Raw genomic sequence first — 54,932 nt, 5'->3', positions numbered from 1 at the left:
GGTGGAAGCCGTCTGCTGGAACAGCCATTCGGACTTCAACTCGGCGTATCCCGGCTTGATGACGTCATTGATCATCGCCAGTCGTTCATCGAAAGGAATGAATGCTGACTTCATAGCATTGACGGAGAACCACTGAAGATCGTCGAGCGTGTAACCGAATGCGTCGACCAGGTGGTCGAATTCCCGGCTCATGCTCGTCCCCGACATCAGGCGGTTGTCCGTGTTCACCGTGGCACGGAAGTGCAGTCGCCGCAGCAACCCGATGGGGTGGTCGGCGTACGAGTCGGCGGCGCCGGTCTGGAGGTTGGAGCTCGGGCACAGCTCCAGCGGGATGCGCTTGTCGCGCACGTAGGAGGCGAGGCGCCCGAGCTTGACCGTGCCGTCCTGGAGGACCTGGATGTCGTCGATGATGCGCACGCCGTGCCCGAGCCGGTCGGCGCCGCACCACTGCAGGGCCTGCCAGATGGACGGCAGCCCGAAGGCCTCCCCGGCGTGGATGGTGAAGTGGTTGTTCTCCCGCTTGAGGTACTCGAAGGCGTCGAGGTGCCGGGTGGGCGGGTAACCGGCCTCGGCGCCGGCGATGTCGAAGCCGACGACACCCAGGTCCCGGTACCGGTTGGCGAGTTCGGCGATCTCGAGGGCGCGGGCGGCGTGCCGCATGGCGGTGAGCAGGGCGCCGACCCGGATGCGGTGGCCGCCCGCCTTCGCCCGCCGCTCGCCCAGCCGGAAGCCCTCGTTGACCGCCTCGACGACCTCCTCCAGGGTGAGCCCGCCCTCCAGGTGCTGCTCGGGCGCGTACCGCACCTCGGCGTAGACGACCCCGTCCTCGGCGAGGTCCTCGGCGCACTCGGCGGCCACGCGCACCAGCGCCTCGCGGGTCTGCATCACGCCGACGGTGTGGGAGAAGGTCTCCAGGTACCGCTCCAGGGAGCCGGAGTCGGCGGCCTCGCGGAACCAGACGCCCAGCTTGTCCGGGTCGGTCTCGGGGAGGTGGGAGTACCCGGTGTCGCGGGCGAGTTCGACGATGGTGCCGGGGCGCAGTCCCCCGTCGAGGTGGTCGTGGAGCAGGACCTTGGGGGCCCGGCGGATCTGGTCCCAGCTCGGGGTGTTCTGGTGCTGGCTCGTCATTGCCGCACCATACGCCCTACGCGCGTAGAGCTCGGGATGCGACGAGGGGTCGATACCCAAAGGTGACCCACAGGCCAGGTTTGGTACACCGTCGCTTCTGACAATGTTCTGTCATGGCACATCAAGCGACGCCGGTTCGCAGGGCCCGGCTGGGAAGGGCGCTCGGCCCGGAACCGACAGCGGTGAGCGGCGCGGTGCTGCTGCTCCCGGGCGGTGACGAGAGGTCCCCCCGAAGACCGTCCGCCCTGATGGCCACCGCCTCGGTCCGCGCGCTCGGCCGCCGGCTGACCCGGGCCGGGCACGGCGAAGGCCTGGTCACGCATGTGGTGCACTACCGCTACCGGGGCTGGAACGGCAGCGAGGCACATCTGGCTCAGGACGCCGACTGGGCCGCCGAGGAGATCGTCCGCCGCTACGGGGACGTGCCGGTCTGTCTGGTCGGCATGGGTATGGGCGGCAGGGCCGCGCTGCACGCCGCCGGGCACACGGCCGTCAACTCCGTCATGGCACTGTCACCTTGGCTGCCCGAGGAGGACGTGGCGGCGCCACCCGAACCGGTGAAACAGCTCACCGGACGCCGGGTGCTCATCGTGCACGGCACGAACGACGCACGCACGGACCCGGAGCTGTCGTTCCGCCTGGCGGCGCGGGCGAAGAAGGCGAACCGCGACATCTGCCGCTTCGAAGTCCACTCCGACGGCCACGGGTTGCACCAGTACCGCTCGGAAGTCCACGCGCTGGCCGAGGACTTCGTGATGGGCACGCTGTTCGGACGGCCGTTCTCCCGCCCGGTGCAGGACGCCCTGGCGGCTCCGCCGCCGCTGGGGTTGAGGATGCCGTTGGCCGCCGGCTTCGGGCGGTCGTTGCGGCGGTAACCCCGGTCGGGGGCGCGTGGAGAACTTCGCCGATCGAAGCTGCGGGTGGGCCGCGGCCGGTCGCAGCCGCATGATGTCCACGGCCCCCGCGTCCCGTCGGGCGCGGTCAACCGGGCAGGAGCCGCCCCCTCCGCGACAACAGGAACTTCTTGAAAGCCGCGACCGGCGGCGTGTCCACATGCCCCGCAAGCCACGCCACGCCGATCTCCCGCACCGCCCGCGGCGCGGTGACCGTGAGCTCCACGACCCCGGGCCGAGGCACGGCGGGCGGTGGCAGCAACGCCACCCCCAGTCCCGCCGCGACCAGGCCGCGCAGGGTCTCGGCCTCCTCACCCTCGAAGGCGATGCGCGGCGTGAACCCCGCCTCACGGCACAGGTCGTCGGTGATGCGCCGCATCCCGTACCCGGGCTCCAGCGTCACGAACGTCTCGTCCGCGGCCTCCGCGAGCCGCACGCGCCGACGGCTCGCCAGCCGGTGGTCGGCGGGCACCACGAGCCGCAGCTTCTGCTCGTCGAGGCGCCGGGCGACCAGATCGGGAGCGTCGGGCACCGGAGAGGTCAGGCACAGGTCCAGCTCCCCCGCCCGCAGCCGCTCCAGCATCGCCTCGCCGTAGTTCTGGACGAGGCTGAAGCGGACGCGCGGATGGTCGGCGCGGAAGGCGTGGATCAGCCCGGGCACGGTCTCCGCGCCCATCGTGTGCAGAAATCCGAAGGCGACCTTGCCGGCGGCCGGGTCGGCGTCCGCGCGTACCTCCTCGGCGGCCCGTTCGATCTCGGCGAGGGCGCGCTCGACGGAGGCGAGGAACGTGCGCCCGGCCGGGGTGAGCGCGACCGTGCGGCCGCGCCGGGCGAACAGCTCCACTCCCAGGTCCTCCTCGAGCCGGACCAGGGCGCGGGACAGGGTGGACTGCGGCACCTGCATCTCCTGCGCCGCGCGCGTGACGTGCTCGGTGCGGGCGACACCCGCGAAGTACGCGAGGCGCGGCGCGAGCAACCTGACGATGTCTTGTGCGTCACTTGTGTCACTGAACGATGACAGGCGAGCCGCTGACCTCTGCTGATGCACCATGGGAACGATTATGGCGTTTCTGTGCATTGGACGGATCAGCGGCCGTGTCCGTACGTTCGAAGCATGCCTGCTGCCGATACCGGGGCGTCCACCACCGTGGACGCCGATGCCGTCACCGTCCCTGCCCCCGACTCGCGGATGACCCCGGGTGGGCCCGGCTACCGCCGGATGAGCCTCGCGCTCTTCCTCGCCGGCGTCGCCACCTTCGCACTCCTCTACTCCACGCAGGCCCTGCTGCCGCTCGTCTCCCGTGACTTCGGGGTGACGGCGAGCGCGGCGAGCTGGACGGTGTCCGGCGCGACCGGCGCGCTGGCGCTGTTCGTCCTCCCCATGAGCGCCCTTTCCGAACGCTTCGGACGGCGCACGCTGATGACGGCGTCGCTGGCCGTGGCGGTGACCGTCGGACTGCTCGTCCCCTTCGCGCCGTCGCTGGGCGCGCTGGTCGTGCTGCGGGCGGTGCAGGGCGCGGCGCTGGCCGGGCTGCCCGCGTCGGCGCAGGCGTATCTGGCCGAGGAGGTCCGGCCGAAGGCCCTGGTCACGGCGATCGGCCTGTTCGTGGCCGGGAACAGCGTCGGCGGGATGAGCGGCCGGATCATCACCGGCTGGGTCGCGCAGGAGTGGGGCTGGCGGGTGGCCGTCGGCACGGTCGGCGTGATCGCGGTCGCCTGCGCGGTGGCGTTCCGTCTGCTGCTGCCCGCGCCCCAGCACTTCACGGCGGGCTCGCTGCGGCCGCGGGTGCTGGCCCGCACGGTCCGCGACCACCTCGCCAACCCGCTGCTGCGCCGCCTGTACGCGATCGGGGCGCTGTTCATGATGGTGTTCGGCGGTGTGTACACGGTGATCGGCTACCGCCTGACGCAGGCGCCGTTCGGGCTGCCGCAGGGCATCATCGGCTCGATCTTCCTGGTGTACCTGGTGGGCACCGTGTCGGCGTCGACGGCGGGCCGGCTGGTGGGCCGCCTGGGCCGCCGCGGGGCGCTGTACCTGGCGGGCGGCACGACCACGGCGGGCCTGCTGCTCTCCCTGGCGCCCTCGCTGCCCCTGGTCCTGCTGGGCCTGGTCCTGATCACGGCGGGGTTCTTCGCGGGCCACGCGGTGGCGTCGTCGGCGGTCAGCCACACGGCGAAGGAGGGCCGCGCGCAGGCGTCCGCGCTCTACCAGTCGGCGTACTACCTCGGCTCCAGCACGGGCAGCACGCTCGGTGCGGTGGCCTTCCACTCGGCGGGCTGGGGCGGAACCGTGGGGATGGGCGCGCTGGCGGTGCTGGGCGTCGTGGTGATCACCCTGTTCGGGTCGCGGGCGGCCCGGGTCGCTGCGCGCCGGGAGCCGGTTCCCGCGCACTGACCCCTCCTCCCGGGCCCGTCCTGGAAGCCGCTGCGACCTGGGTGTTCATCTGCTTCGGGGGCCGTTGTCAGTGGGCTGCGGTAGCTTCCGAAGTGCTGGGGCGCGACGGCGCGCCACAGGAACGGCCGCAGGGGTGGGTGGACCATGAGCGACGGCACGGCGACGGTGGAGGACCTCGACGTCCGGCTGGAGAAGCACAGGGTCGAGCTGACGGGGTACTGCTACCGCATGCTCGGCTCGTCCTTCGAGGCCGAGGACGCGGTGCAGGACACGTTGGTCCGCGCCTGGCGGAGCTACGAGAAGTTCGAGGGCCGCTCCTCGTTGCGCTCGTGGCTGTACCGGATCGCGACGAACGTCTGCCTGGACATGCTGAACGCGGGCAACAAGCGGGCCCGCCCGATGGACCTGACCGAGTCCTCGCCGCTGGAGCGGGCCGCCCTCTCCCCGCGCCCGGACCACACCTGGCTGGAGCCGATGCCGGACGCGCGGGTGCTGCCCACGACCGGGGACCCCGCGGAGGCGGCCGTCGCCAAGGAGTCCGTCCGGCTGGCCTTCATGGCGGCCCTTCAGCAGCTACCGCCCAAGCAGCGGGCGGTGCTCATCCTGCGGGAGGTGCTGGCCTGGAGGGCGAGCGAGGTCGCGGAGCTGCTCGACACCTCGGTCGCCTCGGTCAACAGCGCGTTGCAGCGGGCGCGGGCGACACTCTCGGAGAAGAGTGGCGAGGGGTCCGACGCGGCCGTCTCCGATCCCCTCGACGAGGAGCAGAAGAAGCTCCTCGAGCGCTATGTGGCGGCCTTCGAGGGGTACGACATGGCGGCGCTGACGGCCCTGCTGCACGAGGACGCGGTGATGACGATGCCGCCGTTCGACCTGTGGCTGCGCGGCACCTCGGACATCACCGGTTTCATGACCACGCTCGGCGCCGCCTGCGCGGGCTCCCGGCTGGTACCGGTCGCGGTGAACGGCCTGCCGGGCTTCGCCCAGTACAAGCCGGACCCCGAGAAGGGCGGCTTCACCGCCTGGGCGGTGCAGGTCCTGGAGATCTCAGCCGGCCGGATCACCGGGTTCCACTGCTTCCTCGACACCCGGCGCTGGTTCCCGCTGTTCGGGCTGCCCCTCGAGCTCGATCGGGAGGCCGACGAGGTCGAGTAGCGCGCGCAGGGCGGGCGCCGGGTCGCGCAGCCGGATACGGCCTCCGGCCCGGCGGGCGGCGAGCTGGAGGCGGGCCAGTACGTCGAGGGTGGCGAGCCGTACGGGCCTGAGGGCGCCGACGTCGCATACGACGATCCCGGCCCCGGTGGCCTCAAGGAGCGCCCGCACGTCGTCGCCCAGCCGCGCAACCTCGTCGGGGGCGACGGGACCGGTCAGTTTGAGTACGGGGGGTGTCATGGCGTCCACGGAGGGTGGACCGAGTTGGACCGCGCAACTCATCGGCGCGGGGGCGACCTCTACTGCGTGGGGAAGTCGCTGGTGTCCAAGGTAAGGCCGAACGGCTCCGGCAGGTCGATCCCATCGCCGAACTTGCCTGCGCGCAGCACTCGATAGACATCGCCGTGGGGCTCGCCGTAGAGCATGATCGTGGGCCCTCCAGGAGCCCAGCCGTCGATGAGCAAGTAAAGCGGGACACCGGCGCACGCATAGCCCGCGACCTTCTTGATCCGGTCGTTCGACGCATTGGACTTGGAGGTGATCTCGACGACAAGCTCCGCAGCTGCAGCGGGGATGTAGTACCCACCCTCAGAGCGCAGCACTTCCCTGGGCGCCACAGCGATGTCGGGGATGTACAGCCCGTCACGAGACGGTACGGCCGTGCCCAACGTCTGGTAGATGCCCCACTGTTCCGGGATGATCCGGTACAGGCTGCGCTGCACGAGATCCGCGATTACGTTGTGGGCGTTGGACGGCGGTGGTGCCACGGTGACGATCCCCTCGATGATCTCCACCTTGCAGCCCTCAGGTGCGTCCGTCTCCTGCCAGATCCGGACCAGGTCGTCCCACTCGTTGCCGCTGGCCGCCGAGTGGTCGACGGTGAGTGCGCTCATTGGCGGTCTCCTATCGGTACGTCACCGATCCCAGCATGCCGAACGGGACCGGCGGCGGTCCACCGATCCCGTTCACCCGAAAGAAGAAACCCCAGGTCAGGCGATACGTTCCAGCACGACCGGCGTAGCCGTGAACTCCGTGCCCGGCGCCGCGATGTCGTAAGAACCCTCCACCGCCTCAAGCGCGTACGCGAACCGCTCGGGGGTGTCCGTGTGCAGGGTCAGCAGCGGCTGGCCCTCCGTCACCGTGTCGCCCGGCTTGGCGTGCATCTCCACGCCCGCCGCCGCCTGCACCGGGTCCTCCTTGCGGGCGCGGCCCGCGCCGAGGCGCCAGGCGGCGACGCCGATGTCGTAGGCGTCGAGGCGGGTCAGGACACCCGACGACGGGGCCTTGATCACGTGCTGCTCCTTGGACGTCGGCAGCGGCGCGTCCGGGTCGCCGCCCTGGGCCGCGATCATGCGGCGCCAGACGTCCATCGCGGAGCCGTCGGCCAGGGCCTTCGCCGGGTCCGCGTCCTTCACCCCGGCCGCGTCCAGCATCTCGCGGGCCAGGGCGATGGTCAGCTCCACCACGTCGGCCGGGCCGCCGCCCGCCAGGACCTCCATCGACTCGCGGACCTCCAGCGCGTTGCCCGCGGTCAGGCCCAGCGGGGTCGACATGTCGGTCAGCAGCGCGATGGTCTTCACGCCGTGGTCCGTGCCGAGGCCGACCATCGTCCGCGCCAGTTCACGGGCGTCGTCGAGGGTCTTCATGAAGGCGCCCGAGCCGACCTTCACGTCCAGGACCAGCGAGCCCGTGCCCTCCGCGATCTTCTTCGACATGATGGAGGAGGCGATCAGGGGGATGGCCTCCACCGTGCCCGTCACGTCCCGCAGCGCGTACAGCTTCTTGTCCGCGGGGGCCAGGCCGTCGCCCGCCGCGCAGATCACGGCGCCGACACCGTCCAGTACGGACAGCATCTCCTCGTTCGACAGCAGCGCGCGCCAGCCGGGGATCGACTCCAGCTTGTCCAGTGTGCCGCCCGTGTGGCCGAGGCCCCGGCCCGAGAGCTGCGGGACCGCCGCGCCGCACGCGGCGACCAGCGGGGCCAGCGGAAGCGTGATCTTGTCGCCGACGCCGCCCGTGGAGTGCTTGTCGGCCGTCGGGCGGGACAGCGACGAGAAGTCCATGCGCTCGCCCGACGCGATCATCGCCGCCGTCCAGCGGGCGATCTCGCGGCGGTTCATGCCGTTGAGCAGGATGGCCATCGCGAGCGCGGACATCTGCTCGTCGGCGACCTCGCCCCGGGTGTAGGCGTCGATGACCCAGTCGATCTGCTCGTCGCTCAGCTCACCGCGGTCCCGCTTGGTGCGGATGACGGAGATGGCGTCCATGGCCATGGGTTCCTTCCGGAGGTTCGAAGGACCTTCAGGTCCGAAGGGGCACGGCCCCGCCGAGCCGTACAGATCGACTCGGCGGGGCCGCACGGGAGTTACTTGGTGAGATGGTCCGGGCCGAAGGCCTGCGGCAGCATCTGAGCGAGCGGCAGGATCCCCGCCGGCGAGTCCACCAGCAGGTCGGGGCCGCCGAACTCGTACAGCAGCTGGCGGCAGCGACCGCACGGGACGAGCAGCTTCCCCTCGCCGTCCACGCAGGTGAAGTGCGTCAGCCGGCCGCCCCCGGTGTTCTGGAGCTGCGACACCAGCCCGCACTCGGCGCACAGGCTGAGGCCGTAGGAGGCGTTCTCGACGTTGCAGCCGGTGACGGTGCGCCCGTCGTCGACGCAGGCCGCCACGCCGACCCGGTAGCCGGAGTAGGGGGCGTAGGCGCGGGACATCGCCGCGCGCGCCTCCTCCCTGAGGCCCGCCCAGTCGAACGTCGCGGATGCGGTCACTTGCCCTGTCCCTTCCGGTACGGCATACCGTCGGCCTTCGGCATCCGCAGGCTCTGCGCGGACAGCGAGAGCACCAGCAGGGTGACGAGGTACGGGGTGGCGGTCACGAGCTGCGCCGGGACCTCGCTCGTCGTGGCGTACCAGACGAACATCAGGGCCGCGGCCACGGCCGTGATCAGCGCGGGGACGTACTTCTTCTTCCACACGAGGTACGCGGCGCCGAACACCACCAGGATGGCGAGCAGCAGGATGAGCGCGTGCACATTGGTCGTGCCGCCGCGCAGGTTCAGGCTGTCGGTGTAGCCGAACAGGCCCGCGCCGAGGGCGAGTCCGCCCGGCATCCAGTTGCCGAAGATCATGGCGGCGAGACCGATGTAGCCGCGGCCCGCGGTCTGGCCGTCCAGGTAGACGTTGGAGGCCACGATCGACAGGAACGCGCCGCCGAGGCCCGCGAAGCCACCGGAGATGATCACGGCGATGTACTTGTACTTGTAGACGTTGACGCCGAGCGACTCGGCCGCGACCGGGTTCTCGCCGCAGGAGCGCAGGCGCAGGCCGAAGGCCGTGCGCCACAGCACCCACCAGGTGACCGGGACGAGGGCCACCGCGATCACGGTGAGCGGCGACAGGTCGGTGACGAGTCCGCCGATCAGGCCGGCGACGTCGGAGACCAGGAACCAGTGCTTGGAGTTGAGCGTGTCCAGCCAGCTCGACAGGCCCGGGATGTCGAAGGTGCCGAGCGAGTCGATCGGCGGGGACTGCTTGGAGGAGCCCTGCGGGGCGTTCTCGAAGGTGAACTTCGACAGGTAGCGGGTGGTGCCCAGGGCCAGGATGTTGATCGCCACACCGGAGACGATGTGGTTCACGTTGAAGGTGATGGTGGCGATGGCGTGCAGGACCGCGCCCAGGGCGCCCCCGATGATCCCGAAGACGACACCGGTCCACGGGCCCCACTGGTAGCCGGCCCAGGCGCCGAACCAGGTGCCGAGGATCATCATGCCCTCGAGACCGATGTTGACGACGCCGGAGCGCTCCGCCCACAGGCCGCCGAGGCCGGCGAGGCCGATCGGCACGGCCAGGCGCAGCGCGGTGGACATCTGCCCGGTGGAGGTGATGCCGTCCGCACCGGTGATCAGACGGACGGCCGAGGTCAGGACCAGGACGCCCGCGATGATCAGCAGGAGTGCGGGGAGCGAGATACGGCGGCTGCCCTTGCCGGGCTGCTGCGCCTTGGGCTTGGCGACGGTCGCGGTGCTCATCGGGCAGCCACCTCCTTCTGGTGCGAGTTGTTGTTGCCGTTGGCCTCCGCGGCCAGCTCCGCGCCGACCCGCTTCTGCTGGCGGCGCAGGCCCCACTGGCGCACGGCCTCGTAGGAGATGACGACCGCGAAGACGATCAGGCCCTGCATGATCGTGGCGATCTCCTTCTCGTACGCGACCGGGGTCGCGTAGTCGAGGGCCGGGGACGCCTTGTCGAGGAAGGCGATCAGCAGCGCGGCGAAGGCGATGCCGACCGGGTTGTTGCGGCCGAGCAGGGCGATGGTGATGCCGGTGAAGCCGAGGCCGGTCGGGAAGCTCAGGCTGTAGGTGTGGGCGTCGCCGAGAAGCAGCGGCAGGCCCGACAGGCCCGCGACCGCGCCGGAGATCAGCATCGCGGTGAGGACCATCCGCTTGGCGTCGACACCGGAGGCCGCGGCGGCGGTCTCCGAGGCGCCGGTGGCACGCAGGTCGAAGCCGAAGCGGGTGCGGTTGAGGACCAGCCAGTACAGGACGCCCGCGAGGACGGCGAGGAAGACCAGGCCGTAGATCTCACCGACGTCGGCGCCCAGGTTGATGCCGGGGAACCAGCCGGACTTCTTCATGATGCCGGTCGTCATGTTGTTGCCGACCTGCACGCCCCACACGTTGGAGAGGGTGAGGTAGCCGATGAGGCTGGTGGCGATCGCGTTGAGCATGATCGTCGCGACGACCTCGCTCACGCCCCGGGTGGTCTTCAGCACGCCCGCGATGCCGGCCCAGAAGGCGCCGGTGAGCATGGCGACCAGCATCAGCGCCGGGATCTGCAGGAAGGACGGCAGCGCGAGGTGCGCGCCGACCACCGCGGTCATCATGGCGGCGAGGCGGTACTGGCCGTCGACGCCGATGTTGAACAGGTTCATCCGGAAGCCGACGGCCACCGCGAGCGCCGCCAGGTAGTACATCGACGCCTGGTTGATGATCAGCACCTGGACGTCGGAGTACCCGATTTGCTGGAGCATCAGCACATACGGCTCGAACGGGTTCTTGCCGGAGGCGACCAGCACGATCGAGGTGAGCAGGATCGCCGAGACGAGCGCGATGACCGGACCGGCCACCGCGAGGAGCACCCGCTCCTTGTCGAACTTCTTCATCGGGCCTCGTCCTCCGGACCGGCGTCTGCCTCGTCTGTGTCGGTCTCTACGTGTTCCAGGTGGCCGGACGCGGCACCCGTCATGGCCGAGCCCAGTTCCTCCGGCGTGACGGTGGCCGGGTCGGCGTCGGCGACCAGCCGGCCGTTGTAGATCACCCGCAGGGTGTCCGAAAGGCCGATCAGCTCGTCCAGGTCGGCGGAGATCAGCAGCACGGCCAGGCCCTCGCGGCGGGCCTCGCGGATCTGGTCCCAGATCTGCGCCTGCGCGCCGACGTCCACACCACGGGTGGGGTGGGCGGCGATCAGGAACTTCGGCTTGTGGCTCATCTCCCGGCCGACGATCAGCTTCTGCTGGTTGCCGCCGGACAGGGAGGCCGCGGTGACGTCGATGCCGGGCGTGCGGACGTCGTACTCCTCGACGATCCGCCGCGTGTCCTCCTGGGCGCCCTTGGGGTCGAGCCAGAAGCCCTTGGCGTTGGGGCGCTCGGTGACGTGGCCGAGGATGCGGTTCTCCCACAGCGGGGCCTCCAGGAGGAGGCCGTGGCGGTGGCGGTCCTCGGGGATGTAGCCGACGCCCCGCTCGCGGCGCTTGCGGGTGGCCCAGCCGGTGATGTCCTCGCCGAGGAAGGCGATGGTGCCGGAGTCGGCGTGCTTGAGGCCGATCAGCGCGTCGATGAGCTCGGTCTGGCCGTTGCCCTCGACTCCGGCGATGCCCATGACCTCGCCCGCGTGGATGGTGAAGGTGACGTCGTCGAGGACGCGCTTGACGTCCCCGCCGGCGGCGAACTCGGTGAGCCCGGTGGCCGCGGGCTCGGCCTCCGCGCCGAGGGAGGCGCCGCCGGACGCGTACACCGTGAGGCCCTTGACCTCGATGACGGGCTTGTCCGTCACCGTGGACTCGGCGGTCTCCGGGGTCGGCAGCTCGCTGCCCACCATCATCTCGGCGAGCTGGCGCGGGGTGGTCTCGGAGGGTACGGCGGTGCCGACCGTCGTACCCCGCCTTATGACGGTGATGTCGTCGGCGACCGAGAGGACCTCGCCCAGCTTGTGGGAGATGAAGATGACGGACAGGCCCTCGGACTTCAGCTCGCGCAGGTTGTCGAAGAGCGCGTCGACCTCCTGCGGGACCAGCACGGCGGTCGGCTCGTCCAGGATCAGGGTGCGGGCGCCGCGGTAGAGGACCTTGAGGATCTCCACACGCTGCCGGTCGGCGACGCCGAGGTCCTCGACCAGGGCGTCGGGGCGGACGTTGAGCCCGTACCGGTCGGAGATCTCCTTGATCTTCTTACGGGCGCCGCCGCCGATGCCGTAGAGCTTCTCGCTGCCCAGGACCACGTTCTCCAGGACCGTGAGGTTGTCGGCGAGCATGAAGTGCTGGTGGACCATGCCGATGCCGCGTGCGATGGCGTCGGCGGGGCTGGAGAAGCTCACCTGCTCGCCGTCGACGGTGATGGTGCCCTCGTCCGGCTTCTGCATGCCGTAGAGGATCTTCATCAGCGTCGACTTGCCGGCGCCGTTCTCGCCGACGAGGGCGTGCACGGTGCCCTTGCGGACCGTGAGGTGGATGTCGTGGTTGGCGACGACACCCGGGAATCGCTTGGTGATCCCCGCCAGCTCGACCGCGGTCGTCGACTGTGCGGTGAGCGGAGGGCTGCTGGACGCGTCGATGGCGCACTCTCCTTGAAAAAGGGGCCGCTCTACGCGCATAGCGCCCCTGCCTTGAATTTGCTCGGACCTGATCGCGGTCGATCCGTTCCGAGCATTCTGCCGCGCGAACGGGGCGGCCCTGGTGCCGATCTCCCACCGTCCGCCGGAAAGGCGGGCCGGGCGGCGTCCGGTGCGTGCGATCGCAAGGCGCCGGAGCGCCCTCGGTGGGGGTCCTCCCGCTCGAGCGACGTCGGGGGGAGGAGCCACGCGGGCGTTTCGGCAACGCTGCGAGCGTGCGTGCCAGGCGTCGCCCGGCAGGCGGGAGATCGGCGCCAGGGGCGCAGGTCGGACATCCTCCCCGCGCCCCGTTCCGTGACCGTGACGCTGCTGTTACAGCGCCCTTCCGGTCATGTCTTCGACCGGCTTACGACCACCTGGTCAGGAGGTCTTGACCTTGATCGTGCCGTCCTTGATGCCCTGCTCGGCCTTCTTCAGCGCGGCCTGCAGGTCGGCGTTGTTCTTGAACACCGGGTTGGAGTCGGCGAGGCCGACACCGCCGTTGGCCAGGGAGCCGCGGACCTCGCCGGACAGCGGCTTCTTGTCCTTGATGACCGACTTGGCGAGGTCGTACACCGCACCGGAGACGTTCTTCAGCGCCGAGGTGAGGATGTACTGCTTGTACGAGGCCAGCGCGCTCTGGTTGTACTGGTCGGAGTCGACACCGATGGCCCACACCTTGTGCGTGGCGGCGGCCTTGATGACGCCCTGACCGGACAGACCGGCGGCGTGGTAGATCACGTCGGCACCGGCGTCGATCTGGCCGTTCGCGGCGTTCTCGCCCTTGTCGGGGCTGGAGAAGCCGCCCTCCTGGGCGGTCTGGGTCAGGTACTGCGTCTCGACCTTGATGTTCGGCTTGACCGACTTGGCGCCCTGGATGTAGCCCGCCTCGAACTTGTGGATGAGCGGGACGTCCACGCCGCCGATGAAGCCGATGTGGTTCTTCTTGGTGGTCTTGGCGGCGGCGACACCGGCGAGGTAGGAGGACTCCTCCTCGTGGAAGACCAGGTCGGCGACGTTCTTCGCCTGGATCGTGTTGTCGTCGATGATGCCGAAAGTGATCTTCGGGTACTTGGCGGCGGCCTCCTTGACGGCCGGCGCGTAGGCGAAGCCGACACCGATCACCGGGTTGTAACCGGCCTGGGCGAGCGTCTCCAGACGCTGCACCTTGTCGGCGTCGGACTCGTTGTCCTGCGGCTCGACGTCGCGGCCGCCGACACCGAAGTCCTTCTCGGCCTTCTGGAAACCGGCGTAGGCGGCGTCGTTGAAGGACTGGTCGCCCTTGCCGCCGACGTCGTAGGCGAGACCGATGCCCTTGCTCTTGCCGCTGCCGGCGGACTCGGTGGACGAACTGCCACAAGCGGACACGGTGAGAGCGAGGGCCGCGGTAGCGGCACCCGCGACGGCGATTCGGGACACCCGGCGCATGGAACGAGACTCCTTCGTGCAAGCGCCCATACCAGGCGCTGGTTCCGCGGCAGCGTAACGCGCGTAGACCGGACGGAAAACCCCTTCTGTCCGGTCCGTTATCGAGATGTGGCCACCGTCTCTCCGACGGATTACGGAGAGCGTCGGGGCACTTGCGGGAGGCGAGGGAGAGCGGTGCCTGAGGGCTTTGAGGGGGCTGTGGGCCATCCGTGGGCAAAGGTGTGAATGGTGACCGGTTTGCATGAGGGGTGTCTGAGGTGTGCGGGGCACCCGACGCCTCCACTCGGAGCCGGTGCGGAGGCCGCGCGGACGGCCGCCGCCCGCCGGCACTGCGCCCTGCCCGCGGCCCTTGGTCATCGCCCCCGGGTTGCCCGGGGCACGTCTTCCATGCCCGCGCCTCACCGTCCGCCGTGCCCGGTTCCGTCGCACCCCTCGGCCGGATGCGGATCTCGGCGCCCGGTCGCCCCGGCATCCCCGCGGTGGCCGTACGGCGTGCCGTCGGCGGCGTACAACGCGCGAAACCCATCCCGCGCACGGGATGGGTTTCGTCTCGGAGCGCCGGGCAGGCCTTGCACCTGCATCTCCCCGCAGGAAGCGGGGCGTCTTTCCTTGGACCACCAACGCACGCCCGGGCGCCGGGAGTTCCGGCGACCAGCTCAAGATCAAGTGTAGCAGGGCCTCGACCCCGGGCCCACCGCACATCTCATACGACGGGGCGCCCCCGGCCCGTACTCCCGGCCGGGGGCGCCCCGTCGTCCGCCGTCCGGCGGTGCTACTGCGTCTTGACGGTGACCTTGCCGTCGATGATGTCCTGCTTGGCCTTGTTCACGGCCGCCACGACGTCCTTCATCGCCTGGTACTTCGGGTTGGAGTCCGCGAAGCCGACGCCGCCCGACTTCAGGTCGCCGCGGACCTCGCCGGTCAGGGGGCTGCCGCCGACCACCGACTTGGTCAGGTCGTAGACCGCGCCGCCGACGTTCTTCAGGGCCGAGCCGAGGATCCAGTCCTTGTACTTGGCCAGCGCGCTCTGCTGGTACTGGTCGGAGTCCACGCCGATCGCCCACACCTTGTGCTCGGCGGCGGCCTGGATCACGCCCTGACCGGACAGTCCCGCCGCGTGGTAGATCACGTCGGCGCCCGCCTCGATCTGGCCGTTCGCCGCGTCCTTGCCCTTGTCGGGGCTGGAGAAGCCGCCCTCCTGGGCCGTCTGGGTCAGGTACTGCGACTCGATCTTGATGTTCGGCTTGACCGACTTGGCGCCCTGGTCGAAGCCCGCCTCGAACTTGTGGATGAGCGGGATGTCCACGCCGCCGATGAAGCCGATGTGGTTCTTCTTGGTGGCCTTCGCCGCCGCGACGCCCGCGAGGTACGAGGACTGCTCCTCGTGGAAGACCAGGTCGGCGACGTTGCTCGCCTTGACCGTGTCGTCGTCGATGATGCCGAAGGTGATCTTCGGGTACTTGGCCGCGACCTCCTTGACGGCGGGCGCGTAGACGAAGCCGACGCCGATGATCGGGTTGTAGCCGGCCTTGGCGAGCTGCTCCAGGCGCTGCACCTTGTCCGCGCTGGACTCGCCGTCCTGCGGCTCGATGTCCCGGCCGCCGAGCTTGAAGTCCTTCTCGGCCTTCTGGAAGCCGGCGTAGGCGGCGTCGTTGAAGGACTGGTCGCCCTTGCCGCCGATGTCGTAGGCCAGGCCGATCCCCTTGCCGGTGTAGCCGGAGGGGGAACTCTTGCCGGAGTCGCTGTTCGCCTCCGTGCTGGACTTGCCGCAGCCGGCGGCCGCGAGGGCGATGACCGCGACGGTCACCGCAGCTTGGGAGAACCTCGTTCTCCGAGAGACCCGAGAGATCAGACGCACAGCAAGCACCCCTTCATCCCCACGGCACCGTCACCGGTCCGCTTGCCCGACGCGCCGCCACCGCAGCGAGTTCGGCGCACAGTAACGCGCGTAGAAGGGGAGGGGAACGGGGTTTCTCGCGGCCGTTATCGATTCGTGCCGCCGCCGGGTTACGGCTGCGCGACGGCCGTTACGGGCGAGTGACGGAAGGGGACGGAGGGGTACGGAACGGGACACCGCTCCGCACCGCCGACGGTGCGTCCGGCGACCGAGGCCGGCCACCGGACTCCCCCGCCGGGCTTGGCCACGTGACCAACCGGGCTACCAGGCCCGCCGGGCCCCGGCCGCGGGACTCGGACACGGGGCCCTGGGACAGCGGCCGCCGGGCCGGACACCGGGCTCCGGCACGTTGGCCGCCCGACCGGACACCGGACCCCGGGACGCCGACCGCCCGACCGGCCACCAGACCCCCGGACATCGGCCGCCGGACCGGACACCGGACCCCAGCACATCGGCCGCCGGGCTCGGCGCCGGGCTCGCCCCGTCCCCGGCAGCAGGGCTCCCGCCGCCGGTCACCGGGCTCCGCCACCGGGCTTCGGCCGCCCGGCGCTCGCTACCGCTCCTGCGCGTCCAGCAGAGCCGCTGCCGTGAACAGTTCGACGCCCACCGTGATGGCGTCCTCGTCCGCGTCGAAGTCACCCTGGTGGAGGTCCCGGACCACGAGGTCCCCCGGGCGGCGGACGCCGAGGCGGGCCATGGCGCCGGGGACCTGCTCCAGGTACCAGGAGAAGTCCTCGCCGCCGAGGCTCTGCTCGGTGTCCTCCACGGAGTGGGCACCGCGCCGCGCGGTCATCGCGTCGCGCAGGAGTTCGGTGGCACCGGCCTCGTTGACGACCGGCGGCACCCCGCGCACGTAGTTGATCTCGGGCTTGGCCTTGTACTGGTTGGCGATCTCGTCGACCGCCGCGTGCACCAGGTCCGGCGCCTGCCGCCAGGCGTCGAGGTCCAGGCAGCGTACGGTCCCGGAGATCTCGGCGTGCTGGGGGATCACGTTGCAGGCGTGCCCGGACTCGATGCGCCCCCAGGTGACCGAGAGACCGCTGCGGGCGTCGACGCGGCGCGCGACCATCCCCGGCACCTCGGCGGCGACACGGGCGGCGGCCAGTACGAGGTCCGTGGTGAGGTGGGGTCGCGCGGTGTGACCGCCCGGGCCGTCGAGCGCGACCTCCAGCCGGTCGCAGGCGGAGGTGATGGGGCCGTGCCGCAGCCCGATGCGCCCGGCGTCGACCTTCGGGTCGCAGTGCACGGCGAGGATCCGCCCGACCCCCTCCAGGACACCGGCCTCGATGGCGTCGGCCGCCCCGCCGGGCAGGACCTCCTCGGCGGCCTGGAAGACCAGCCGCACCGGCCGCGGCAGCCGCCCTTCGCGGTGCAGCTCGGCGAGGACCAGTCCGGCGCCGAGGACGACCGTGGTGTGCACGTCGTGGCCGCAGGCGTGGGCGCGGTCCGGCACGGTCGAGCGGTAGGCGCAGTCGGTCTTGGTGTCGGGGATGGGCAGCGCGTCGATGTCGGCGCGCAGCGCGAGCATGGGACGCCCGTCGTCCGGTGCGCCGATGTCGCACACGAGTCCGGTCCCGGTGTCGAGGACACGCGGCGTGAGACCCGCCTGCTCCAGGCGGGCCTTGATCGCGGCGGTCGTACGGAACTCCTGGTGGCCGAGTTCCGGGTGCATGTGCAGGTCGCGGCGGAAGGCGACGAGTTCGGCGCGCAGCGCCTCGGACAGCACGCCGGGAAGCACTGCTTCCCCGGGATGATCGGCCTCGGACTCTGGGGACATCACGTGGTTCACCCTTTGAAGGGTAGGGCGAGCGGGCGGCCGGTCTCCCCACGATCAACAAAACTTCAGCCCGTCAGGGGAAGAAAAACTGGCCGCACGCCGCATGGTCGGCGGTGAGGATGGGTAAACTCGCCCGGCTTTCCGGGCGACGGGATCACTTCGGGGGCGGGAGCCGGACCGCGGGGGTGACCGCGGAGGCGTCCCGGCGCCGTGAGGGGGCGCCCGGTGATCCCTGAACGGGACCGCTCCCGTGTACGGGCGTCCCGCCACGTGAACGATCGGAGCACCCGAACCATTCCCGTACACCACGGATACCACGTCACGCCGCCTTCCCGTCGCGGAAGCGTCACCTCTCCTACGACTCCCCAACCCGTGCCCGACCTCACATGGCGAAGCGGTGAACGCTTCGGAAGCCGCCCCTGCCGCGTTCGCCCGCGCGGGTAGGGTCGCCCGCGTGAACGCCGAGGAGCCGGACTTCATACGGACCACCCGGACGTCGTACGACGCGCTGGCCCGCGACCGTGCCGACCGTTTCCCCGACGGCCTGGCGGCCCGCCCGCTGGACCGCGCGCTGGTCACCGCCTTCGCGGAGCTGGTCAGGGCGCACGGTCCCGCCCCCGTGGCCGACCTGGGCTGCGGCCCCGGGCACGTCACGGCCCGCCTGCACGCCCTCGACGTCCCGGTCTTCGGCGTGGACGTCTCCCCCGGCATGGTGGCCCTCGCCCGCCGCACCCACCCCGACCTGCGCTTCCACGTCGGTACGATGACGGCGCTCGACCTGCCGCCCCGGACGTTGGGCGGCATCGCGGCGCTGTCCTCGATCGTCCACGTGCCGGAGGAGCACCTGCCGACGGTGTTCACCGAGTTCCACCGCGTCCTGACCCCCGGCGGCCACGCGCTCCTGGCGTTCCCGGCGTGCGACGAGGAGCACCGGCACGTCGTGGAGCGCCTCGGCCCCGAGACGGCCCTCGACCACTACTGGCACAGCCCGGACACGGTCACGGCCCACCTCACCAAGGCCGGTCTGCCCGTCCAGGCGCGCACGCTGCTGGAACCGGACCCGGACGGGTCGCCGCGACGCGCCTACGTCCTGGCCCGCAAGCAGGCCGACGACTGAGACCGCGGGAGGGCCGAGGACGGAGACCGCGGGAAGGCCGAGGACCGAGACCGCGAGCAGGCCGAGGACCGAGGTGCCGCGGCACCGCGAGCCTGATCGGGTCATTGCCGGCCCTGCACCGTCCGCGGTGCGGGGTGCCGGCGGGGGGAGGTCATCGCCCGGGGTGGGGCCGTGTTCGGCGCCTCTGGCCCGCCGCGACGTCCCGTCCCGCCTCGACGTCCTGTTCGTCTGCCGCGCCGGGGCCTTCCGCGACCGACGACAGCCGGTCCACGTCCCGCGCCGTCCCCGTCACCCCCGACAGGAAGCCCTGCGCCCGGGGCGATGCGTGGTCCGTGAGCCAGGCCGGGTCGATGTCGCACACCGCGACGCGGACCTCCGTGCCGGCCAGGGCCAGCGGCAGGGTGTGGACGACCGTGGAGGGGAAGCTGAGGACCGTACGGCCGATGGGGCCGCGGCGGGCGATCAGTTCCAGGGGCAGGTCCGGGCGGACCACCTCCAGGCCCGTCTCGGCCGCCAGTCTGTGGAGTTTCTCGCTGCTCTCGCGGCGGTGGGCGAAGTAGCGGGTCGCCCCGTGCGCCGCGGCGAGCGACCGCACCGCCCGCAGATAGCGCTCGCCGTCCACCACGCCCGTCTCGACGAGGGAGGTGCCCACCAGGTCCGCGCCCCTGGTCAGGCGGGGCGGGCCGAAGCGGGCGCGGGTCCAGGCGAAGTCGTTCGACGTGACCGTGACCCCGGCCGGGGCCTCGTCGATCGGCATGGAGGAGAAGACCTCCACCGTGCGCCGGGTGCCCGGTGTCAGCCTGCGGCGCGCGGAGGACGACACCGGGGCGAACAGCAGGTCCCGGGCGCCCGGGCGGCCTCCCTTGCGGTGCCAGCGCACCAGGCGTTCGCCGCGCGCCAGTTGGGCCACGAACTCCATGGTCGCGGTGCCGTCGTCCACGACGACCAGCTCCCGGGCCCGGGTGATGGTCAGCAGGAGCTGGACGTAACGGGAGAACGGGTCCCCCATCACCACCCGGCGGGCCCGGCGCAGCAGCGGGGTGAGGCCGCCGATCGTCTGGAAGGGGGCCAGGGGGCCGCCCCGCGCCTCCTCCCAGCGGACGTCGTACCCCTCGTCACGGGCCAGTTCCGCCATGCGGCGCAGCTGGCCCCGGGTCATCGGGTCGGTGGGGGACAGCACCACGAGGGTGAGCCCCTCCAGGTCCGTGGCGTCCGCCGTGTCCTGCGGAGCCGTACCGCCGTCGGCGTCCGCCGTGTCCTGCCGAGCCGTACCGCCGTCGGCGTCCGGGCCCTGCGCCCCCGCACCGACCGCCGCGCCCGCGCCCTGCGCCGCCGTACCGTCCGCCGCAGCGGTCGGCCCCCCGTCGTGCGCCGCGCCCGAGCCGTCCGCCGCCACCCCGTGCGCCCCCGCGCCCTGCGCCGCCGTACGCCCCGGCGCGGGAACCCCCCGCGGCCGCCGGCGCGCCTGGGCGGGGATCGCCGCCGCACGCCGAGGCCCCGCGCCCCCCGTGGCGCACAGGGCGTGCGCGTGGGCCCACTCCAGCACGTTCAGGAGCTGCACCGGGCTCTCGACGAAGGCGAGCGTGGAGTGGCCGGCGGATCCGGCGCGGGGGCTCATCGGCGTACGACCGTCCCGTTAGGCGCTCAGACCGTCACCGGCTCGCCGGCGGCCGCGGCGATCTCCGCCTCGGCGACGACGCCGGCGACGCGGCGCAGCTTCTTCATCGGGCCCAGCTCGGAGTCGTAGACCTTCTTCACGCCGTCGCCCAGCGCCGCCTCGATGGTGCGGATGTCGCGCACCAGACGCTGCAGGCCCTGCGGCTCGACGGAGGCGGCCTGGTCCGAGCCCCACATGGCGCGGTCCAGGGTGATGTGGCGCTCGACGAAGGTGGCGCCGAGGGCGACCGCGGCCAGCGTGGTCTGCAGGCCGGTCTCGTGGCCGGAGTAGCCGATCGGGACGTTCGGGTACTCCTTCTCCAGCGTGTTGATCACGCGGAGGTTCAGCTCCTCGGCCTTCGCCGGGTAGGTGGAGGTGGCGTGGCACATCAGGATGTTGTCGCTGCCCAGGACCTCGACCGCGTGGCGGATCTGCTTGGGGGTCGACATGCCGGTGGACAGGATGATCGTGCGGCCCGTGGCCCGCAGGGCGCGCAGCAGTTCGTCGTCGGTCAGCGAGGCGGAGGCCACCTTGTGCGCCGGGACGTCGAACTTCTCCAGGAAGGCGACCGCCTCGGTGTCCCACGGGGACGCGAACCAGTCGATGCCCTTCTCCTTGCAGTACTCGTCGATCCGGTGGTACTCGTCCTCGCCGAACTCCACACGGTGGCGGTAGTCGATGTAGGTCATCCGGCCCCAGGGGGTGTCGCGCTCGATGTCCCACTGGTCGCGCGGGGTGCAGATCTCCGGGGTGCGCTTCTGGAACTTGACGGCGTCGCAGCCGGCCTCGGCGGCCACGTCGATCAGCTTGAAGGCGTTCTCCAGGTCACCGTTGTGGTTGATGCCGATCTCGCCGCAGATGTAGACGGGCCTGCCCGGGCCGACCTCGCGGGAACCGAACGTGCGCAGACGGGAGTTGGTGCTCATGGCAGGGGATTCCTTAGCTGTTGAGGGAGTCGAGAGAGGGGCCGAGGATCCAGCTGGCGATCTCTCGGATCGCGCCGTCGCCGCCGGGGACGGTGGTGACCGCGCGTGCGGCGCCGCGCACGACGTCGTGGGCGCTCGCGACCGCCACGGGCCAGCCGACGAGGGCGAAGCACGGGAGGTCGTTGACGTCGTTGCCGACGTAGAGCACGCGCTCCGGCGCGATGCCCTGCTCCTCGCACCACTGCTTCAGTGCGAGGTCCTTCCGGTCGATGCCGTGCAGGACCGGGAGCTTGAGCTTCCGGGCCCGTGCGGCGACGACCGGGTTCTGCTCCGTGGACAGGATGAGCATCGTCAGGCCGCTGCGGCGCAGGGCGGCGATGCCGAGTCCGTCCCCGCGGTGCACGGAGACGAACTCGCGTCCGTCGGAGTCGATCAGCACCCTGTCGTCGGTCTGGGTGCCGTCGAAGTCGAGTACGACCGCGTCGATGTCCTCGCGGGTCGGAAGGGCGCCCGGCCGGCCCGCGTCGAACAGCGGCGCGAGGGCGCGGGCGCGGGCCAGGTCGTGCGGGTCGTCGATCTCCAGCACGCGCGCGGGGTCGGTGCGCACGAGTTCGGTGCGGCCGAAGAAGCGGTGCCGGTGTTCGCGGAAGCCGGCCGCGTCCATGGCGTAGGCGGCACCGGTCTCCAGCAGGTCCTGGGGCCGGTCCTGGCGGCGCGGGCGGAAGGACTTGTCGTGGTTGACGCCGTAGCCGCCGCCGGCGGCCGCGTCGGCCCCGGCGGCGGTGCCCGCGGCGACCTCGTCCGCCGTGTCCTGGGCGTCCCGCCAGATGAACCCGTGGAACGGTGCCACGGTCACCGCCGTGTCGGCCCCGTTCTCGACGACCGCGCCGGCCACCCCGTCGATGTCCTCGCGGACGATGAAGGGGCTGGTGCACTGCACGAGCAGCACCACGTCGACGGGTGCGCCGTGCAGGGCCTCGTGGGCCTCCATGGCGTGCAGGACGGCGGCCTCCGAGGTCGCCGTGTCGCCGGCGATGGCGGCCGGCCGCAGCACGACCTCGGCGCCGGCCTCGCGCGCGGTGGCGGCGATGGCCTGGTCGTCGGTGGACACCACGACGTCGGTCACCAGGCGGGTCGCGAGGCACTCGCGCACCGCGCGCGCCACCAGCGGCACACCGCCGACGGGGGCGAGGTTCTTCGCGGGGACGCCCTTGGAGCCGCCGCGCGCGGGGATGACCGCGAGCACCCGGCGCACCGACGCGCCTCGGCCCGCTTCCGGGTGGGACATGGGCACTACTCCTTGGAGAGAGGTCACAGCTCACCCATCCGCCGGATGACGGGCGCGACCCGCTGCACCCCGTGCCGGTACGCGCCGCGCGCCGCGCGGCGGACGATCTGCCGTACGGGGCCGGGCGCCTTGTCGGCGGCGGGCGCGCCCGGCAGCGGGCTGCCGTCGGGGGCGAGGTGGTGGCGGGCGAGGACGCCGGGCAGGTAGCCGGGCGCGGTGACGGGGGTGTAGTAGGGCTTGAGCGGCGGGAGTTCGCCGGTGGCGAGCAGCTCGCCGATGCGCTTGCGGGCCTCGTCGAAGGCGGTGGCGTAGGCCCCTCCCTCGGCCGCGACGCCCTGCCGGGCCACCCACTCGGTGTCGGGCGCCGGCTCGTGCCCGGCGTCGAGCTGGTCCCAGGAGGCGAGGCAGCCGGAGCCCACGAAGTGGTGGTTGCCGAGCGCTTCCCGGATCCCGAGGTCGGTGAGGACGACGGTGGGGATACGGCGGTGCAGGGACTCGAGGGCGGCCGTCGAGCTGACGGTGACCAGCAGGTCGGTGTGGTCGAGGACCTCGCCCATGTTCCCGTAGACCAGACGGAAGTTGGCCGGCAGATCCTGCCGCTGGGCCAGCTTCTGGTAGGGCAGCTCCTCGATGTGCGTGGTGTGCTCGCCCGGCTTGGAGCGCAGCTTGAGCAGCACCTCCCGCTCGGGGTGCCTGCGCGCGTGCTGGACGAGGCGGTCCAGCAGGTACGTGCGGTCCTTGCGGGTCTCGGGGACGGAGGGCTGCGCGGCGAAGACGACCGTGTAGGGGTCCTTCTTCTCGTACGGGGCGCCGCCGAGGAAGGGCAGCGCGACCTCGGTCACCGACGAGGCGTCGGCGCCGACCCCCTCGTACACGGCACGGAAACGCTCGGCGTCCTGACGGGAGTTGGCGAGGACCAGGTCCGCGCCGTGCCGCAGCAGCAGGCCGTCGGCGAGCTTCTCGTAGACGACACCGACGTAGCCGGTGACCACCACGGGCCGCTTCGCGCGCCCCTGCCAGGCGTGGGCGAGCCCGTGCAGCATCGCCTGGACGCCGCCGCCGACGAGGGCGAGGACGAGGACGTCGTACGCCTCCTTCGTCATCTCGCGCAGGAACTCCACGGCGGTGACCTCGCGGAGGGAGTCCGCGCGGACGCCGACCTCCGTGAGCTGGCGGGCGGTGGGGGTGGCACGGCCCCGCAGGAGGAAGCCGTCCAGCCGGATGCCCGAATCGACTGTTTTATCGGATGTTTCCGTCGATTCGGTGGCCTCCGTGAATTCCGTCGGCGAAATGCGGGCAGCGGTGAGCGCACCCCATTTCCACCGGGTGTCGGAATCTGCTAGGACGGCGACCCGCAGGCGCTTCGCGGTACTGGCTGGCACATCGAAGACGGTAGGAACCGATTTCGAGGCGCAGCCGAAGCGGAATACAACAAAGGGTTAACAGCGCATCGCCGAACGGGGAATCGGGCCCAGAAACAGCCCGGAAACCGTCGGGTTCACTGTTCCGCCACGCGTCGTTCACTCGTCATCAAGCCGCCGGTCAAGACTAATGCCGGGCCGCCGCCTAACGTCACAGGCGTGGTCAAGCTCTCCGTCATCGTGCCGTTCTACAACGTGCAGCAATACGCGCCCGACACCCTGAAGAGCCTGCGTGCGAACGCGCGCGAGGACTTCGAATTCATTCTCGTCGACGACTGCTCGCGCGACGAGACCCCGGACATTCTCGCGCGCGCGGAGCGCGAGCTGCCAGGCGCGGTGTATGTCCGGCACGAGAAGAACGGAGGGCTGGCGACCGCGCGCAACACCGGGATCGACACCGCGCGCGGCGAGTACCTCACGTTCCTCGACGGGGACGACTGGCTCGCCCCCGGTTATTACCCGCAACTGGTCGCCGCCATCGAGGAGTTGGGCTGCGACTTCGTGCGCACCGACCACGTCCAGTGCACCGCGCGGGCGCGGGCCATCCACCGGGTGCCGCACGGCCGGCGCGGTGTGGTGATGAACCCGCGCGACGCGATCCTGCCCGCCGACCGCTCCACCTCCGTCGACTACGCCTACGCCTGGGCGGGCGTCTACCACCGCCGCCTCGTCGACCGCGGTCTGCTGCACTTCACCGACGGCCTGCGCACCGCCGAGGACCGGCCCTGGATCTGGAAACTGCACCGTGAGGCGGAGTCCTTCGCCGCGGTGAGCCTCATGGGCGTCTACTACCGGCGGGGTGTCGCCTCCTCCCTCACCCAGATCGGGGATGTGCGGCAACTGGACTTCATTCGCGCGTTCGACCAGGTCGTGGCGGAGACCGCCAGGGACCGGGACGCGGACAAACTGCTCCCCAAGGCCGTGCGCACCTATTGCGCCATCATTTCCCACCATCTGGGATCCATCGAAAGGTTCGAGCCGGCGGTGGCACGGAAACTGAAGTCGATGAGTGCTGTCGCGCTGCGGCGCATGCCGCAGGACGTGCTCGACGACGCCCTGGACTCCATGGACATCGAGCGGGCCTCGCGTCTGCGCCGACTGCGCCGCCGTCCCGCCCCCGCGGGGGTGGCCGCGTGACGACGCAGATCTTCCTGGCGTCGACGCTGTACGGCACGGCGACCCTGGCCGCGGCACTGGACAGCGAGTGCTTCGCGCCCGCCGACCGGCGGATCCTGCTCGTGTCCAACAACGCGGCGACGCCCGAGACCACACCCGCCCTGGACGAGATGCCCGGCTTCGAGCGCCTGCGCGGCCGCTTCGACGAGGTCATCTCCTGGAACGAGACGATCCACCCCTTCCACCCGGGCGGCTGGGCCCCGCGCCTGGACGACGTCCCGCTGTGGGAGCGGCACCTGCGGCTGCTGTGGAACCTCGGCGACGACGACATCGAACTGGCCGTCGAGTCCATCCAGGTGAACCCGGCGCTCGGCGTCTGCCAGATCTTCACCGGCGCGCCCGTCACCGTCTACGCCGACGGCCTGATGAGCTACGGCCCCACCCGCAACAAGATCGACCCGCTGGTCGGCACCCGCGTGGACCGGCTCCTGCACCTGGACCTGGTGCCGGGCCTGAAGCCGCTGCTGCTGACCGAGTTCGGCGTCGGGCCGGAGATCGTGCCGACGGACGCGTTCTCCAAGGTGCTGGCGGAGCTGGAGGACACCGGCGACGCGCTGCCCGCCGTCGAGGCCCCCGCGCTGCTGCTCGGCCAGTACCTCTCGGCGCTCGACATACTCACCGCCGTGGAGGAGGAGAACCTCCACGTGCGGATGCTGAAGGGCGCCGTCGAACTCGGGCACACCCGGGTGGTGTTCAAGCCGCACCCCTCGGCGCCGGCCCGCTGGTCGCGCGCGCTGGAGAAGGAGGCCGAGAAGCTGGGCGCCGACCTGACGGTGCTCGACACCCCGGTCCTCGCGGAGGTGCTGTACCAGCGCATGCGTCCGGCGCTGGTCGTCGGCTGCTTCTCCACCGCGCTGCTCACCGCGTCCGCGCTCTACGGCCTGCCGGTGGCCCGTCTCGGCACGGAGACCCTGCTGGAGCGGCTGACCCCGTACGAGAACAGCAACCGCGTCCCGGTCACGATCGTCGACGCGCTGCTGCCCGAACTGACGGCCCGCAAGGCGGTCGAGGACCAGCGCCGGGGCATGGAGGTCGAGGACCTCGACGCGCTCGTACGGGCCGTGGGCTTCGCGATGCAGCCGAAGATCTACCCGGACCTGCGGGCGGACGCCGAGCGCTACCTCATGAAGCACCTGAGCCCGCACACCTGGCGGTACTTCAAGCGCCGGCGCCTGACCTCGCTGGCGCTGCCGGGCGGGATCCCCGTCCAGTTGGCGTTCATCCCGCGCAACGCCACCGTCCGCCGGGTGGCCCGCCGCGCCCGCGCCCTCAGACGCGGCACCCGGGGCTGAGCCCCCGCGGCACGACACCCACCGTCCCCGCCCGGCCCTCCGGGCGGGGACGGGGCGCTTCCGGGCGGGGACAGGAGGCTTCCGGGCGGGGACAGGCCGCTTTTCCGGGCGTCATCGGGCCACTCCAGGGCGCCACCGGGCCGGCCGCTCGGGCGTGCCATCGGGCCGCTCGGGCGTGCCACCGGGCCGCTCGGCGGCACCGCTCGGCCGCTCGACGGCACCCCTGGGCCGCCAGGACGCGGCACCGGGCGAGTTGGAAGGCGGCACCGGGCCGCTCGGCGGCACCGCTCGGCCGCTCGACGGCACCCCTGGGCCGCCAGGACGCGACACCGGGCGGGCTGGAAGGCGCCACCGGGCCGCTCGGGCGTGCCGCCGGGTTCGGGGCGGCGCCATCGCCTCCGGCCTCGGGGGCCGGCAACGGCGGTCCGGCAGGAATTGGCCTGCTGTTCACTTCTCGGCCCGTTTGGGCGACCGGTTCCGGGCAGATGCTGGGCAGTTCCGCGCACCGTTTCCGTCCGCACAAGGGAGTGCCCCGTCCTCATGGTCGCCACAGCAGAAACGGCCCCGCCGCCCCGCCGGCTCGACGACGTCCCCGGCTGGTTCCCCGTTCTCGACCAGATGCTCTTCCGCTGGTTCCTCGACCGGCAGGAATCCGCCGGGATGCGCGGAGACCTGCTCGAGGTCGGGGTGTACATGGGCAAGAGTGCGATCTTCCTCGGCCACCACCTCCGGAACGGCGAGGAGTTCACCGTGTGCGACCTCTTCGGGGGTGACGCACCGGACGACGCCAACAGGGCGGAGTCGACGAAGTCGTACAGCGCCCTGACCCGGCAGGCCTTCGAGAAGAACTACCTGTCCTTCCACGATGCGCTGCCCAGGATCCTGCAGGGCCCCAGCTCGGTGGTGCCCGAACACGTCGCGCCGCGCTCCTGCCGGTTCGTCCACATCGACGGCTCGCACCTGTACGAGCACGTCCACGGCGACATAGGCGCGGCCCACGATCTGCTGCTGCCCGGCGGAGTCGTCGTCCTGGACGACTTCCGCTCGGAGCACACACCCGGTGTCTCGGTGGCCGCCTGGGAGGCGGTGCTCAACAGGGGCCTGCGCCCGATCTGCCTGAGCACCCAGAAGCTGTACGGGACCTGGGGCGATCCCGAGCCCGTCCAGGAGGAGCTGCTGGCGATGGCGCAGGGGCGCGAGGACTGCCACCTGAGCGTCCAGCAGGCCGCCGGCCACCGCATCGTCCGCCTCAAGTCCAAGGGCATGCAGGCACCTCCGTTCCCGCCGTCCCGGTACGCGGACGTCCCCGAGCAGCCCGTGGACGCGATCCCCACCCAGCCTTCCCGGCCCGCCGCCCCGCCGAAGCGTCCCGCGGTCCCGCGCAGCCGCAGGCTCGCCGCGGACCTGCTCCCGCCGGTGATCACCCGCGCGATCCGCAAGGCCCGCAGCCGCTCTGCGGCGCGCTGACACCGGGGGGACGACGACCGGGCCGGGGGGACGACGGTCGGGTCAGGGTGTGCCGCGCCCGGTGCGGGCCGCCGGGCCGGCGATCCCGGTCTCCAGGGCGGGGACCAGGCCGCCCAGCACCGGGAGCGCCGCCGCCAGGGTCTCGCGGTCGGCGGGGGGCAGGTCGCCGACCGCTCGGGACAGTGCCGAGGTGCTGGCGCGGTCGTAGCGGGCGAGCAGGTCGAGGGCGCGCGGCGACGGCGTCAGGACGACGGCCCGGGCGTCGTCGGGGTCGGGGGCCCGTTCGACCAGGTTCGCGGCGGCCATCGCCTTGACGAGGTTGCTCACCGTGGAGGGGGCGATCCGCAGCCGGGCCGCCGCCTCGCGGGGCGCGAGCGCGCCTTCGGCGGCCAGGACGCGCAACAGCTCGATCTGCGCCTCGGGGAGGTCGGGAAGCCCCTCGACGCTGCGGGTCGCCCGGAACACCGCGCGCCGCAAGGGGCCGAGCAGCCGCCCGAGTTCGTGGGCGACCTCGTCGGGGTCACGGCCGTTGCTGCTGTCCATGGCCCCATTCTGCCGACTCCGCCGGCAAGATTCTTTTGTCTCAAAATTGTTTTGTGGCAAAATTGAATCGGCGGCCGGACCGACCGCCGTTCCGAGCAAGGCAAGGAGCACCACCATGAGCACGGCCCCCGAGACCACGGTCCGCAGCCTCGCCCCCGCGCAGGACCTCTCCGGCATCGTCGGGCACCGCTTCATCTACACCTACGCCAACGGCTGGCAGTACGAGATGTACGTCAAGAACGCCACGACCATCGACTACCGCATCCACAGCGGTCATGTCGGCGGCCGCTGGGTCAAGGACCAGACGGTGGATCTGGTCCGGCTGACCGAGGGCGTCTACAAGGTGTCCTGGACCGAGCCGACCGGCACCTCGGTCGTCGTCAACGTGATCCCGGCCGAGCGCGTGCTGCACGGCGTGATCTTCTTCCCGGACTGGATCCGCACCCACGGCGAGCGGACCGTTTGCTTCCAGAACGACCATCTGGACGAGATGCGCACGTACCGGGACAAGGGCCCGACGTACCCGATCTACGTCGTGCCGGAGTTCGCGCGCATCACGCTCTTCGAGTACGTCGGCGAGGACGACGAGGACGTGGTGTCGGTGGCGCCGGGCGACCTGCCCGAGGGCTGGGCGGACCGCACGAACTGACGGGTGACGGGCCGCACGACGGGTGACGGGCTACGCGCTCGCCAGCGACAGCTTCACCGCGAACCCCAGGAACAGCAGCCCCACGGCCGAGGTGGCCCCGGCCGACAGCCGCTTGCGCCGCCGGAAGGCCGCCGCGAGGCGCGTGCCGCTGAAGATCAGGGCGCTGAGGTAGAGGAAGCTGGCGAGCTGGGCGAAGGCGCCGAGGACGACGAAGGACAGCGCCGGGTAGGCGTACTCCGGGTCGACGAACTGCACGAAGAAGGCGACGAAGAACAGGATCGCCTTCGGGTTGAAAAGGCTGATCACCAGGGCGCGACGGTAGGGCCGCTCCTCGGCGGTCACCGGGGCGGCCATCGGCGCGTCCTCGGCGGCCCTCTCCCGGCGCGTCCGCCACATCCCCCACGCGGCCCGCAGCATCCCGACCGCCAGCCAGGTCAGATACCCGGCCCCGGCGTACTTCACGATCGCGAACAGCACGGCGTTCGCCTGCAGCAGCGAGGCCACTCCGGCGGCCGACAGCGTCATCAGCACGGTGTCCCCGCACCACACGCCCGCGGCGGCGGTGTACCCGGCCCGCACCCCGCGCCGGGCGGCGACGGACAGCACGTACAGGGAGTTGGGACCGGGGAGCAGGACGATGAGGACGAGCCCCGCCAGGTAGGTGGGCAGATCGATGACGCCGAACATGACGAGGAGTGTCGCACGGCAGTACGACACTCCTCTTCCGGTTTTCGCGGGGCCCTGACCTGTCCGTCCTCTACGGGGACTTCCAGGAGGTCCCGGAGGGTGCCGTGGCCGTGACGCCGCACGAGTCGTCGCCAGGGAGCGTGCGGGTTGCGCCCCCGATCACCCGAACGGACGGATCACCCGGGTCAGAAGGCGTCCGACGGCACGTACGTCCCCCAGACCTCCCGCAGCGCGTTGCACACCTCGCCGACCGTGGCGCGGGCCTTCAGGGCCTCCTTCATCGGGTACAGGACGTTGTCCGTGCCCTCGGCCGCCTTCTTCAGCTCCTTCAACGCCGCGTCCACCGCCGGCTGGTCGCGTTCCGCGCGGAGCTTGGCCAGGCGTTCGGCCTGCTGGGCCTCGATCGCGGGGTCGACGCGCAGCGGCTCGTACGGCTCCTCCTCGTCGAGCTGGAAGCGGTTGACGCCGACCACCACCCGCTCGCCGGAGTCGGTCTCCTGGGCGATGCGGTAGGCGTTGCGCTCGATCTCGCTCTTCTGGAAGCCGCGCTCGATCGCCGCCACGGCGCCGCCCAGGTCCTCGACCTTCGCCATCAGCTCCACGGTCGCGGCCTCGACCTCGTCCGTCATCCTCTCGACGACGTAGGAACCCGCGAAGGGGTCCACCGTCGCCGTCACGTCCGTCTCGTACGCGAGCACCTGCTGCGTGCGCAGCGCCAGGCGGGCGGACTTGTCGGTCGGCAGGGCGATCGCCTCGTCGAAGGAGTTGGTGTGCAGCGACTGGGTTCCGCCGAGCACCGCCGCCAGGCCCTGGACCGCGACCCGGACGAGGTTCACCTCGGGCTGCTGGGCCGTCAGCTGCACGCCCGCCGTCTGGGTGTGGAAGCGCAGCATCATCGACTTGGGGTTCTTCGCGCCGAACTCCTCCTTCATCACGCGGGCCCAGATCCGGCGGGCCGCGCGGAACTTGGCGACCTCCTCCAGGATCGTCGTCCGGGCCACGAAGAAGAACGACAGGCGCGGCGCGAAGTCGTCCACGTCCATGCCGGCCGCGACGGCCGTGCGCACGTACTCGATGCCGTCCGCCAGCGTGAACGCGATCTCCTGCGCGGGCGACGCGCCCGCCTCCGCCATGTGGTAGCCGGAGATCGAGATCGTGTTCCACTTCGGGATCTCGGCCTTGCAGTACTTGAAGATGTCCGCGATCAGCCGCAGGGACGGCTTGGGCGGGAAGATGTACGTCCCGCGCGCGATGTACTCCTTGAGGACGTCGTTCTGGATCGTGCCCGTGAGCTTGTCGGCGCCGACTCCCTGCTCCTCCGCCACGAGCTGGTACAGCAGCAGGAGCAGGGCCGCCGGGGCGTTGATCGTCATCGACGTGGAGACCTTGTCCAGCGGGATGCCGCCGAACAGCACCCGCATGTCGTCGACCGAGTCGATCGCGACGCCCACCTTGCCGACCTCGCCGTGCGCGATCGGCGCGTCGGAGTCGTGGCCCATCTGGGTGGGCAGGTCGAAGGCGACCGACAGACCCATGGTGCCGTTGGCGATCAGTTGCTTGTACCGCGCGTTGGACTCCGTCGCCGTACCGAAGCCGGCGTACTGGCGCATCGTCCAGGGACGGCCGGTGTACATCGTCGGGTACACACCGCGCGTGAAGGGGTACGCCCCCGGCTCTCCCAGCTTCTCGGCCGGATCCCATCCCTGAAGGTCGTCCGGCCCGTACACCGGCTCGATGGGCAGTCCGGACTCCGACTCGCGCGCCATGGTGTGTGCCTCCGCGTTGCTTCGTTGCTTCGTGATTCGGCTTGGTGACCCGGCTTGGTTACCGGTCAGTACAGACGACCCTCGCGACGGACTGTAGCGGCGGCCGTGCGCGCGGTGGAATCGCCGCACGCTGGGACCTTGCTCACAACCATGCCCCGTTGTTCGCCGGCGGTCACGCGCGGGGAACATCTGACGAGACACGACCGGACAGCGGCGTCCGGTGACACGGCGGGGAGTCGGTATGCGTACCAGGGGCAAGTGGAAGTCGCTCGTCACCGTCGCCGGGGCAGCGGTGTGCCTCGCGGCGGCCGGCTGCACGGCACAGCCGGGGGACGTGCACGGCGGGGACGGCAAGCAGCGCTCACCGGTGCACATCGAGATCCCCCGCACCCCCTCCGGCGCCGGGCGCACCGCGTCCGGCGGCGGCGCGCCGAGCGCCTCCGCGCCCGTCCCGAAGGTCTCCCCCGCCGCGCTGTGGCGGCGCGGCGACTCGGGCGCCGGGGTGCGGGAGCTGCAGGCACGACTGCGTCAGGTCGACTGGCTGTTCGACGGCCCGACGGGCACGTACGACGACCTGACCGAGAACGCCGTCAGGGGGTTCCAGGGCAAGCGCGGGTTGCCCCGAACGGGTGAAGTCGACTCCACCACCTGGCAGCGACTGCTGACCATGACGCGCAAGCCCGGCACGTGGGAGCTGTACCTGATGGGCGGGCAGCCGGCCGCGGCCCCGGACGCCCGCTGCATGACGGGCCGGGTGCTGTGCATCAGCAAGACGAGCCGCACGTTGCGCTGGATGGTGGACGGCCGGACGCTCTCGACGATGGCGGTCCGGTTCGGCACGGAGTACACCCCCACCCGCGAGGGTGTGTTCCAGGTCTACTGGAAGTCACGCGACCACGTGTCCACGCTCTATCACTCGCCCATGCCGTACGCGATGTTCTTCAGCGGTGGCCAGGCGGTGCACTACTCGTACGACTTCGCGGCGCGCGGCTACGCGGGGGGTTCGCACGGGTGTGTGAACGTACGGGACGAGACGGCCATCGCGGCGCTGTTCGCGCAGGTCCGGGTCGGGGACAGGGTCGTCGTCTACTGGTAGACGCGCGGGGTGGGGAAATGGGGCGCGGGCGGGACCGGGGGAACGTGTCCCGCCCGCGCCGATGCACGAGCCGCGGGTACGGGGGGAACCCCGGCTCCGTGCGACGGCCGATGACCAGTCGGCTCACTCTGTACTGCGCCCCGGCGGCCGAAAGTGTCACACCTTCCGCGGAGAATTTTTCAGGAGAAGCGTCTCCGCAGGTCAGCGCGTTGATGAGGGTGGCTCACCGGTTCCTGGACGTGGCCAGCGCGCTGTACGCCGGGGACGGGGACGCCGACCGCGTGGGCAGGGTGCCCACCAGGCCGTGGGGCGCGCCCGGCGACGTGGCGACCGGCGCTATGTGGCCTTCGCCGTCGCCGCCGTCGCCGCCCTCGCCGCCGCTGTTCCCGTGCCCGTCACCGTTCCCGCCGCCGTTGGCGTTCCCGTCGTGGCCCCTGCCGCTCCCGGCCTGTCCGGAACCGTCGTCGCCGCCGAGGACGCCTTTGCAGTACGCCTTCACCCGGCTGCTGCCGCCCGCCGCGTCCGCCAGGTCGCGCAGCCGGTCGGTGTCGAGGACCTTGCCGCCGGCCATGTCACGGCAGGAGGAGCGCATCTCGGTCCACCGGTCACCGGTCCGGCCCGCGGCGCGGTCCCCGGCGTCGCCGGGCCCACCGGTCGCGGTGGAGCCGTCGCGCGCCTCGTCGCGCGCGGAGCCGCCCTGCGCGGGCGCACCGGAGGTGCCGCCCGGCCGCGCGGACGAAAGACCTCCGGTCCCTGTCGCGCCGGGTGTCGGAGTGACCGACGGCTGAGGGGACGTCAGGGCAGGCGACACGGAGGCGGCGGGAGCCGGATCCTCCTGGAACGGTGTCCGCAGCACTCCGGTTCCGGCCGCGACCGCGACCCCGCCGATCATCCCGGCGGCCACCGTGGCGGCCAGTCCGAAGCGCACCGTGCGCCACCGGCGGGCACGCCGCCCGCCCTCGCCGGGACCGCCGAGGCGGACGAGTCCCGCGTCGGCGACGGAGGTCCTCCCCGCCCGGGCGAAGTCGAGGGCCTGGGCCGCGCGCTGCGGGCGGAGCGCCGCCCCGCCCTCCTGCCGGGCCGCACGGGCGGCCCGGAACGCGGCCACCGCGGCCTGCTCGCCCGGGAGTTCCTCGCTGGTCGCAGGGGGTGTGGCGGCGAGAGCGGCGAGGGCTTCGGCGAGCCGTTCGGCGCGGGCGCGCGCGTCGGCGTCGACGGCGGCCGGGGGCTCTCCGCGCAGCAGACGCTCCGCCGCGTCCCTGTCCAGCCACCTGTCCTGCTCGTCGGCCATCACATGTCCTTCTGCGTCCGCGAACGCGTATGCGTCACACCGGCGGACGACACCGCACGTCTGTGTGCGCCTCGCTGGGGAGGCATGGCGCCGAGCGCGCCGGACGATTCCGGATCCGTGTCCGGGTTCACACCGAGCAGCTCCGCGAGCCGCTTGAGACCGCGGTGCGCGGCCGTGCGGACGGCCCCCGGGCGCTTGCCGAGAGTCTCCGCGGCGCTCTTGGCGTCGAGACCCACCACCACCCGCAGCACCACGGCCTCCGCCTGGTCCTGCGGGAGCTGGGCGATGAGGGAGAGGGTCCGGTCGGTGGCCAGGGCCTCGATGGCCTCGCCGGCCGTGTCCGACTCGGCGGGCTTACCCGTCAGTTCCGTCTCGTCGCCGCCGATCGCGGGGCGGCGGCCGCGCATCCGTATGTGGTCCAGGGCGCGGTTGCGGGCGATGCGGGCCGCCCAGCCGCGGAACCGGTCGGCGTCGCCGCTGAACCGGTCGATGTCACGGGCTATCTGCAGCCACGCCTCGGAGGTGACGTCCTCCGCGTCCGGGTCGCCGACCAGGGTGCGCACATAGCCGAGCAGCCGCGGATGCACCGCGCGGTACACGGTTCGGAAAGCGGTCTCGTCCCCGCCCTGTGCCGCAAGCACCGCGGCCGTCAGCTCCGCGTCGTCCCCCAGCACCCGAACTGCCCCTCTGCGCGCCTGGTCCGGCGCCGCTCGTGCGGGCCGGGCTCTCGCCGTCGTGATTCCTCGTCCTGCCTGTGGTCTTCAGGCCGCTCGTGGTCTGCGGCGGTGGCATCACCTGTGATTGCTGATCGTCCTGGTCGGCGCGAAAGGCACGTTACGGCCTGAAACCGCTCCTCGTCCACGCCCGTACAACGTGCAACCAACCCGTGACGCGGTGAGGTGTGACAGAAAACGCATCCACGGCGCTGTAGAGAGTGACGGGCCGCCGCGCGGCCCGTAGCGCGCGACGGCCGGGGCCTCTCCTGTGGGGGGTGGCGGCCCCGGCCGTTGCCACGCCGCCGCCTTCCCCGCCACTACGACCGCTTCTTCGCGTCGGGCGCCGGCTTCGCGGGCTCGCCGGCAGCGGCTTTCGCCGGTCCGCGGGCGGCCTTGCCGGCGGACTCGCCACCGGACCGGCCGGCCCCCTTCGACACCTTCTCACCGGCCTTCGGCTTCTCGCCCGTCGCCTTCCCGGCCTTCGCGTCCTTCCCGGCCGCCGGCTGCGCCTTGCCGGTCCGCTTGGCCGCCTTGCCCGACTTGCCCGCGTCCTCGGCCGCCTCGCCCGCGCCTTTGCCGGACTTCTTGGCGGCCGTGCCCGACTTGCCCGCATCCTCGGCCGACTTGCCCGCGCCTTTGCCGGACTTCTTGGCGGCCTTGCCGGACGCCTTGGCGGCCTTGTCCGGCTTGTCCGCACCCTTGCCCGTCGTCTTCGGGGCTTTCCCACCCGCCCCCTCGCCGGGCATCGGCGATGCCGTGCCGGTGCCGCTCGGCCCGGTGGTTCCGCTCGCCCCTCCGGTTCCGCCCGTGTGGTCGCGCGGCCCCGGCGAACTCGGCGCCTCCGTCCGTGCGGGTCGTCGCGGCGCGGTGTCGTGCGGTGACTGGCCGATGGCCGCGACGGCGACTCCGCCCAGGGCCGCGCCGCCCAGCAGCACCGCGAGCAGCGTGCGCAGCGAACGCCCCACCCCGCGCCGGGCGCTCGAACGCCAGTCGTCGCGGCGCCGGGTGCGCGGCGGGCGTGCGCCCCGCCGTTCCTTCCGGGCGTCCCGGAAGGCGGCGAGTGCCCGCGCCTCGGCCTCCGGGTCGAGCCGCCGGGGCCGTACGGCGGCGCGCAGCGCGTCGGCCGTCACCGTCTCGGGGCAGGGGCGCACCGGCGGGCGGCCCGCGTGCCCGGCACCCTCGCGTCGTTCACCCATGCCCGTGTCCGTCCCTGCCCGGCGATCTGGTGGTGCTCATTCCGACTCCCCCAGCGTCCCGGTGCCGTCTTCCGTCACACCCGGGTCGGCGAGTTCGCGCGCGAGGCGCTTCAGGCCGCGGTGGGCGGCGGTGCGGACCGCGCCGGGCCGCTTGCCGAGGACCCGGGCCGCGGCGGGCGCGTCCAGGCCGACGACCACGCGCAGCAGCACCGCCTCCGCCTGGTCGCGGGGCAGCCGGGAGATGAGGCCGAGGGCGCGCTCGGTGGACAGGGACTCCAGGGCCTGGTCGTGGGTGTCGTGACGGCCGGGGAGTTCGAGCGCGTCGCCTTCGAGGGCCGTGGAACGGGGGCGGACCCGCTGACGGCGCAGATGGTCGAGCGCGCGGTGCCGGGCAATGGTGGCGCTCCAGCCCCGGAAGCCGGCGCCGTCGCCCCGGAACCGCGCGAGGTCGCGGGCGATCTCCAGCCAGGCGTCGGAAGCCACGTCCTCCGCGTCGTCGCCGACGAGACCGCGCAGGTAGCCGAGCAGACCCGGTTGGACGATGCGGTACGCCACCGCGAAGGCGGCCTCGTCCCCCTGCTGCGCGCGTGCGACGGCCGTGCTCAGCTCCCCGTCGTACGCCTTGGCGCGACGGGGTTCCCCTCCCTGGCCCAACGCTGTCCTCGTTCGTGGCGAGTGGTCTCGCATCCCCACGCGTACGGCACACGGGTCGTGCCGACGCCCCACGGTCATCAGCGTCGGCGCCCACCGAAATGTCACTGGCCGTCAGTCGCCGTGACCGGATCGTCACTTTGATGGGTATGACATCCGGATGCGGCGGCCGTGTCGCCGTACGGCCTTCACCTCGTGCCGTCCGCCCCGGCGTCACTCGCCGCGTCCCGGCACAGCAGCCGCAGCGAGCCGTCCCCGTGGTAGCAGCGGCGGGCCTCGTCGATGGGGTCCCACAGGCGGCCGTCGGGCGTGCGCACCCAGTGGTCGCCGCCGCTCGTCCACCATTCGCCGCCGGTCAGCCGCACCACGACCTCGCCCGCGTACGCCCCGAACCCGCGCAGCGCGCTCTCCACGGCGGCGTAGGGCGCGCCCTGACGGCGTATCTCCTCGATCGTCCGGTCCACGCGCCACAGGCTCTGCGCCGAGTAGTCGAGCCGCAGCCGGGCGCCCTCGCGCATGGACGCGACGACGTCGGCGGCCCAGCGCACGGGCTTGGCGGCGGCGTGGGGCCTGGTCACCTCAGTTGCGTTCACACCCGGGAAAGCGCGCTTCGCGGCCGTTGCGTCACGCCCTACGGAGGGGGTTCCCGACACCGGTGCAGGACCGCCCCACCGCACCACAGGACGGTCACAGGATCCTTGCAGCGAAACGGGTTTGCCCGGCCGGCGCCCCTGCGATCGGCGTCCCTACGATCGGCCCCGTGCGCGTCGGGACACCACGGCCCGCAGCACCCGGCGCCCCTCGGTCGACACGTCGAGGGCCCGGCGCAGTCCGCCCGCGCCGTGGCCGGTGACCAGCTCCAGGACGGTGATCTGGCGCCGCAGTTCGGCGGCGACGAGCGGCGGCATGCCGTCGGTGCGGCCCTCGCGGCGAGCCGCGACGGGGGAGTCGTCGGCGGCGGAGTCCAGCAGCCGGTGGATCTGGAGTGCGGCCACCGAACAGGCGTCGGCCCACCGGCGCAGGGCGTCGGGGGACGGTTCGGCGGGGACCGCCTCGAGCATGCGCCGGGCGAGTTGCGCGGCCTCCGCCTCGAAGGTGCACTCGGCATCCGTCCCGGGGCCCTGCTCGGCGGCCAGTTCGGCCCGGGCCTTGGCGAGCCGCCGGTCCCAGTCGTGGCCCTCGACGAGGCTCGCCCAGAGCGGCCGCAGGGCCTCGTCGTCGCCTCCGAGGAGCGGGACGCAGCGATCCAAACAAGCCAGTCCACTCGCCGCGAGTGCCCGCTCGTCGGCCTGCGCGATCAGGTCCACCAGGCTCATCAAGCCTCCTCGAAACGCCTCGTGGGGGCGCCTCATCTCCACGGAGCCCGCATCTCCCCTTACTGCGTGCGACGGACCGGGAGTGTCACAGTCACACCACGGTGAGCAGTCGAGGCGTTTCGAAGAGAGCGTTTTCGGCCATACGGTCCCGGAAGTTCCAGCCGGTCCCGGCGTCCGGTCGACCGGCCGGACCCGGCGTCGTCTCGACGCGCCGGGTCCGGGGCGGGCTCATGGCCCTCGTGGGGTCTGCCGACATCAACCCAGCCGGCCCGCCAGCGTCTTGAACTGTGCCCAGGACAGCGACGGGGTCCGCGAGTCCCACAGCTTCTGCGCCGTCGCCCGCAGCGGCATCCGGATCCCGGCCGCCACCTGGTCCTGCGTCTGGGCGTTCGGGCGGTCGCCCCAGACGGCGAAGACGCCGCCGAGGATCTGCCCGTCGTAGCGCGCGGGCACCGCCGTCGTGCCGCGCAGCACACGCGGGGTCCACTGTTCGTAGATCCGCTGCCCGGTCGGGTAGACGAACGTCTGCGGCTGGCCGAGCACGTAGTACAGGAACTCGTCGTTGTAGTTGATGACCTTGCGGCCCGCGCTCAGGTAGTCGGCCGGCGGCCGGGCGCCCAGTTCCTTGCCGGTCCAGTACGCGGCCTGGAGGTCGCCCGCAGGCTGCACGGAACTCGACCGGTAGAAGCCGTCGTTCCAGGCGCGCATGGTCCTGCCGTGCCCGCGCATCACGTTCGCGCGGTCGTTCAGCCAGCCGGTCGTGAGGTCCGCGACGTTGGCCTTGGGTCCGAACCGGGCCCGCGCGGCGGCGGCGAGCTGCGGGTAGGAGGTGGCCGGGTCGCGCGCCATCAGCGCCAGGTACTCGTCGCCGCCGAGGTGCCAGTACGCGCCGGGGAACACGCCCGAGAACTCGTTGAGCAGGTCGTCGACGATCTTGGCCGCCGCGGGCTTGGAGATGTCCACCGAGCCTTGCGCGGCGACGCCGGAGGCGTTGCGCAGCTGGAGGTCCGGGTGCGCGGCGATCACGGCGCCCAGGTGGCCGGGCGAGTCGATCTCCGGCACCACGGTGATGTGCCGGCTCGCCGCGAGGTCGACGATCTTCTTCACGTCGGCCTTGCTGAGGTGCTGCTTGGAGACGATCTCCGGGTGCGAGGAGGACTCGATGCGGAAGCCCTGGTCGTCGGAGAAGTGCAGACCCAGTTCGTTGTACTTCAGGTCGCCCAGTTCGCGGATGCGGTCCTCGATCCAGCCGGGCGTGTAGTACTTGCGTGCGATGTCGAGCATGAACCCGCGCCGCGGCTTGGCGGGCGCGTCGTTCACGACGCCCTCGGGCGCGGTGCCGCCGCCGTGCACCTCCTGCTTGAGGGTGCGGGTGCCGTAGAAGACGCCGGCCTCGCCGGGCCCGGTGATCTTCACCCGCCCGTTCGCGACGGTCAGCGTGTACGACTCCTGGTTGCCGCCGCCGGCCAGGCCCAGCTCCACGTCCCCGGCCCGGGCGCCGGTCTGTCCGCCGTACGCCATCCCCAGCTCCCCGGCGAGCAGCCGCCCCTCGTCGGCGAGCTGCGGGTTGTCGACGACCACCCGGTCCTTGGCGGCGGGCCGCCAGCCCGGGCCCCGCGCGGCGGTGAACCGGCTCACGGCGGGGATCGTGCGGGGCGGCTGGGACAGGGGGTAGGAGCGGGACGGGACGGAGCGGGCGGAGCCCGTGGACGCCGCCGACGTGCCCACCGAGGACCCGGCCCCGTTCGGCGATCCGCCGCCGGAGGGCCACAGCGTCACGGCCGCCGCCACACCGCCCGCGACCACGATCCCGGCGCCCGCGAGGAGCAACCTGCTGCGCCGTGCGGGCGTCTTCCCCTCGGGGACCCGCCTGTGGCCGGTCACCAGGCCACGCTCCGTTCGACACCGGGACACGGCCACACCATGCCCGTACGTACACACCTGCGTATCGGTATTCGCCCGACCTTCGACCGCACGCCACTCACCTCCACACGCTGCCCCCTTACCGTTCCTTTCCGAAACTACGACCCCCGTCCGTCCCAGGTGTCCACGAGAGGCCCCGAAACTCTCCCATCCGGGTGAAATCCGGGCAGCGACTGGACGTCGACCCGACCGCCGTCGGTACCGTGGCGGCGCCTTTCCCACCCGATCCCCTGCCGACCCGCACGTGACGGGCACGAGCCGTCACGCCAGCCGCCGAGGACTCACGCTGCCCGCGCACCGTCTCCCGCACCTGCCCGGCCACACGGCTCTCCCGGCGCACCACCGCACCGAGGCCGCCCCGGGCCTGGAGCGGTTCAACCGCGCACCCGCCGACGACGCCCGGCGCGCCCTGCTCCCCTGCTGCCGCAGCCTGCGCTGGGCCCACCGCGTCGCCGAGCACCGCCCCTACCCGGACCTGGACTCCCTGCTCGCCGCGGCCGACGAGGCGACCTACGACCTCACCCCCGCGGACCTCGCCGAAGCCCTGGCCGGCGAGTCCCTCACCGCGCTCCCGGACGGCATGTACTCAGCGGCCCACACCGCTCTGAGCGCGGCACACGCGGCATACGAGAGCAAATTCGGGCATGTGTTCATCATCTGTCTGGACGACGTGGCCCCGGACGAGCTGCTGGACCAGCTCCTCGCGGGCATCCGATCACGATTGGCCAACGATCCCGAAGAGGAACGGCTCCTGGCGACAGAGGAACTGCGCCGCCTGGCGAGGGGCAGGCTGATCCGTTCGGTACGGGACTTTCCCGGCCAACCCGTGCCGGACCGCGCCCCATAGGAGCGTGGGGCCGTGACGACATACGGCCCCGCTGCGCAGGCGCGAACAACCGCAAACCGTCTGCACCCGGCAGAAACCCACAGCGCCCACCCCGGTAAGCCACCCGGTCGATAAGCCATCCGTGCTCGTTTGAGTGCCTGATTGATCACACCGGCAGGCCCCCCGTAAGCGCCGCAGGCAACCGTCGCTACCATGCTGGGGGCCGGTGGACCGTACCCGGCCGGGCCCGACCGACACAGAAAGCCGGCGCGGCCCTAGTCCCCGCTCCCGGAGGGTTCTTCCGTGCCGGCTGGAACGCTGTACCGCGGCCGGGAAGGAATGTGGTCCTGGGTGGCTCACCGAGTCACCGGCGTCCTCATCTTCTTCTTCCTGTTCGTACACGTGCTGGACACCGCACTCGTCCGTGTCTCCCCCGAGGCCTACGACAAGGTCGTGGCCACGTACAAGACACCGATCGTCGCGATTCTCGAGTACGGCCTCGTCGCCGCCATCCTCTTCCACGCGCTCAACGGCCTCCGCGTCATCGCGGTCGACTTCTGGTCGAAGGGCCCGCGCTACCAGAAGCAGATGCTCTGGACCGTCGTCGGTGTCTGGGTCGTGCTGATGCTCGGGGCGATCTACCCCGTCCTCGGCCACGCCGCTCGTGAACTCTTCGGGAGCTGACGCGCATGTCCACCACTGAATCCACCGCCTCCGGCATCGGCCCCGTCGAGGGTGCCCCGCTGTACGACGTCGACAACCCGGCGCCGGTCATCGAGCCGCCCCGCAAGCGGACGAAGAAGACCCCGAAGTCGACCCGCGGCAACTTCGAGATGTACGGCTGGCTGTTCATGCGCCTGTCCGGCATCGTGCTGGTCGTCCTGGTCATCGGCCACCTGCTGATCCAGCTCGTGCTGGACGGCGGTGTCTCCAAGATCGGCTTCGCCTTCGTGGCCGGCCGCTGGGCCTCCCCGTGGTGGCAGGTCTGGGACCTGCTGATGCTGTGGCTCGCGATGCTGCACGGCGCCAACGGTCTGCGTACGGTCATCAACGACTACGCCGAGCGGACGAACACACGCCTGTGGCTGAAGGGCCTGCTGTACACCGCCACGGTGTGGACCATCCTGCTGGGCACGCTGGTGATCTTCACCTTCGACCCGAACATCCGCTAGGCACGGGGCTGCGAGAATCATGAAGATCCACAAGTACGACACCGTCATCGTCGGCGCCGGCGGTGCGGGCATGCGCGCCGCGATCGAGTCGACGAAGCGCAGCCGCACGGCCGTGCTGACCAAGCTCTACCCCACCCGCTCCCACACGGGCGCCGCGCAGGGCGGCATGGCCGCCGCGCTCGCGAACGTGGAGGAGGACAACTGGGAGTGGCACACCTTCGACACGGTCAAGGGCGGTGACTACCTGGTCGACCAGGACGCCGCCGAGATCCTGGCGAAGGAGGCCATCGACTCCGTCCTCGACCTGGAGAAGATGGGCCTGCCGTTCAACCGGACGCCGAACGGGACGATCGACCAGCGCCGCTTCGGCGGTCACTCCCGCAACCACGGCGAGGCCCCGGTCCGCCGCTCCTGCTACGCGGCCGACCGCACCGGCCACATGATCCTCCAGACGCTGTACCAGAACTGCGTGAAGGAGGGTGTGGAGTTCTTCAACGAGTTCTACGTCCTGGACCAGCTCATCACCGAGGTCGACGGCGTCAAGCGCTCCGCCGGTGTGGTGGCGTACGAGCTGGCGACCGGCGAGATCCACATCTTCCAGGCGAAGGCCGTGATCTACGCCTCCGGCGGCTGCGGCAAGTTCTTCAAGGTGACGTCGAACGCGCACACGCTGACCGGTGACGGCCAGGCGGCGGTGTACCGGCGGGGCATCCCGCTGGAGGACATGGAGTTCTTCCAGTTCCACCCGACCGGCATCTGGCGCATGGGCATCCTCCTGACCGAGGGTGCGCGCGGTGAGGGCGGCATCCTCCGCAACAAGGACGGCGAGCGCTTCATGGAGAAGTACGCGCCGGTCATGAAGGACCTCGCCTCCCGTGACGTCGTCTCCCGCTCGATCTACACGGAGATCCGCGAGGGCCGCGGCTGCGGTCCCGAGGGCGACCACGTCTACCTGGACCTCACCCACCTGCCGCCGGAGCAGCTCGACGCCAAGCTGCCCGACATCACCGAGTTCGCCCGTACGTACCTCGGCATCGAGCCGTACACGGACCCGATCCCGATCCAGCCGACCGCGCACTACGCGATGGGCGGCATCCCGACGAACGTCCAGGGCGAGGTCCTCGCGGACAACACCACGGTCGTCCCGGGCCTGTACGCGGCCGGCGAGGTCGCCTGCGTGTCGGTGCACGGCGCCAACCGCCTCGGCACCAACTCGCTGCTGGACATCAACGTGTTCGGCAAGCGGGCGGGTATCGCCGCCGCCGAGTACTCGCAGACCGCGGAGTTCGTCGAGCTGCCGGAGAACCCGGAGGCTTTCGTCGTCGCGCAGATCGAGCGGCTGCGCAACTCCACGGGCAACGAGCGCGTGGCGGAGCTGCGCCGGGAGCTGCAGGAGACCATGGACGCGAACGTCATGGTGTTCCGCACCGAGCAGACGATCAAGACGGCGGTCGAGAAGATCGCCGAGCTCAGGGAGCGCTACAAGAACGTGGCGATCCAGGACAAGGGCAAGCGGTTCAACACGGACCTGCTGGAGGCCATCGAGCTGGGCAACCTGCTGGACCTGGCCGAGGTCATGGCGGTCTCCGCGCTGGCCCGCAAGGAGTCCCGCGGCGGCCACTACCGCGAGGACTACCCGAACCGCGACGACGTCAACTTCATGCGCCACACCATGGCGTACCGCGAGGTGGGCGACGACGGCACCGAGTCCATCCGTCTCGACTACAAGCCGGTCGTCCAGACCCGCTACCAGCCGATGGAGCGTAAGTACTGATGGCTACCCCTGTTCTGGACAAGGCCGAGGCGAGCGCTTCGGGCTCGGCGGCGTCCCCCTACATCACGGTCACCTTCCGCGTCCGCCGCTTCAACCCGGAGGTCTCCTCCGAGGCGACCTGGCAGGACTTCCAGCTGGAGATCGACCCCAAGGAGCGCGTCCTCGACGGTCTGCACAAGATCAAGTGGGACCTGGACGGGTCGCTGACCTTCCGCCGCTCCTGCGCGCACGGCATCTGCGGCTCGGACGCCATGCGGATCAACGGCAAGAACCGCCTCGCGTGCAAGACGCTGATCAAGGACATCAACCCGGAGAAGCCGATCACGATCGAGCCCATAAAGGGCCTGACGGTCCTGAAGGACCTGGTCGTGGACATGGAGCCGTTCTTCCAGGCGTACCGGGACGTGATGCCGTTCCTGATCACCAAGGAGACGAACGAGCCGACGCGCGAGCGTCTGCAGTCGGCCGAGGACCGCGAGCGCTTCGACGACACGACGAAGTGCATCCTGTGCGCGGCCTGCACGACCTCCTGCCCGGTGTTCTGGAACGACGGCCAGTACTTCGGCCCGGCGGCCATCGTCAACGCGCACCGCTTCATCTTCGACTCGCGTGACGAGGCCGGCGAGCAGCGGCTGGAGATCCTGAACGACAAGGACGGCGTGTGGCGCTGCCGCACGACGTTCAACTGCACGGACGCCTGCCCGCGCGGCATCGAGGTCACGAAGGCGATCCAGGAGGTGAAGCGGGCGCTGATCACCCGCCGCCTCTGACGTCTCCTCGCCGTACGTCACCGAGGGCCCCGTTTCCGCTGGATACGGGGCCCTCGGGCATATGCCACACCATCGGGTGAACGTGGCTGCGAAGGACGCACGGGCGTCGCCCGGCCTACGATGATGCTCTCGACACCAGCCCACGGGAGGCACCTGATGTCCGCAGCAGCCGTCGAGCGGCCACACGAGGAACGGCCGCTGATCGCCGAAGCGAATCTCATCATGGAGAGTCTTCCGGGTCGCCGCGTCGAGATCATCGGAGGACAGCTTCTCTTGAGTCCGGCACCAGACGGCCCGCACTCCGAGGCCCTCATGCTCTTCGCGGCACCGTTCCTGCAGTTGGGCTTGGTGCGAGCGCTACCGAACATCGGCCTCTGGCTGCCGACCGGGGCGGAGGACTACGTGATCCCCGACCTGTCAGTGGTCGACGACGACTATCGTGATCACCTGGTCGAGAACAGCTGCTACGACCCGACTTGCTTCCGCCTCGTCATGGAAGTCACGTCCAGCAACTGGAAGACCGATCTGCGTACCAAGGTCGCCTACTATGCCGAGGCGAAGATCCCGGTCTACGTCATCATCGACCGCCAGCACCAACGCCTCCACGTCCTCACCGATCCGGTCCGAGGCAACTACGCCACGCACCACATTCACATCGCCGGCGAGCTGGTCACACTCCCCGACTCCGTCGGAGGAAAGGTCACCCTGGACGTCACCAGGCTCCTCATGGCCGGGCAGCGGTAACACCGGTAAGGCCCCACCCCTCAGCCCCGCAGTACCCGCCCCTGCTTGTCCGTGCGGTCGTTGCTGGTCAGGAACAGGATGCCGTCGATCAGCGACCAGAAGCCCAGGCCACCGCAGGTGAGGAGCTGGGCGATGCCCACGCCGACCGAGCCGACGTAGAAGCGGCCGATGCCGAGGCCGCCCAGGAAGATCTGCAGGAGGCCCGCGACGATCTTGGACTTGTCGGAGTACGGGCGGCCCTGCGGGTCGACGCCGTAGGGGGCCTCGGGGGTGGGGACGGTCATGGAACTGACTCCTGGATGTGGTGGAGCGGATCACGGAGAACCGGAATGGTTGACTCCGGAAAATGGCCAGGAGGAATCCCGTCACGAAGATGGATGGAAAGGACCGACCGGGATCCGGTCGGAGATCTTCTGTCGTCGTCCCCCTGCGAGCTGGGAGCTTAGGGAGAGAGAGCGCAAGAGGGGGAGAGGATGTGAATGATCGTTTCTGTTCCGTGATCAAATCCGGCCACACGACCGACACATCCAGCCGTCCCGGCTCAACTCCCGCCCGTCAGAAGACGTTACGGACGACCGTCCACGCCACCGCCAGCCCCAGGACCAGCACCTGTGCCCGCGCGCTCAACTGCGGGTGCCAGCGACGGCCGCGCAGCCCTTCGACGGCCCAACGGCCCAGCAGGGCGAGGGCGTACGGAGAGGCGAGCAGCAACGCCCTGTTGTCGAGCCACGCCTCGGCGAAGTGACCGTGCATCAGGTCGTACACCATGCGGGTGCCGCCGCAGGCGGGACAGAGCAGGCCCGTGAGGAGCCGGAAGGGGCACTGGGGCAGGAGGTGCCCGGGCTGGTGCGGATCGGTGTCGTACAGGTAGGCGGCGCCGACCGCCCCGGCGGCCAGTACCGCCAGGGGCGCGGCCGCCGGGTGGCGCAGCGCGGAGGGGAGGGACACCGGTGCCTCAGCCGCGCAGCACGCGGCCCTGGGCGTCGGTCTGGTCGCTTCCCGTCAGCAGGATGATGCCGTCGATCAGCGCCCAGATGCCGAGGCCGCCGCAGGTGAAGAGCTGCGCGAGGCCGAGCCCCACGTTGCCGATGTAGAAGCGCCCGACGCCGAAGGAGCCGAGGACGAACTGCAGCACACCGGCGACGACCTTCGACTTGTCGGAGTACGGGCGGCCGTAGGGGTCGTAGCCGTACGGGGCGGCGGGGTCACCGGTGTACATCCCGGGCGGCACGGCACCGGGCGCATACCCGTACTGCGGGTATCCCGGGGGCGGGCCGGGGGGCTGGTTCGGGTACCCGTAACCGTAGGGGCCGGGCTGCTGCGGCTGCTGGCTCAAGGACTGCTCCTGGGACCGACTGCGGGAAACCCCCGCGAAGATGCGACAAGACGAAAATGAGCCTGGTCATCATGCCCGAGGCGCTCCCGGTCACAGAAGCCGGGGGCGCCTGGTGGATCGAGGTGGCGGCGGGTCAGATCCAGGTCAGCCGCCAGAGACGGAAGACGCCCGTACCGTCCGTCAGATACTGGCCGCCGCCGACGTCCCCGCTGCTGACCACGTACTCCTTGCGCTGCCACAGCGGGATCAGCGGGACGTCCTGCGCCACGATCTGCTGGACGTGCTGGAAGTCGTCGGCGGTCCGGCTGCGGTCGGAGTAGCGCCGGCTGTCCGCGATCAGGCTGTCGACGTCCTTGTTGCTGTAGCCGTTCTTCATGCTGTTGCCGGTGCCGATGAGCGGTGCCGTGAAGGTGTCGGGGTCGGGAAAGTCGGCGACCCAGCCGATGGCCCACGCGTCGAGCTTTCCGCTCGCGTACCGCTTCTGGAAGTCCGTCCACTCGTAACCCTTGACGTCCACCTCGAACAGCCCGGTCGCCTCCAGTTGCCGCTTGAGGTCGGCGGCCTCCTCGGCGGCGGCACCACGGCCCTGCGCGTAGCCGTAGGTGAAGTGGACGGGCACGCTCACGCCCGCGGCGGTGAGCAGGGCGCGGGCCTTCTTGGCGTCGGGCTTGGGGTAGTCGTCGAAGAACGAGGTGGTGTGGCCCGTGATGCCCGCCGGGATCAGCGAGTACAGCGGGTCCGTCGTCCCCGCGTACACGGTGCTGACCAGTTCCTCGCGGTCGATAACCGAGGCGATGGCCTGGCGGACCCGGCGGTCGTGCAGCGGTGAGCCGGCGGAGGTGTTCAGGACGAGGTTGCGGATCTCCGCGCTGTCGGCCTCGGTGACGCGCTGGCCGGGGTCGCTCGGCGAGAGGCCAGCGAGCACGGAGGGCGGGAGCTGGCGGGTGGCGACGTCGACGTCCTTCGCCTTCCAGGCCTTCTCCAGGGCGCCGGGGTCGGCGTAGTACCGCAGCTCGATGGGCCGGCCGGTGTTCTTGACGTCGCCCTCGTAGTGCTTGTTGGGGGCGAGGACGGCCTTGTCGTCCTTCGTGTACGACGTCAGGGTGTACGGCCCGGTCCCGTCGGCACCGTCGTCGGTGCGCAGCTTGTCCTGCGGGTACTTGGTGCGGTCGACGATGGAGCCGGCGCCGGTGGCCACCTTGAACGGGAAGGTCGCGTCCGGCGTGGACAGATGGAAGGTGACGGTCAGTCCGCCGGCGTCCACCGAGCGGAGGGTGTCGAGCAGGGTCGCGGGACCGACGTCGGAGTTGATGCGCTTGACCCGGTCGAAGGAGTACTTGACGTCCTCCGCGGTCATGGTGCGCCCGCTGGGGAACGTGATGTCCTTGCGCAGCGTGCAGCGGTACGTCTTCAGGTCCGTGCCGACGAAGCCGCAGCTCTGTGCGGCGTCCGGCACCGGTTCGACACCGCCGGGTTCGAAGGTCAGCAGCGACTGGAAAACGCTGCTGAACAACGCCCAGGACCCGGCGTCATAGGCGCCCGCCGGATCGAGCGACGTGACGGCGTCCGTCGTCCCGACCGTGATGGTCCTGTCGGTGTTCTCCTTGGCCGGCAGCAACTGCCACCCGCCCACTCCCACGCCCGCCAGCACCAGCAAAGCCGCGAGAATCCGTATGCGAAGCGATCGCATCGGCGCCCCTCCCCAGGCCCTCAGCGCATACCACTCCCCCGTGGTGAGGATCACCCAATCACAGTGTTTCAGCAGGGGGAAGAGTGGTTTGTTGAGATGAGAAAGAACTTACCGAGGGGTTGTTTCCGTAAGATTTCGGCCACCTGTCAGGCCTGGCGGGAGGCCAGTTCGATGACCGTGATGTCCGACGGGGCGCCCACCCGTGTCGGCGGCCCCCAGGCCCCGGCGCCCCGGGACACGTAGAGCTGGGTGTCGCCGTAGCGGTCCAGGCCGGCGACCGTGGGGTTGGCCGCGGCCGCGACGAAGTTGCCCGGCCAGAGCCGGCCGCCGATGTCGCTGACCACCGCGATCCGGAAGCCGTGCGCCGCGCGCGGCAGTCTGGCCAGCGGCACCGTGACCCGCTTCACGGCGGGGCCGCGCAGGACGCCGTAGGTTCCGTAGCCCACCGTGCCGACCGCGGCCGTGGCCACCGCGCCGCCGACGACCCGGGAGACGAACAGCCGCCGGGACGGGGCGGAGTGTTCCCGCGCAGGCGCGGAGTCCGTCTCCGTCTCCGGCTCGTCCGGCTCCGTCTCCGGCTCCGGCGGCACCGCTCCCGCCGGCACGGGCGCCGGTACCGGTGCCGTCTCCTCGGCTCGCGCCCCGCGCTCCGCCTGGCGCCGCACCAACGGTCGTACCAACTCCCCGGCCACCAGTGCCGGCAGCAGGTACAGCGTCAGCGCCATCCACAGGAACCCGGGCCAGCCGAGCACCCGCTGCAGCCAGAAGGGGCACCGGCGCGCTCGGCGACCAGGGCCGCGGCCATCAGCACCGGTCCGGCCACGAGCACCGCCGTGCCGGTGCGGCGGGCGAGACCCGGGCCGCGGGTCGTGTCGCGGACCAGCCGGCGCCACGCGTACCAGTGCAGGGCCACGAGCGCGGCGAGGGCGACGAGCGCCAAGACGACGACCACCGTCTTGTCCCCGCCCCGCTATGACGTTCGCCGCAGCGCGCGCAGTCCGCGCAACCCAAGGACACCGATGACGGTCCCAAGGACAAAGGAGACGACGGCGAGCGTCAGGTGCACCCAGAAGTACGCCGTCGGATTCCCCGCGTCGTCGAACGCGAGTCCGCTGCCGTCCTTCCAGAGGTTCTTGACGAAAGTGATCCAGATGACCCAGCTCCACACCCCGAAGGCGAGCAGGAACCAGGAGATGGGGCGGCTGAGCTTCATACGGTCAGTATCGCGGGTCGTCGGGGGCGGCTCGCCCCGGGGTGCGCGGCGACGACCGGGATGTGACGGGACTTCCCCCTCCGCGCCCGGTACCTTCGCGGTCGTGTCCGCCTTGAAGAAGATCGCCGGGCGCCGCCTGCCGGTCGCCTCCGCCGTCGTGTTGTCCCTCTCCCTCGCCGCTCCCGGGACCGCGTCGGCGGCCCCGAAGACCCCGGCCGCGTCGCCCTCGGCCACACCTCCGGCCGCGATGTCGGCGGTCGGCGGGGAGCGGCTGGGCAGGCCGGGGACCCAGGTGAACCTCGGCAGCGGCGCCCCGGTGCTGCCGAAGGACCTCACGGCACGCTCCTGGATCGTCGCCGACGCCGAGTCCGGCGACGTTCTCGCCGCCCACAACGCGCACTGGCGGCTGCCCCCGGCGAGCACGCTGAAGATGCTGTTCGCGGACACCGTGCTGCCGAAGTTTCCGGCGGGCGAGACGCACAAGGTGGTCGCCTCCGATCTGGACGGCATGGGCGACGGGTCGAGCATCGTCCCCATAAAGGTCGGAGCGACGTACACGGTCCATGATCTGTGGCTCGGTGTCTTCCTGCGGTCGGGCAACGACGCCGTCCACACGCTCGCCGCCATGAACGGCGGCGTCCCGCAGACCGTCAAGGACATGCAGGCGCACGCCGACGAGCTCCAGGCCCTCGACACCCACGTCGTCAGCCCGGACGGCTACGACGCCCAGGGGCAGGTCTCGTCCGCGTACGACCTCACCCTGATCGCCCGCTCCGGCCTGCAGAAGAAGGACTTCCGCGACTACTGCTCGACGGTGCGGGCCAAGCTCCCGGGCGGGGCCACGATCCAGAACACCAACCGGCTGCTGGCCGGCGACTACGACGTGACCCCGTACCGGGGCATCGCCGGTGTGAAGAACGGCAACACCACCAACGCGGGCGCGACCTTCACGGGGGTCGCCGAGCGCAACGGCAGGGTGCTGCTGGTGACGGTCATGAACCCGGAGAAGCACGACCACAACGAGGTCTACAAGGAGGCCGCCCGGCTGCTCGACTGGGGCTTCGGCGCGGCCGGCAAGGTGACCCCGGTGGGCGAGCTGGTTCCGCCGAGGGGCGCGACCACGGGCGCCGAGGCCGGCACGACGCCGTCGCCGGCGGCCGCCGACCGGTCAGGCAAGCCGGTGGCCGCCTCGGTGCGGCAGGGCGGCTCCAGCGGGGTGGGCGTGGCGCTCGCCCTCACGGCCGGCCTTCTGGTGCTGCTGGGCGCGGGGGTGTTCCTGGTGAACCGCCGCTGGCCGCTGCCCGATCTGGTGCGTCGCCGGACCCGTCCCTGACCTGTTCCGCCTCCTTGCTCGGCGTCGCCGTCCAGGCGGCGCAGAACAGCACGAGCTTGGAGGTGAAGTTGATCCACAGCAGCAGCGCGACCGGCACCCCGAATGCGCCGTACATGCTCTTCGAGGCGACGCCCTGGATGTAGCCGCTGAGCAGCAGCTTGAGCAGTTCGAAGCCGACCGCGCCGATCAGGGCGGCGACCAGCAGCCGGCGCCGCCCCGGTTCCACGCCGGGCAGCAGGGTGAGCACGTAGAGAAGGACCAGGAAGTCGGCGAGGACGGAGACGGCGAGGGCGGCGATCCGCAGCAGCACGCTGCCCCAGCCGCCCCGGTCCAGGCCGAGCGGACCGGCCATCCAGTCGACCAGGGCGGTGGCGACGGTGGACGTGGCGAAGGTGACGACGACCGCGCCGCCGAGCCCGACCAGCACCAGGCCGTCCTTGAGCTTGCGGACCACGGGGTTCGCCGGGTCGTCGGGCAGTTCCCACACGGCGCGCAGGCAGCCCCGCATCTGGTCCACCCATCCCAGGCCGGTGAACAGCAGCGCGGCGCCGGCGATCACGCCGACGGTACCGGCGTTCTGCACCAGGCCGTGGATGTCGAGCTGGGCGGAGATCCCGGGGACCTGCTCGGCGACCTTCTTCTGCAGGGTGTTCTGCTGTGCCTGGCTGAGGGTCGCGGCACCGATCGCGGCGGCGACGGTGAGCAGTGGGAAGAGCGCCACGAAGCTGACGAACGTCATGGCGGCGGCGAGCCGGGCCCAGTTCACGCGGTCCAGGCGTTCGTAGGAGCGCCAGGCGTGCGTGGTCATGAGGCGCGTGACCAGCGGCCCGATGCCGGGGAGTCGCTTCAGCCAGTCCATGGTCCGACCCTCCCCTCCTGAATCCGGTCTGTACCCGCTGCCGCGGTCTGTATCCGGCTTCCCCGCATCACCCATTTCAGTGAGGAGCCGCCGAGAGCAGAGATATTGAGAGGGTATGCCTGTTTTGTGGCGATACGGTCACGGTCATGCCTGCCAAGAAGGACGCCCACCGTCTGCCCCGGTCCCTGCTGATCCTGGGCGGCACGTCGGAGATCGCCCTGGCCACCGCCCGCCGGCTGATCGCCCGCCGGGCCCGCACCGTATGGCTGGCGGGGCGGCCCTCCCCCGGGCTGGATGCCGCCGCCGAGCACCTGCGGGGGCTGGGCGCCGACACCCGTACCGTCGCCTTCGACGCCCTCGAACCCGAGGCGCACGAGACCGCGCTCGGCAAGGTCTTCGCGGAGGGCGAGATCGACCTGGTGCTGCTCGCGTTCGGCGTGCTCGGCGACCAGGCGACCGACGAACGCGACCCCATGGCCGCGGCACGCGTCGCCCAGACCAACTACACGGGCGCGGTCACGGCGGGGCTGGTGTGCGCGAGGGAACTCCAGGCGCAGGGGCACGGCCCGCTGGTGGTGCTCTCGTCGGCCGCCGGGGAGCGCGCCCGCCGCCGGGACTTCCTCTACGGGTCCGCCAAGGCCGGGCTCGACGTGTTCGCGCAGGGCCTGGGCGACGCGCTGTACGGCACGGGCGCGCACGTCATGGTGGTACGTCCCGGGCAGGTCCGCACGCGCGGCACGGCGGCCCGGGAACCGGAGCCGCTCTCCACCACGCCCGAGGAGGTCGCCACGGCGATCGAGCTGGGACTGCGCAGAGGGTCGGAGGTGGTGTGGGTCCCCGGCGTCCTGCGGCTGGTCATGGCCGCCCTGCGGCACCTTCCCCGACCGCTGTTCCGGCGGCTGCCCCTCTAGTGGTCCGGAGTACCGGGGAGTCGGAGGGCTAGAGAGTCGGCAGGGTGGCGTCCTCGGCCGGGGCCGCCGCCTGCGGCGGTACGACCGCGCTGCCGAAGGGGAACTCCCGCAGCTTGCGCCAGACGTCGTCAGCGCCCTGCTCGTACAGCGCGAAGCCGGTGCAGGGCCACTGGGCCGCGTAGTCCGCCAGCTCCTCGTACGCCCGGTCCATCGCCGCGTCGTCGATGCCGTGCGCCACCGTGACGTGCGGGTGGTACGGGAACAGCAGGTCGCGCGCCACCGGACCGGAGGGGTCCCGGACCTGCCGCTGCAGCCGGGCGCACTCCTCGGCGCCCTCGACGACCTTCACGTACACCACCGGAGACAGGGGCCGGAACGTGCCCGTGCCGGCCAGCCGCATCGGGAACGGGCGCCCGGCCGCCGCCACGTCGACGAGGTGCGCCTCGATCGCGGTCAGCTCCGAGGAGTCCACCTCCGTCGGCGGCAGCAGGGTGACGTGGGTGGGAATGCAGCGCGCCGCGGCGTCGCCGAAGCCCGCGCGCAGCTCCTGGAGCTCGCTGCCGTGAGGCTCCGGGACCGCGATCGACACACCGATCGTTACGGTCCCCACGTCGTCTCCCTCTCGTCGTCGTGTCGGATTCGTGCACAGCCGTCCGGCTATCGACTGTACGGCCACGACCGCCCCGGAGGCAGGCGCAACCGCAGTGATGTACAGCGCTCTTGGCGGTGACGCGTCCGTGCGCCGGTACGCGCCGGTGCCGGCGCACGGTACGCGTGGTGCCGGTGTCAGTGCTTGGCGGGGAGGAAGCCCACCTTGTCGTAGGCCTGCGCCAGCGTCTCCGCGGCGACGGCGCGGGCCTTCTCCGCACCCTTGGCCAGGATGGAGTCGAGCGTCTCGGGGTCGTCCAGGTACTGCTGGGTGCGCTCCCGGAACGGCGTCACGAACTCGACCATGATCTCGGCGAGGTCCGTCTTGAGCGCGCCGTAGCCCTTGCCCTCGTACCTCTGCTCCAGGTCCGCGATCGGGGTCCCGGTGAGGGTCGAGTGGATCGTCAGCAGGTTGCTGATGCCCGGCTTCCGCTCCACGTCGTAGCGGATCACGGTGTCCGTGTCGGTGACCGCGCTCCTGACCTTCTTCGCGGTGGTCTTCGGGTCGTCCAGCAGGTTGATCAGGCCCTTCGGCGTGGACGCCGACTTGCTCATCTTGATCGACGGGTCCTGCAGGTCGTAGATCTTCGCCGTCTCCTTGAGGATGTACGGCTTGGGGACCGTGAAGGTCTCGCCGAAGCGGCCGTTGAAACGCGTGGCCAGGTCGCGGGTCAGCTCGACGTGCTGGCGCTGGTCCTCACCGACCGGCACCTCGTGCGCCTGGTACAGCAGGATGTCGGCGACCTGGAGGATCGGGTACGTGAACAGGCCGACGCTCGCACGGTCGGCGCCCTGCTTGGCGGACTTGTCCTTGAACTGGGTCATGCGGCTGGCCTCGCCGAAGCCGGTGAGGCAGTTCATGACCCAGGCGAGCTGGGCGTGCTCGGGGACGTGACTCTGGACGAAGAGCGTGCACCGCTCCGGGTCGAGTCCGGCCGCGAGGAGCTGGGCGGCGGCCAGGCGGGTGTTGGCACGCAGGTCCGCGGGGTCCTGCGGGATCGTGATCGCGTGCAGGTCGACGACCATGTAGAACGCGTCGTGGGTCTCCTGCAGGGCCACCCACTGGCGGACGGCGCCGAGGTAGTTGCCGAGGTGGAACGAGCCGGCGGTGGGCTGGATGCCGGAAAGCACGCGAGGACTGTCGGAGGCCATGTTCACCATTCTCTCAGGTCCGGGGGCCCGGGCTGGAACTGGCCGGAAACAGGTGTGATCGGATCGTCCCGCGACGGGATAACAAAGGACATGACAATTCAGGGGGGTCGCATGCGCGGGCTCGGCGGGCTGGTGGCGGCGCTGGTGACGGTGGTGGCGCTGGGCGGGGCGGCACCGTCGGCCAGGGCCATGAGCGGGGACATACCCGATCTGGCGCTGGTGGTGGCCGGCGATTCGGGCCGTACGACGACGTTACGCTCGGGCGACCGGCAGTTCGCGCTGCTGTGGCAGTTGCTGGCGCCGACGGAGACGCGCACCGAGCGGGTCCCCGAGGCGTGGCAGTGGGGCCGGTACCCGCGGGCGCGGGCCACGGTGGTGTGGGCGCTGACCGGGATCGGGGGGTGGCCCTACACGCGGCGGGCGCCGGGCGGTGACGTGGCCATCGAGCGGCAGGACCAGGTGTTCCTGGCGGAGGACGGGTCGGCCTGGGTGCGCTCGGATCCGGCGCCGGACGTGACCGACGACGACATCCGCTGGCGGCGGGTGTCCAAGGACGCCTTCGAGCGGTTGGACGACAGCGGACTGTTCGGGGCCGCGCCCGCCGCGCCGGGGGGCGGCCCTTCGGAGGACCTGCGCTGGGCGGCCGTGGGGCTCGGGGCGGGGCTGGCGCTGGGGGTCGGTGGCACCTTGGCCGTACGGCGGCGCGGGGGGGGGGGGGGGGGGGGGGGGGGGGGGGGGGGGGGGGGGGGGGAGGAGGGGGGGGGGGGGGGGGAGGGGGAGGAGGGGGGGGATGGATACTT

Annotated in this window: 52 protein-coding genes and 1 pseudogene (1 of these 53 cut by a window edge); 18 read left to right on the top strand and 35 right to left on the bottom strand. The window is 71.4% G+C overall.

The features are described 5' to 3' along the window. Positions 1 to 1,128: the 5' portion of an adenosine deaminase gene (locus ACZ4SW_RS02070; RefSeq protein WP_468236618.1), read on the bottom strand. 27 nt of this gene lie to the left of the window's left edge; the window shows 1,128 of its 1,155 coding nt (coding positions 1-1,128); it begins with the start codon at positions 1,126 to 1,128; its stop codon lies beyond the left edge, outside the window. A gap of 113 nt (positions 1,129 to 1,241) precedes the next feature. Here ACZ4SW_RS02070 and ACZ4SW_RS02065 point away from each other — a divergent pair, with 113 nt between their 5' ends. Continuing rightward, complete coding sequence (locus tag ACZ4SW_RS02065) at positions 1,242 to 2,003, top strand: alpha/beta hydrolase (RefSeq protein ID WP_468236615.1); 762 nt, start codon at positions 1,242 to 1,244, stop codon at positions 2,001 to 2,003. A gap of 106 nt (positions 2,004 to 2,109) precedes the next feature. Here the strand turns inward: ACZ4SW_RS02065 and ACZ4SW_RS02060 are convergent, their stop codons facing one another. After that, positions 2,110 to 3,072, bottom strand: coding sequence for a LysR family transcriptional regulator (locus ACZ4SW_RS02060; protein ID WP_468236612.1), 963 nt, complete (start codon positions 3,070 to 3,072; stop codon positions 2,110 to 2,112). Between the two features lie 63 nt (positions 3,073 to 3,135). On the opposite strand from ACZ4SW_RS02060, the gene ACZ4SW_RS02055 reads away from it, so the two are divergent. Both ACZ4SW_RS02055 and ACZ4SW_RS02050 read left to right on the top strand, forming a co-directional pair. Beyond that, on the top strand, positions 3,136 to 4,416 hold the full coding sequence (locus ACZ4SW_RS02055) for an MFS transporter (protein WP_468236610.1): 1,281 nt from the start codon (positions 3,136 to 3,138) through the stop codon (positions 4,414 to 4,416). A 144-nt stretch (positions 4,417 to 4,560) separates the two neighbouring features. After that, a complete protein-coding gene (locus tag ACZ4SW_RS02050; protein WP_468236608.1) occupies positions 4,561 to 5,568 on the top strand; it encodes a sigma-70 family RNA polymerase sigma factor in 1,008 nt (335 codons plus the stop codon). Here the strand turns inward: ACZ4SW_RS02050 and ACZ4SW_RS02045 are convergent. The 10 genes from ACZ4SW_RS02045 to ACZ4SW_RS02000 all read right to left on the bottom strand — a co-directional run bounded on the left by ACZ4SW_RS02045 (position 5,461) and on the right by ACZ4SW_RS02000 (position 17,526). Continuing rightward, on the bottom strand, positions 5,461 to 5,805 hold the full coding sequence (locus ACZ4SW_RS02045; RefSeq protein ID WP_468236605.1) for an STAS domain-containing protein: 345 nt from the start codon (positions 5,803 to 5,805) through the stop codon (positions 5,461 to 5,463). The genes ACZ4SW_RS02050 and ACZ4SW_RS02045 overlap by 108 nt on opposite strands. Before the next feature lie 59 nt (positions 5,806 to 5,864). Continuing rightward, positions 5,865 to 6,458: a Uma2 family endonuclease gene (locus tag ACZ4SW_RS02040; RefSeq protein WP_468236602.1), complete on the bottom strand. Its 594-nt coding sequence runs from the start codon at positions 6,456 to 6,458 to the stop codon at positions 5,865 to 5,867. A gap of 96 nt (positions 6,459 to 6,554) precedes the next feature. Then, positions 6,555 to 7,832 (bottom strand): thymidine phosphorylase, encoded by a 1,278-nt coding sequence (locus ACZ4SW_RS02035; protein WP_468236599.1) that lies wholly within the window; start codon positions 7,830 to 7,832, stop codon positions 6,555 to 6,557. A 98-nt stretch (positions 7,833 to 7,930) separates the two neighbouring features. After that, complete coding sequence (locus tag ACZ4SW_RS02030; protein WP_468236596.1) at positions 7,931 to 8,332, bottom strand: cytidine deaminase; 402 nt, start codon at positions 8,330 to 8,332, stop codon at positions 7,931 to 7,933. Beyond that, positions 8,329 to 9,591, bottom strand: a complete 1,263-nt coding sequence (locus ACZ4SW_RS02025; protein WP_468236594.1) for an ABC transporter permease — start codon at positions 9,589 to 9,591, stop codon at positions 8,329 to 8,331. The genes ACZ4SW_RS02030 and ACZ4SW_RS02025 overlap by 4 nt, the downstream gene beginning before the upstream one ends. Beyond that, a complete protein-coding gene (locus ACZ4SW_RS02020) occupies positions 9,588 to 10,721 on the bottom strand; it encodes an ABC transporter permease (RefSeq protein WP_468236592.1) in 1,134 nt (377 codons plus the stop codon). Before ACZ4SW_RS02020 ends, ACZ4SW_RS02025 begins: the two co-directional genes overlap by 4 nt. Beyond that, a complete protein-coding gene (locus tag ACZ4SW_RS02015) occupies positions 10,718 to 12,427 on the bottom strand; it encodes an ABC transporter ATP-binding protein (RefSeq protein WP_468236590.1) in 1,710 nt (569 codons plus the stop codon). Before ACZ4SW_RS02015 ends, ACZ4SW_RS02020 begins: the two co-directional genes overlap by 4 nt. Before the next feature lie 378 nt (positions 12,428 to 12,805). Further along, entirely contained in the window at positions 12,806 to 13,852 is a 1,047-nt protein-coding gene (locus tag ACZ4SW_RS02010; protein WP_468236589.1) for a BMP family lipoprotein, read from the bottom strand. 772 nt (positions 13,853 to 14,624) lie between these two features. After that, positions 14,625 to 15,659 (bottom strand): BMP family lipoprotein, encoded by a 1,035-nt coding sequence (locus ACZ4SW_RS02005; RefSeq protein ID WP_468236587.1) that lies wholly within the window; start codon positions 15,657 to 15,659, stop codon positions 14,625 to 14,627. Between the two features lie 643 nt (positions 15,660 to 16,302). Then, positions 16,303 to 17,526: an amidohydrolase gene (locus tag ACZ4SW_RS02000; protein ID WP_468236585.1), complete on the bottom strand. Its 1,224-nt coding sequence runs from the start codon at positions 17,524 to 17,526 to the stop codon at positions 16,303 to 16,305. 454 nt (positions 17,527 to 17,980) lie between these two features. Here ACZ4SW_RS02000 and ACZ4SW_RS01995 point away from each other — a divergent pair, with 454 nt between their 5' ends. Beyond that, positions 17,981 to 18,643, top strand: a complete 663-nt coding sequence (locus ACZ4SW_RS01995; protein WP_468236583.1) for a class I SAM-dependent DNA methyltransferase — start codon at positions 17,981 to 17,983, stop codon at positions 18,641 to 18,643. Between the two features lie 151 nt (positions 18,644 to 18,794). Here ACZ4SW_RS01995 and ACZ4SW_RS01990 read toward each other — a convergent pair whose 3' ends face one another. Genes ACZ4SW_RS01990 through ACZ4SW_RS01975 form a run of 4 tightly spaced genes read right to left on the bottom strand, consistent with a single transcriptional unit; the run spans position 18,795 to position 23,896 of the window. Further along, positions 18,795 to 20,261 carry a hypothetical protein gene (locus ACZ4SW_RS01990; RefSeq protein WP_468236581.1) on the bottom strand — a complete coding sequence of 489 codons (1,467 nt, stop codon included), beginning with the start codon at positions 20,259 to 20,261 and terminating at the stop codon, positions 18,795 to 18,797. 26 nt (positions 20,262 to 20,287) lie between these two features. Then, the gene (locus tag ACZ4SW_RS01985) at positions 20,288 to 21,226 is read right to left on the bottom strand and encodes an N-acetylneuraminate synthase family protein (protein ID WP_468236578.1); all 939 of its coding nucleotides are present in this window, start codon (positions 21,224 to 21,226) and stop codon (positions 20,288 to 20,290) included. Positions 21,227 to 21,239: 13 nt separating this feature from the next. Then, entirely contained in the window at positions 21,240 to 22,514 is a 1,275-nt protein-coding gene (locus ACZ4SW_RS01980; RefSeq protein WP_468236576.1) for a cytidylyltransferase domain-containing protein, read from the bottom strand. 23 nt (positions 22,515 to 22,537) lie between these two features. Further along, positions 22,538 to 23,896, bottom strand: coding sequence for a DUF6716 putative glycosyltransferase (locus ACZ4SW_RS01975; protein WP_468236574.1), 1,359 nt, complete (start codon positions 23,894 to 23,896; stop codon positions 22,538 to 22,540). 198 nt (positions 23,897 to 24,094) lie between these two features. Between ACZ4SW_RS01975 and ACZ4SW_RS01970 the strand changes: the two genes are divergently transcribed. The 3 genes from ACZ4SW_RS01970 (at position 24,095) to ACZ4SW_RS01960 (ending at position 27,870) form a co-directional block, all read left to right on the top strand. Next, entirely contained in the window at positions 24,095 to 25,072 is a 978-nt protein-coding gene (locus ACZ4SW_RS01970) for a glycosyltransferase family 2 protein (protein WP_468236572.1), read from the top strand. Continuing rightward, positions 25,069 to 26,403, top strand: coding sequence for an alpha-2,8-polysialyltransferase family protein (locus ACZ4SW_RS01965; protein ID WP_468236569.1), 1,335 nt, complete (start codon positions 25,069 to 25,071; stop codon positions 26,401 to 26,403). Before ACZ4SW_RS01970 ends, ACZ4SW_RS01965 begins: the two co-directional genes overlap by 4 nt. A gap of 540 nt (positions 26,404 to 26,943) precedes the next feature. Beyond that, positions 26,944 to 27,870 carry a class I SAM-dependent methyltransferase gene (locus ACZ4SW_RS01960; protein WP_468236568.1) on the top strand — a complete coding sequence of 309 codons (927 nt, stop codon included), beginning with the start codon at positions 26,944 to 26,946 and terminating at the stop codon, positions 27,868 to 27,870. A gap of 42 nt (positions 27,871 to 27,912) precedes the next feature. Here ACZ4SW_RS01960 and ACZ4SW_RS01955 read toward each other — a convergent pair whose 3' ends face one another. Further along, positions 27,913 to 28,413 (bottom strand): MarR family winged helix-turn-helix transcriptional regulator, encoded by a 501-nt coding sequence (locus ACZ4SW_RS01955; protein ID WP_468236565.1) that lies wholly within the window; start codon positions 28,411 to 28,413, stop codon positions 27,913 to 27,915. Positions 28,414 to 28,528: 115 nt separating this feature from the next. Here ACZ4SW_RS01955 and ACZ4SW_RS01950 point away from each other — a divergent pair, with 115 nt between their 5' ends. Then, a complete protein-coding gene (locus tag ACZ4SW_RS01950) occupies positions 28,529 to 29,062 on the top strand; it encodes a phenolic acid decarboxylase (RefSeq protein ID WP_468236563.1) in 534 nt (177 codons plus the stop codon). 30 nt (positions 29,063 to 29,092) lie between these two features. Here the strand turns inward: ACZ4SW_RS01950 and leuE are convergent, their stop codons facing one another. After that, positions 29,093 to 29,749, bottom strand: coding sequence for a leucine efflux protein LeuE (gene leuE / locus ACZ4SW_RS01945; RefSeq protein ID WP_468236560.1), 657 nt, complete (start codon positions 29,747 to 29,749; stop codon positions 29,093 to 29,095). Positions 29,750 to 29,934: 185 nt separating this feature from the next. Beyond that, positions 29,935 to 31,515: an acyl-CoA mutase large subunit family protein gene (locus tag ACZ4SW_RS01940; RefSeq protein ID WP_468236558.1), complete on the bottom strand. Its 1,581-nt coding sequence runs from the start codon at positions 31,513 to 31,515 to the stop codon at positions 29,935 to 29,937. A gap of 241 nt (positions 31,516 to 31,756) precedes the next feature. Between ACZ4SW_RS01940 and ACZ4SW_RS01935 the strand changes: the two genes are divergently transcribed. Then, the gene (locus tag ACZ4SW_RS01935) at positions 31,757 to 32,611 is read left to right on the top strand and encodes a L,D-transpeptidase family protein (RefSeq protein WP_468236555.1); all 855 of its coding nucleotides are present in this window, start codon (positions 31,757 to 31,759) and stop codon (positions 32,609 to 32,611) included. Between the two features lie 223 nt (positions 32,612 to 32,834). On the opposite strand, the gene ACZ4SW_RS01930 is transcribed toward ACZ4SW_RS01935, so the two are convergent. The 7 genes from ACZ4SW_RS01930 to ACZ4SW_RS01900 form a co-directional block, all read right to left on the bottom strand. Beyond that, on the bottom strand, positions 32,835 to 33,902 hold the full coding sequence (locus ACZ4SW_RS01930; RefSeq protein WP_468236553.1) for a hypothetical protein: 1,068 nt from the start codon (positions 33,900 to 33,902) through the stop codon (positions 32,835 to 32,837). Further along, on the bottom strand, positions 33,902 to 34,576 hold the full coding sequence (locus ACZ4SW_RS01925) for an RNA polymerase sigma factor (protein WP_468236550.1): 675 nt from the start codon (positions 34,574 to 34,576) through the stop codon (positions 33,902 to 33,904). Before ACZ4SW_RS01925 ends, ACZ4SW_RS01930 begins: the two co-directional genes overlap by 1 nt. Before the next feature lie 359 nt (positions 34,577 to 34,935). Next, the gene (locus ACZ4SW_RS01920; protein ID WP_468236548.1) at positions 34,936 to 35,814 is read right to left on the bottom strand and encodes a hypothetical protein; all 879 of its coding nucleotides are present in this window, start codon (positions 35,812 to 35,814) and stop codon (positions 34,936 to 34,938) included. Between the two features lie 36 nt (positions 35,815 to 35,850). Beyond that, positions 35,851 to 36,468 (bottom strand): RNA polymerase sigma factor, encoded by a 618-nt coding sequence (locus ACZ4SW_RS01915; RefSeq protein WP_468236545.1) that lies wholly within the window; start codon positions 36,466 to 36,468, stop codon positions 35,851 to 35,853. Positions 36,469 to 36,653: 185 nt separating this feature from the next. Continuing rightward, positions 36,654 to 36,983: a hypothetical protein gene (locus ACZ4SW_RS01910; protein WP_468236702.1), complete on the bottom strand. Its 330-nt coding sequence runs from the start codon at positions 36,981 to 36,983 to the stop codon at positions 36,654 to 36,656. A 228-nt stretch (positions 36,984 to 37,211) separates the two neighbouring features. Beyond that, positions 37,212 to 37,781: a hypothetical protein gene (locus ACZ4SW_RS01905; RefSeq protein WP_468236542.1), complete on the bottom strand. Its 570-nt coding sequence runs from the start codon at positions 37,779 to 37,781 to the stop codon at positions 37,212 to 37,214. A 255-nt stretch (positions 37,782 to 38,036) separates the two neighbouring features. Further along, complete coding sequence (locus tag ACZ4SW_RS01900) at positions 38,037 to 39,611, bottom strand: beta-N-acetylhexosaminidase (protein ID WP_468236700.1); 1,575 nt, start codon at positions 39,609 to 39,611, stop codon at positions 38,037 to 38,039. A 337-nt stretch (positions 39,612 to 39,948) separates the two neighbouring features. On the opposite strand from ACZ4SW_RS01900, the gene ACZ4SW_RS01895 reads away from it, so the two are divergent. From ACZ4SW_RS01895 to ACZ4SW_RS01870, 6 genes are all read left to right on the top strand, one after another. Beyond that, positions 39,949 to 40,551, top strand: coding sequence for a 2-oxo-4-hydroxy-4-carboxy-5-ureidoimidazoline decarboxylase (locus ACZ4SW_RS01895; protein ID WP_468236539.1), 603 nt, complete (start codon positions 39,949 to 39,951; stop codon positions 40,549 to 40,551). A gap of 282 nt (positions 40,552 to 40,833) precedes the next feature. Further along, positions 40,834 to 41,214 (top strand): succinate dehydrogenase, cytochrome b556 subunit, encoded by a 381-nt coding sequence (gene sdhC / locus ACZ4SW_RS01890; RefSeq protein ID WP_103837432.1) that lies wholly within the window; start codon positions 40,834 to 40,836, stop codon positions 41,212 to 41,214. A 5-nt stretch (positions 41,215 to 41,219) separates the two neighbouring features. After that, entirely contained in the window at positions 41,220 to 41,702 is a 483-nt protein-coding gene (locus ACZ4SW_RS01885) for a succinate dehydrogenase hydrophobic membrane anchor subunit (protein ID WP_468236536.1), read from the top strand. 19 nt (positions 41,703 to 41,721) lie between these two features. Further along, on the top strand, positions 41,722 to 43,476 hold the full coding sequence (gene sdhA, locus ACZ4SW_RS01880) for a succinate dehydrogenase flavoprotein subunit (RefSeq protein ID WP_468236533.1): 1,755 nt from the start codon (positions 41,722 to 41,724) through the stop codon (positions 43,474 to 43,476). After that, positions 43,476 to 44,246, top strand: a complete 771-nt coding sequence (locus ACZ4SW_RS01875) for a succinate dehydrogenase iron-sulfur subunit (protein ID WP_103837435.1) — start codon at positions 43,476 to 43,478, stop codon at positions 44,244 to 44,246. Before sdhA ends, ACZ4SW_RS01875 begins: the two co-directional genes overlap by 1 nt. Before the next feature lie 156 nt (positions 44,247 to 44,402). Next, the gene (locus ACZ4SW_RS01870; RefSeq protein WP_200418934.1) at positions 44,403 to 44,990 is read left to right on the top strand and encodes a Uma2 family endonuclease; all 588 of its coding nucleotides are present in this window, start codon (positions 44,403 to 44,405) and stop codon (positions 44,988 to 44,990) included. Between the two features lie 20 nt (positions 44,991 to 45,010). Here ACZ4SW_RS01870 and ACZ4SW_RS01865 read toward each other — a convergent pair whose 3' ends face one another. The 6 genes and pseudogenes from ACZ4SW_RS01865 to ACZ4SW_RS01840 all read right to left on the bottom strand — a co-directional run bounded on the left by ACZ4SW_RS01865 (position 45,011) and on the right by ACZ4SW_RS01840 (position 49,229). Next, positions 45,011 to 45,274, bottom strand: coding sequence for a TM2 domain-containing protein (locus tag ACZ4SW_RS01865; RefSeq protein WP_468236530.1), 264 nt, complete (start codon positions 45,272 to 45,274; stop codon positions 45,011 to 45,013). A 271-nt stretch (positions 45,275 to 45,545) separates the two neighbouring features. Then, entirely contained in the window at positions 45,546 to 45,938 is a 393-nt protein-coding gene (locus ACZ4SW_RS01860) for a DUF2752 domain-containing protein (RefSeq protein ID WP_468236527.1), read from the bottom strand. Positions 45,939 to 45,945: 7 nt separating this feature from the next. Then, positions 45,946 to 46,326, bottom strand: a complete 381-nt coding sequence (locus ACZ4SW_RS01855; protein WP_468236524.1) for a TM2 domain-containing protein — start codon at positions 46,324 to 46,326, stop codon at positions 45,946 to 45,948. Between the two features lie 133 nt (positions 46,327 to 46,459). Next, positions 46,460 to 48,016 carry an ABC transporter substrate-binding protein gene (locus tag ACZ4SW_RS01850; protein ID WP_468236521.1) on the bottom strand — a complete coding sequence of 519 codons (1,557 nt, stop codon included), beginning with the start codon at positions 48,014 to 48,016 and terminating at the stop codon, positions 46,460 to 46,462. A gap of 146 nt (positions 48,017 to 48,162) precedes the next feature. Next, a pseudogene (locus ACZ4SW_RS01845) lies at positions 48,163 to 48,968 on the bottom strand (hypothetical protein). Between the two features lie 18 nt (positions 48,969 to 48,986). Continuing rightward, a complete protein-coding gene (locus tag ACZ4SW_RS01840; protein ID WP_468236518.1) occupies positions 48,987 to 49,229 on the bottom strand; it encodes an SCO4848 family membrane protein in 243 nt (80 codons plus the stop codon). 103 nt (positions 49,230 to 49,332) lie between these two features. Between ACZ4SW_RS01840 and ACZ4SW_RS01835 the strand changes: the two genes are divergently transcribed. Continuing rightward, the gene (locus ACZ4SW_RS01835) at positions 49,333 to 50,562 is read left to right on the top strand and encodes a D-alanyl-D-alanine carboxypeptidase family protein (RefSeq protein ID WP_468236515.1); all 1,230 of its coding nucleotides are present in this window, start codon (positions 49,333 to 49,335) and stop codon (positions 50,560 to 50,562) included. Here ACZ4SW_RS01835 and ACZ4SW_RS01830 read toward each other — a convergent pair. Next, the gene (locus ACZ4SW_RS01830; RefSeq protein ID WP_468236512.1) at positions 50,465 to 51,421 is read right to left on the bottom strand and encodes a YihY/virulence factor BrkB family protein; all 957 of its coding nucleotides are present in this window, start codon (positions 51,419 to 51,421) and stop codon (positions 50,465 to 50,467) included. The two genes, ACZ4SW_RS01835 and ACZ4SW_RS01830, sit on opposite strands and share 98 nt — an antisense overlap. 146 nt (positions 51,422 to 51,567) lie before the next feature. Here ACZ4SW_RS01830 and ACZ4SW_RS01825 point away from each other — a divergent pair, with 146 nt between their 5' ends. Then, on the top strand, positions 51,568 to 52,332 hold the full coding sequence (locus ACZ4SW_RS01825) for a decaprenylphospho-beta-D-erythro-pentofuranosid-2-ulose 2-reductase (RefSeq protein ID WP_468236510.1): 765 nt from the start codon (positions 51,568 to 51,570) through the stop codon (positions 52,330 to 52,332). A gap of 28 nt (positions 52,333 to 52,360) precedes the next feature. Here the strand turns inward: ACZ4SW_RS01825 and ACZ4SW_RS01820 are convergent, their stop codons facing one another. Next, the gene (locus ACZ4SW_RS01820) at positions 52,361 to 52,942 is read right to left on the bottom strand and encodes a 2'-5' RNA ligase family protein (protein WP_468236507.1); all 582 of its coding nucleotides are present in this window, start codon (positions 52,940 to 52,942) and stop codon (positions 52,361 to 52,363) included. A 176-nt stretch (positions 52,943 to 53,118) separates the two neighbouring features. Beyond that, a complete protein-coding gene (gene trpS, locus ACZ4SW_RS01815) occupies positions 53,119 to 54,132 on the bottom strand; it encodes a tryptophan--tRNA ligase (protein WP_468236504.1) in 1,014 nt (337 codons plus the stop codon). Between the two features lie 90 nt (positions 54,133 to 54,222). On the opposite strand from trpS, the gene ACZ4SW_RS01810 reads away from it, so the two are divergent. Then, positions 54,223 to 54,932: hypothetical protein (locus ACZ4SW_RS01810; RefSeq protein ID WP_468236502.1), on the top strand; the 710-nt coding region annotated here is incomplete at its 3' end.

Source organism: Streptomyces sp. NPDC028331 (assembly GCF_055565775.1).
This window is presented reverse-complemented; position numbering and strand designations above follow the sequence as displayed.

What these genes read in the sequence shown, in the direction of transcription:
- ACZ4SW_RS02065 (WP_468236615.1), top strand. Translation starts at nt 1,242, where the DNA reads ATGGCACATCAAGCGACGCCGGTTCGCAGGGCCCGGCTGGGAAGGGCG.
- ACZ4SW_RS02060 (WP_468236612.1), bottom strand. Translation starts at nt 3,072, where the DNA reads ATGGTGCATCAGCAGAGGTCAGCGGCTCGCCTGTCATCGTTCAGTGAC.
- ACZ4SW_RS02055 (WP_468236610.1), top strand. Translation starts at nt 3,136, where the DNA reads ATGCCTGCTGCCGATACCGGGGCGTCCACCACCGTGGACGCCGATGCC.
- ACZ4SW_RS02050 (WP_468236608.1), top strand. Translation starts at nt 4,561, where the DNA reads ATGAGCGACGGCACGGCGACGGTGGAGGACCTCGACGTCCGGCTGGAG.
- ACZ4SW_RS02045 (WP_468236605.1), bottom strand. Translation starts at nt 5,805, where the DNA reads ATGACACCCCCCGTACTCAAACTGACCGGTCCCGTCGCCCCCGACGAG.
- ACZ4SW_RS02040 (WP_468236602.1), bottom strand. Translation starts at nt 6,458, where the DNA reads ATGAGCGCACTCACCGTCGACCACTCGGCGGCCAGCGGCAACGAGTGG.
- ACZ4SW_RS02035 (WP_468236599.1), bottom strand. Translation starts at nt 7,832, where the DNA reads ATGGACGCCATCTCCGTCATCCGCACCAAGCGGGACCGCGGTGAGCTG.
- ACZ4SW_RS02025 (WP_468236594.1), bottom strand. Translation starts at nt 9,591, where the DNA reads ATGAGCACCGCGACCGTCGCCAAGCCCAAGGCGCAGCAGCCCGGCAAG.
- ACZ4SW_RS02020 (WP_468236592.1), bottom strand. Translation starts at nt 10,721, where the DNA reads ATGAAGAAGTTCGACAAGGAGCGGGTGCTCCTCGCGGTGGCCGGTCCG.
- ACZ4SW_RS02015 (WP_468236590.1), bottom strand. Translation starts at nt 12,427, where the DNA reads ATGCGCGTAGAGCGGCCCCTTTTTCAAGGAGAGTGCGCCATCGACGCG.
- ACZ4SW_RS02010 (WP_468236589.1), bottom strand. Translation starts at nt 13,852, where the DNA reads ATGCGCCGGGTGTCCCGAATCGCCGTCGCGGGTGCCGCTACCGCGGCC.
- ACZ4SW_RS02000 (WP_468236585.1), bottom strand. Translation starts at nt 17,526, where the DNA reads ATGTCCCCAGAGTCCGAGGCCGATCATCCCGGGGAAGCAGTGCTTCCC.
- ACZ4SW_RS01990 (WP_468236581.1), bottom strand. Translation starts at nt 20,261, where the DNA reads ATGAGCCCCCGCGCCGGATCCGCCGGCCACTCCACGCTCGCCTTCGTC.
- ACZ4SW_RS01985 (WP_468236578.1), bottom strand. Translation starts at nt 21,226, where the DNA reads ATGAGCACCAACTCCCGTCTGCGCACGTTCGGTTCCCGCGAGGTCGGC.
- ACZ4SW_RS01980 (WP_468236576.1), bottom strand. Translation starts at nt 22,514, where the DNA reads ATGTCCCACCCGGAAGCGGGCCGAGGCGCGTCGGTGCGCCGGGTGCTC.
- ACZ4SW_RS01960 (WP_468236568.1), top strand. Translation starts at nt 26,944, where the DNA reads ATGGTCGCCACAGCAGAAACGGCCCCGCCGCCCCGCCGGCTCGACGAC.
- ACZ4SW_RS01955 (WP_468236565.1), bottom strand. Translation starts at nt 28,413, where the DNA reads ATGGACAGCAGCAACGGCCGTGACCCCGACGAGGTCGCCCACGAACTC.
- ACZ4SW_RS01950 (WP_468236563.1), top strand. Translation starts at nt 28,529, where the DNA reads ATGAGCACGGCCCCCGAGACCACGGTCCGCAGCCTCGCCCCCGCGCAG.
- leuE (WP_468236560.1), bottom strand. Translation starts at nt 29,749, where the DNA reads ATGTTCGGCGTCATCGATCTGCCCACCTACCTGGCGGGGCTCGTCCTC.
- ACZ4SW_RS01940 (WP_468236558.1), bottom strand. Translation starts at nt 31,515, where the DNA reads ATGGCGCGCGAGTCGGAGTCCGGACTGCCCATCGAGCCGGTGTACGGG.
- ACZ4SW_RS01935 (WP_468236555.1), top strand. Translation starts at nt 31,757, where the DNA reads ATGCGTACCAGGGGCAAGTGGAAGTCGCTCGTCACCGTCGCCGGGGCA.
- ACZ4SW_RS01930 (WP_468236553.1), bottom strand. Translation starts at nt 33,902, where the DNA reads ATGGCCGACGAGCAGGACAGGTGGCTGGACAGGGACGCGGCGGAGCGT.
- ACZ4SW_RS01920 (WP_468236548.1), bottom strand. Translation starts at nt 35,814, where the DNA reads ATGGGTGAACGACGCGAGGGTGCCGGGCACGCGGGCCGCCCGCCGGTG.
- ACZ4SW_RS01910 (WP_468236702.1), bottom strand. Translation starts at nt 36,983, where the DNA reads ATGCGCGAGGGCGCCCGGCTGCGGCTCGACTACTCGGCGCAGAGCCTG.
- ACZ4SW_RS01905 (WP_468236542.1), bottom strand. Translation starts at nt 37,781, where the DNA reads ATGAGCCTGGTGGACCTGATCGCGCAGGCCGACGAGCGGGCACTCGCG.
- ACZ4SW_RS01885 (WP_468236536.1), top strand. Translation starts at nt 41,220, where the DNA reads ATGTCCACCACTGAATCCACCGCCTCCGGCATCGGCCCCGTCGAGGGT.
- sdhA (WP_468236533.1), top strand. Translation starts at nt 41,722, where the DNA reads ATGAAGATCCACAAGTACGACACCGTCATCGTCGGCGCCGGCGGTGCG.
- ACZ4SW_RS01875 (WP_103837435.1), top strand. Translation starts at nt 43,476, where the DNA reads ATGGCTACCCCTGTTCTGGACAAGGCCGAGGCGAGCGCTTCGGGCTCG.
- ACZ4SW_RS01870 (WP_200418934.1), top strand. Translation starts at nt 44,403, where the DNA reads ATGTCCGCAGCAGCCGTCGAGCGGCCACACGAGGAACGGCCGCTGATC.
- ACZ4SW_RS01865 (WP_468236530.1), bottom strand. Translation starts at nt 45,274, where the DNA reads ATGACCGTCCCCACCCCCGAGGCCCCCTACGGCGTCGACCCGCAGGGC.
- ACZ4SW_RS01850 (WP_468236521.1), bottom strand. Translation starts at nt 48,016, where the DNA reads ATGCGATCGCTTCGCATACGGATTCTCGCGGCTTTGCTGGTGCTGGCG.
- ACZ4SW_RS01840 (WP_468236518.1), bottom strand. Translation starts at nt 49,229, where the DNA reads ATGAAGCTCAGCCGCCCCATCTCCTGGTTCCTGCTCGCCTTCGGGGTG.
- ACZ4SW_RS01830 (WP_468236512.1), bottom strand. Translation starts at nt 51,421, where the DNA reads ATGGACTGGCTGAAGCGACTCCCCGGCATCGGGCCGCTGGTCACGCGC.
- ACZ4SW_RS01825 (WP_468236510.1), top strand. Translation starts at nt 51,568, where the DNA reads ATGCCTGCCAAGAAGGACGCCCACCGTCTGCCCCGGTCCCTGCTGATC.
- trpS (WP_468236504.1), bottom strand. Translation starts at nt 54,132, where the DNA reads ATGGCCTCCGACAGTCCTCGCGTGCTTTCCGGCATCCAGCCCACCGCC.